Here is a 57671-nt window from a genome sequence, read left to right on the forward strand (position 1 = left end):
CCACACTGGCCATCCTGCTCCACCCAGCCCGTTACCCGGGTGTTGTCGAAAACCTCGACGTCACTCTGCTGAAGGCCGAGAAACAGCGCCCGCACAATATGACGGTTCTCCACAATGGTACCCAGGGAGCGGACCTGAAGTTCAGCTGCCTCAAAGTGAATACGGCCGGTGCCGTCACCGTCCCAGACGGTCATGGCCTGATAGGGGCAATGGCGTTGGCCGGCGATCGAGGCCCATACTCCCAGGTCTGCCAACAAGGCCTGGCTGGCAACGGAGATCGCGCTCACCCGGGGTTCAAAATCATTTACCGTAGTCGCCGGTGCAGTATCAGCCATGACGGCGGCTGCGCTGGCACTCTCCACCAGAGCGGTTTTCCAGCCCTGGCGGGAAAGCCCTAACGCCAGTGCGGATCCCGTCATGCCGCCGCCCACCACCAGAATATCGAAGCTTTGGGAATCATTCATGGTGAGCCTTATCCTCCACCGCAGCTCCGGTGGGCCGGATCACCGCGCGGCGCCCCCCCATTCCCATGGCCTTGCGGCCAAACCAGTGTTTCGCCCCGGGTACCAACCCCAGGCCGATCAGGCCGAGATCCCGCGCCGCCGCGATGGCGGGTAATTTGTGGCCAAACAGTTGAATCAGCGTATCCGAGAACCGGACCGTTTGTTGCCAGTCCTGGCGATGGGTTTCCTGGTAATGTCGCAGCCGCCGCAGATCACCCAGACCCATGTTCTGCTCCGTCGCTATCCGGAATTGTTCCACCAGGGCCATCAGGCCTCGCAGTGCCAGATTAAATCCCTGACCCGCCACCGGATGGAGCGTATGTGCCGCATTCCCAACCAATACTACCCCAGGCTGCACTGATTCGTGGACGGTAGTCAGGGTCAGGGGGTAATGGTTGCACTGGCCGATACGGGTAAAGCGTCCCAGCCGCCAGCCGAAGCGCTGCTGCAATTGCTGACATTTGCCAGCATCCTCCAGGGCGAGCACTTCGTCGAGGGCGGCATCATCAAGAGTCCAGACCAATGCCGCAGTATTGCCCGCGGTCTTACCCGAACTGTTACCAAAGCCCTGCGGCAGCAGTGCCATGGGACCCTCGTCGGTAAAACGTTCATAGGCGGTAAACTGATGACGTTCCGACGTGGTGACATTCGCCACCAGGGCATGCTGACCGTAACTTTGCTGATCTACCCGGAAGCCGAGCTTTTCCCGCAATCCGGAGCGACCGCCGTCTGCCACCACCAGGCACTGGGCCGACAATGCGCTCTCCGTTCCGGTCTCGCCATGGCGCAAGTTCACGGTGATGCCATGGGGTTGCGGGCTCATGCTGACGACCTCAGCGGGCGCTTGCCAGCGCACGTCAGTCTGCCGCAACTCCCGCATCAGGCAGAGGCCCATCCAGCGGTTATCCGCCACATAACCCAGGGCATCCTGGCGATGGTCTTTCCCATGCAGATGGGTTGCGCCAAAACGTCCGCGGTCCGAAACATGTATATGACGGATGGGAGTGGCGTGCTCCGACAGCCGCGACCACAGGCCCAATTCTTCAAAGATCTGCCGCGAGCCCCAGGCCAGCGCAGTGGAACGCGCGTCATAGCTGGGCTGGTAACTTTCCGGCAGCGCTTCAGGCGATAGCGGAAAAGCTTCCACCACGGTGACGCGCAGTTGCGGCAACACCCGGGCTAGGGTCAGCGCCAGTGTGGCGCCCGCCAGGCCTCCACCGGCAATGACAATGTCAGTATCGAGGCCGGCGCCGTGTGCAATCGCGGAAGCGGTCACCGTCAGCTCGCCATCAGGGCTTCGATATCATCGACGGCTTTGGGCACCGCCCTGGACAGCACCCGGCAGCCCTCCCGTGTCACCACCACATCGTCTTCAATCCGGATACCGATACCACGCCACTTCTCGTCAACGGTGGTGTTGTCCGGAGCAATGTACAGGCCGGGCTCAACCGTCAGCACCATTCCGGGTTCCAACTGACGCCAGGCGTCGCCAATTTTGTAATCACCCACGTCATGGACATCCATTCCAAGCCAGTGCCCGGTGCGGTGCATGAAAAACGGCTTGTAGGCCTCCTCCTCAATGGCTTGTTCCACAGTACCGGTCAGCAAACCAAGTTCAATGAGGCCCTGCACCAGTACCTTCAGCGCTGCCTCATGGGGCTTGTTCCAGTGGTTGTCCGGATGGACCGCCTCAATGGCGGCGTACTGGGCGGCCAGGACCACTTCGTAGAGTGCCCGCTGTTCCGGGCTGAATTTACCGCTGACCGGGAACGTCCGGGTGATGTCTGAGGCATAGCATTCCAGTTCGCAGCCGGCGTCGATCAGCACCAGATCGCCATCCTTTAACGGAGCGCTGTTTTCAATGTAGTGCAAAATGCAGCCATTGGCTCCACTGCCCACAATGGATGGGTAGGCCGTGGAGCGTGCGCCGTGATCCATGAAGGTATGAATCAGCTCCGCTTCCAGGTTGTATTCAAAACCACCTTTGCGAGCTCGTTTCATGGCCCGGCAATGGGCCTCGGCGCTGATCTCGCCGGCCTTTTCCATGACCTTGATTTCATTGACACTTTTATAGAGGCGGAGATCATGCAGCATATGTTCCAAAGCCACGAACTCGCCCGGGGGCTGGGCTCCGGAACGCACCTTGCTGCGGATCACTTTTACCCAGTCCATGACCTGGGCATCGAACGCGTGGTCTTTGCCCAGCGGGTAATAAAGCCGGCTCCGGCCCTCGATCATGCCGGGCAGGATGTCATCGATATCAGCAATCGGAAAGGCATCGTCGAACCCGTACTGCTCAATGGCACCGTCAGGCCCCACCAGAAAACCGTCCCAACGCTCTTTCTCCGGATTGCGCTCTTTGCAGAACAGCACCGACTCCCCGTGCTCCCGGCCCGGAATCAGCACCAGCACGGCATCCGGTTCGCCAAACCCGGTCAGATACTGGAAATCACTGTCCTGGCGAAAGGGATGCAGCACATCGCGGTTCCGGGTGCGCTCCGGCGCTGCTGGCACAATCGTTATACTGTCCGGCGCCATGTGCTCCATTAACCGACGACGACGTTCGGCAAATTCTTTGATCGGAATCAGTTGGCTCATGTCTGCAGCTCCAGAAAAATATTAAAACTCAGTGCAAGGTTTTTTCGGCAGTTGCTGGTTTTTCCGGCGGATTGAACTCGGTAAATACCGCCAGCGCACCGAGGCGCACATATTCAGTAACTTCAGTCAGCTGATGCTCACCTTCTTCACTGTCTTCTTCGGTTTCAGAAACATGGCTGATGGCAACAAAATCTTCGATCAACTCCCGGATCTCGTCTGGCGCCTGGCCCAGCGAGCCCCCGGCTGCCAATGCCATACCTTCCAGAAACCCTCCGACCCAGGCCGACAGTGCCTGCAGACGGTGGTCCAGCGAGTAATCATCATCTGGCAACAACGGCCTGAAACTCATATCCGCTGCTTTCAACTGTTCGAGCGAACTGTCGTAGGCCTCGGTCATGAATGCAACCAGCTCCGGCGAGTCGTCCGGGGCTGTGACCGGCAACCCCATGTGCTCACATGCAATTTTAAGCCAGGCTCCTTCATCGATACGGTTGCCCGCAGCTAAACGACCGCAGAGGCTACCATGAAGCTCTGAGGGGTGGCTGAATGCTTTGTGTACCGTGTAAACATTGGCCCAGGTTTCGAACCCGGCGGGGTCACCGCCCGTGTTGTCGGTATGAGGCATGTAAAGATGATTTCCTGTACGCAATGGATGGACCCTCTATCGTAACACCCGCTCCCTGCGTTCGCATCGTCAGCGCTGCGCTTCAAGGCTTGACCCGAGACGTAAAGCCGGTTAAATATATGTTATAACATATCATTATCCCGGAGCATTCCCATGACATTCGCCCTGCCACCCCTTGCCCTCGCCTGCCTCAGCGCCGCCGTGTTTACCCCAACTCTCGCGGCTGAAAATCCGGGTGCCCACGTCCATGGCCAGGCATCAATGCAGGTGGTCGTTGACGGAGGGCGGATTGACGTTATTTTCGAAACTCCCGCGGCTAATCTGGTGGGTTTTGAGTACAAAGCAACAACTGGGGCTGAGCGTAAAGCCGTGGAGGAGGCCCGCCAATGGCTGGAGCGCACCCCGCTGATCAACACGGCCGATTCAGTCTGTCGTGTTGAACAGGCATCGGTGAGTAACTCCCATGATGATCATCAGGGCCACGAGGATCATGGCGAGCATGAAGAAGAACATCATGACGACCACGGCGATCACACCGGGGGGCACAACGAGCACCATCAGCAAACGGACGCAAGTCATAGCGAATTCGAGGTGTCTCAGCTATTGGTCTGCGATGCCACTTCCAACCAGAATCTGGTAACGCCTGTGCTGACAAAATACCCCGCCATCACGGCTCTGAGTGTTGACTGGGTTAACAAAGATGGCCAGGGCAACACCCGCCTTGAGGCTGGCGAGTCGAGGATCCGGCTGGGCCGTTAAGTAGTCCTCTAGTCGGTGTAGGGCTCAATATCATCCGCGACAATCGTGTAGGAGGACGAGGCGACGACATTATCGGTTTTCTCAGTCTTCAGCACGCCCTGCACCCAGTACGGATCGTAAAGTACATCAAGCTTGAGCCCTTTCTCATACTTTACGTGGATAATCTGGTTAGGTGGCGGCGGCGGCACATGGATACAGGCGCCGTAATACGGCACCAGGAAGAACTCCACGATGCGCTGGTCACCCACGGTTTTCAGCGGCACTACAAACCCGGGAATCCGGGCAGGTGTGTTGTTCATTTCAGGCACCACTCGTCCGGTCATGATTTCGTCGGGCAAAGTCACCGGGCCGGAGCCTTCATGTTCGATTTCTGGCAAATTTTCCAGCAGTCTGAGATCCTCTTCCGGCATCAGCTCAAGCCAATCCACTTCACGCCACTGGGGCGTCTCTGCAAAAGCGGAGCTGCCAGGGAACATCAACATCGCAACGATCAGGGCGCCCGGAATGCGCATTGTCAGCATAAATCTCTCCAGTTCAGATTATCGAATCATACACGGGACAATTGTTTACTGACATGACCACTCAGACACCTTTTACGACAGCATCCAGAAACCCCACCAAGGTCATGGCCATCAGCAGTGAGGCCCTGAGTTATGCGTGGTCAGAACGCAGCACCCCCATAAAGTTCCCGGACATCCAGCTGACTTCTGGCGCTCACCTTTTCTTGCGTGGCGCCAGCGGTAGCGGCAAAAGCACCCTGCTGTCACTGCTGGCCGGGCTGGCCGTGCCTCGTTCTGGCAGGCTCCGGATTATGGAACACGACCTGCCAGAAATGTCGGGCGGGCAACGGGATCGGTTTCGGGCGGACCACCTCGGTGTAATCTTCCAGCAGTTCAACCTGGTGCCCTATCTCTCCGCCATCGATAATGTGCTGCTGCCTTGCCGACTGTCTGCACGGCGTCGGCAACATGCCTTGCCGAGGCCTTCCGCGGAGGCGGAAGCACTGCTTACGGCGCTGGACGTGCCGCCGAATCTCTGGTATCAAAAAGTCACTGCCATGAGTGTTGGCCAGCAACAAAGGGTGGCGGCGGCCCGGGCCCTGATCGGCTCGCCGGCGCTGATCCTGGCGGATGAGCCGACGTCGGCACTGGACGCCGACAATCGGGATCGCTTCATCGATCTACTCCTGAGCCAGGCCCGGGTCAGGCAAACCTCGGTGGTATTCGTCAGCCATGACCAGGCGCTGGCCCGGCACTTCGGGCATCACCTGACCCTGGGGGTGCTGCAATGAAATTCCGGCTCGCAATTTACCTGGCTCTGGCCAGTCTGTGGCATCGTCGCGGTGTGCTGGGGCTGGTCACCCTCACGTTGACGTTGAGCGTCACGCTTCTGCTCGGGGTGCAGTATCTGCGAACCGAAATCCGGCAATCTTTCAGCAACACCATCTCCGGCACCGACCTCATTGTGGGGGCCCGTAGCGGCCAGCTGAACCTGCTGCTATACACGGTTTTCCATCTGGGGGATGCCACCAACAATATTCGCTGGTCGACCTATCAATCCCTCAAACAGGACGATCGCATCGACTGGCTGGTCCCCCTATCCCTCGGCGACAGTTTCAGGGGTTACCGGGTCGTCGGTACCGATGCAGGTTTTCTGCGGCACTTCCGCCATGGCAATGCCCAGGCACTGAAACTCGAAAGTGGCGGCTGGTTCGATGATGTGTTTGACGTCGTCCTGGGGGCCGAGGTAGCGCGGGTACTGAGCCATGAAGTCGGTGATGACATCGTGATGTCCCATGGCACCGGCAGTGTCAGTTTCATGAATCACAAAGACACGCCTTTTCAGGTCGCCGGCATTCTGTCGCCCACCGGCACACCCGTCGATCGGGCGGTCTACGTCAGCCTGGAGGGCCTGGAAGCCATCCATATCGGCTGGGAATCCGGGGTGGCCATGCCGGGGCGTACGGCGACACCAGAGCAGGCCCGCAGTCGTGACCTGACTCCGGGCAACATCACTGCCGCGCTGGTAGGCATTGAACGCAAGGTGCTGACTTTCCAGATCCAGCGCCAGATCAACGAGAGCCAGACCGAGCCCTTGAGCGCCATACTGCCGGGCGTTGCCCTGAGCGAACTCTGGCGGGTACTTGGCCAGTTCGAAAAAGCCCTGCTCGGGATTACGGGTTTTGTGGTGATCACCAGCCTGATCGGTCTCACGGCCGTGCTGCTTACGCTGCAGGCGCAGCGACGCCAGGAAATAGCCATTTTGCGTGCCACCGGTGCCTCTCCGGGACTCATTGCCAGCCTGTACCTGCTGGAATGTGTGATGCTGGCAATCGTCGCCTGCGTCATCGCAATCGGCCTCGGCGCCGCCGCGATTGCCCTGGCCGGGCCCTGGCTGCTGGCGCAGCAGGGCATTCAGATTGGCCTCCGGGGCCTCAATTCGTCGGAATGGATGATTCTTGCCTGCGTCCCTGTCGCCGGACTGCTGGTGGCGTTGATACCGGCCTGGCGAGCGTGGCGCGGCAGCCACCACCAGGGACTCTCCCGAGGACTCTCCGGCAACCCGTAAAAGCGACCGCAGCGGTGATGGCGTTTGCGGTGATGGTGTCTGGAGTGACAATGCCGTAAATTGACCCTTTCGCAGTCCACACTTATAGTTAGTGGCAATCCATTACAACGTTGTCGGATACACCATGGAACAGCCCGAACTGCAAGCCTTGGCGGACAAGCTGGATCGCCTGATTGAGCGTTGCCGCACACTGGAGCAGGATAACGCAGCCATGCGGGAGTTGCAGGATGACTGGAACCGGGAGCGGGCTCAGCTGATCCAGAAAAATGATCTCGCGAAGAACAAAATTGAAGCCATGATCGGGCGCTTAAGAGCCCTGGAGCACCATTAAATGCCACAGCACCCGACCACCGTCGAAGTCGACATTCTCGACAAGGAATACCTCGTCGCCTGCCCGGACGAGGCCCGTGAGTCGCTTCGCCAGGCCGCACGGCACCTGGACGCCAAAATGCGGGAGATCCGGGCCAGCGGCAAAGTTTTCGGCACCGAGCGCATCGCTGTCATGGCTGCCCTGAACATTACCCACGACATGCTCGAACAGAACACCATGTCGGACGCCGCGACCGGCCTGTTGCGCACCATGGAGTCCAAACTGGATAACGCTTTGGGCGACAGCAAGACCGGGACCTGAAGGAAATTTGCCATTACATTTGCATTCGGCCCCGGTTATCCACGTATAATGAAATCACTTCCTGGGCTGTTCGCTGGTCGGTTACGTCCTCGAGCCGATGCGCATTACCCAGGTGGCTACTTCAGGGCATTGTGAGCATGTCCCCCTCGAGGGGAAAGCCTAATATGTCACAGCGGCCACCAACCTTGAACTTTGGGTTCAAGGGCAACAACCGATAACGGCAGCCCGGGAAGCTTTCTTTCAGTGACTCATCCTCTCCCCTTGTCCCCTGATCATTCCGACACCCCGTCCCGCAATGCCTTGCGCAAGGAACTTCGCAGTCGCCGCCGTGCTTTGTCCAGTGCGCAGCAAAGTCTCGCGTCAGAACGCCTGGCCTTGAGCCTGCTCAATGACCCTGAACTTTTCCGCACCCGCCACGTGGCCATTTACCTTGCCAACGATGGCGAAATTGACCCCCAGTGTTACATCACCCAAGGCCGCAAGCGCGGTATCCAGTTCTACTTGCCGGTTTTGCATCCTGTTCATCAAGGCAGGCTGGTGTTCAGTCCGTTTAATGAAGACACCGTTTTGACCCCTAACCGTTTCGGCATCCCCGAGCCCGGCTTCAAGAGCGCACTCAAGCGGCCGCCCTGGGCGCTGGATGCGGTATTGATGCCATTGGTGGGATTTGATACCGAGGGAGGGCGGCTAGGGATGGGGGGCGGCTTTTATGATCGCACGTTCGCGTTTACCCGCTACGCGCCGCGCATGGCGCCCAAGCTGATCGGACTGGCGCACCATTGTCAGCAGGTGGAAGTGTTACCGGTTGAAATCTGGGATGTCCCACTGCACGCAATTGTCAGCGATCGCGGTAAATATCGGGCATAGCGCCCGGGGTTCGTTCTTGCAGCAACGACAAAAAAGAGGAGGCTGGTGCAAGCTCAACCGTGCGCGCGTCATTTTCAGAGCCCGGTATCGACGTGAAGCCGGTGATAACGAGGCCAATGGCAAAAACCAGAACGACTGCCCGGATAATGTCAGGCTTTCGATCCATGGGGCATTTACTCCTTTGCAAAAGCACCAAAGCCTTGCAAATCATACAGCTAATTGGGTTTAACAAATTAGCTGAAAGACTATCACGCATCCTGAATTTTACAATTTTTAACAGGTTAACATGCGTTAATCTTTTGATTTGCCGCCGTTGCCCGCCCCGAGAAACAGGCGGTAAGCTTCATTATCGGTCATATTCTCGTAACGAAAGCCCACTTTATTCAGCATGGCTTCGAACTCACCCATCTCGTTTTCTTCAACCTGGGCACCCATCAGTACCCGGCTATAGGCAGCGCCGTGGTTGCGATAATGAAACATCGAGATATTCCAACGGGTGCCCAGTGACATCAGGAACTTGAGCAAGGCTCCCGGCCGCTCAGGGAACTGGAACTGATAGACCTTTTCGTTGCCAATATGGGGGGCGTGGCCACCGACCATATGGCGGATATGCTGCTTCGCCATATCACTGTCGGTCAGATCCACCACGCCATAGCCATTTTCCCGCAGATCCTGCACCAACTCTTCACGACCGAGGCCACCGTGCTGGATCTGGATGCCGACAAAAATCCGCGCTTCCTCGTTATCGGAATAACGATAATTGAACTCGGTGATACTGCGCTTGTGCAACGCATTGATGAACGACTTGAAAGCGCCCGGGCGCTCCGGAATGGTCACCGCCAGAATAGCCTCACGCTTCTCGCCGATTTCCGTACGCTCAGAAATGTAACGCAACCGGTCGAAGTTCATGTTGGCGCCGCTGAGGGTTCCAATCAGGTTCTCGCCTTCGATTTGCTCCCGCTCGATATACTTCTTGATGCCGGCAACCGCCAACGCCCCGGCCGGCTCAGCAATGGAACGGGTGTCTTCGAAAATATCCTTGATCGCAGCGCAGATTTCATCGGTCGAAACGGTAATCACCTCGTCCACCAGATCCTTACAGATCTCCCAGGGGTATTCCCCAATCTGTTTTACCGCCACCCCGTCTGCAAAAATCCCCACTTCGTCCAGAATCACCCGCTCGCCAGCAGCCAGTGCCGCCTGCAGGCAATTGGAGTCGTCCGGCTCCACACCGATAACCCTGGTTTCCGGCCGGAGATACTTGATGTAGGCGGCCATACCGGCAATCAGCCCACCACCACCCACGCAGATAAAGACCGCATGAATTGGCCTGGTGAACTGCCACATCAACTCCATGGCAATGGTTCCCTGCCCCGCTATCACATCCGGATCATCGTAGGGCGGGATGTAGGTATAGCCGTGCTTTTTGATCAGCTCCTGAGCGTGCGCTGCCGCTTCGTCAAAGGCATCGCCCTTCAGCACGACTTTTGCCCCGTAGCTTTTCACCGAGCGGACTTTGATTTCCGGTGTGGTCTGGGGCATCACGATCACTGCCTTGATACCCAGCTCTTTTGATGCCAACGCCACACCCTGGGCATGGTTGCCTGCCGAGGCGCAGATGACGCCCTTGGATTTCTGTTCCTCGGACAATTGGACAATTCGGTTGTATGCGCCACGAATCTTGAAAGAAAACACCGGCTGAAGGTCTTCACGCTTGAGGAAAATATTATTCCCGAAACGCTTGGAGAGGCTCTTGGCTTCCGTCAGCGGTGTCTCGATGGCCACGTCATAGACACGGGCATCGAGGATTTTCTTGATATAGCGTTGCGGCATAGTGCTGTAATCCAGTGGTCGGCAATACAAATAAAACAGAAATCGGGCGTGACTCCCGCGAAAACAGTCGCACAGTGTAGAAAGTTTGCAGAGGGCTCGTCTATAACCGGCAACGCTTGAAGGCTATAATTGCCAAATCATTTTGTTTTCCCACCGGAGCGGACCATGAATCAGGACGAACTCAAACAGTCAGTTGCAAAGGCGGCGCTGGACTACATCGTGCCCAAGCTCACCAGCAACAGCATCATCGGTGTCGGCACCGGAAGCACCGCCAACTTCTTCATCGATTTGCTGGCAAGCCACAAAATGGATTTTGAGGGTGCCGTCGCCAGTTCCGACGCGACCGCAGACCGGCTGAAAGCCCATGGCATTCCGGTCTATGATCTCAACAGCGTGGCAGACCTCGAGTTCTATATTGATGGTGCAGATGAGACTAATGAACGTCTTGAGCTGATCAAGGGGGGAGGTGCCGCACTGACCCGCGAAAAAATAGTCGCGGCGGTCGCCAAAACGTTTATCTGCATTGCCGACGAGTCCAAGCGCGTCGATATTCTGGGAGCCTTTCCGTTACCCGTTGAAGTGATCCCCATGGCCCGCAGCCATGTCGGACGGGAAATCGTCAAGCTTGGGGGCGACCCGGTTTACCGAGACGGGGTCAAGACCGACAACGGCAATATCATTATCGATATCCATAACATGGATCTGAGCCGGCCCATCGTGATGGAAGAAAAGCTCAACCAGATCGTCGGCATAGTCACCAACGGCCTGTTTGCTCGCCGGCCCGCAGACGTGCTGATGCTGGGATCCGCTAAAGGCGTTGATACCATCCACCGCAAAGGCATTTAACGGCTGGCCTCCCGTTCTGACAGTGTCCCTGGATCGGGGCGCCTCACCGGGAAGGCCAGACAGGAACCAAGCGCTTGCTTGGTTTCGAGAATTCAGCGACACTTTCCCAATGCTCGACCAAAAGGGATTCCAAAGTGTCTGATTACTTCAGCGAAACTCACCAGCAAGTACGCATGAGCGCGCGTAAATTCGTCGCCACCCATGTGCTTCCTTACATTAACGACTGGGAAGAGGCCGGAGAGTTCCCGCGCTCGCTCTACCGCCAGGCGGGCGACGACGGCCTCCTGGCCATAGGCTTTCCGGAAGCACTGGGCGGTGTTGGTGAGAATGACGTATTCCTCAAGGTCGCGGTCTCCGAAGAGTTGATGCGCTCGACTTCCGGTGGTCTGGTGGCCAGCCTGGGATCCCTCGATATCGGCTTACCCCCGGTTGTGAAGTGGGCCAGGCCCGAGATTCGCGAACGTATCGTGCCGCCGGTTCTGCGCGGCGAAAAGATCGCCGCGCTTGCCATCACCGAACCCGGAGGTGGCTCCGATGTCGCCAATCTGAAAACCCGAGCGGTACGTGACGGCGATCATTACCTCGTCAATGGCAGTAAAACCTTTATCACCAGCGGGCTGCGCGCGGATCACTATACCGTAGCAGTGCGCACTGGCGGCCCCGGACATGGCGGCATCAGTTTGCTGCTGATTGATCGAGGCATGCCGGGCTTCACCACGGGCAACAAACTGCGGAAAATGGGTTGGTGGGCGAGTGATACCGCCGAGTTATTTTTCGATCAGTGTCGGGTACCGGCAGACCGCCTGATCGGCCCTGAGAATGCGGGTTTTATCGCCATCATGAGCAACTTTCTGCAAGAGCGCCTGATGCTGGCCATCATGGCGTACATGACAGCGGAAATTGCGCTGGAAGCAGCTCTTGAATATGGCCATAGCCGCGAAGCCTTTGGCCGTCCCATAACCGGTTTTCAGGTCACCCGGCACAAACTGGTGGACATGGCCACCCAGGTCGATGTGGCCCGCGAATACACTTACCGGTGCGCCGCTCTGATGCAGGCTGGCAAAAACCCCATCAAACAGGTGGCGATGGCCAAGAATTTTGCTACTGACGTGTGCGAAAAGGTCACCCGGGAGGCAATCCAGATTCACGGAGGTATGGGCTACATGCGGGAGTCGGTGGTCGAGCGCCTGTACCGGGACGCCAAGATTCTCTCGATAGGCGGCGGTACCACCGAGATCATGAAAGAGCTTATCGGTAAACAGATGAGGCTGTAACCGGCCCGACAAAGGGGTTTGGCAGGTAGTCTACCAATGGTCTAGTTTCGATTGCGATCAGATACCCGTATAATTGCGACCACTTTTTAAACGCAGTTTAAACGGACCGATGACAGAGGATTGCACATGAACTTTGACCATATCCCCGCTGGCAAAAACCCACCGGAAGACATCTATGTTGCCATCGAAATTCCGGCCAACAGCTCGCCGGTAAAATACGAAATTGACAAGGACATGGGCGCTTTGCTGGTTGACCGGTTTATGGCGACTCCGATGTTCTACCCCGCCAACTATGGTTTCATCCCCCATACGCTGGCGGACGATGGCGATGCACTCGACGTCCTGGTGGTAACCCCTTATCCGGTTCAGGCGGGCTCTGTGATTCGCTGCCGCCCGGTTGGGGTACTGAACATGGAAGATGAAGCTGGCGGCGATGCCAAGCTGGTTGCCGTTCCCCATGACAAGCTGACCAAAGCCTACACTGACGTCAAAGACATTGAAGATCTGCCGCAATTGCTGCGGGACCAGATCAAGCACTTTTTCGAGAACTACAAAACTCTCGAATCCGGCAAGTGGGTCAAGGTTCAGGGTTGGGACAATGCAGCGGCGGCTCGCAAGGCCATCGAAGAGGCGGTCGCCAACTACCAGGGCTGAACCGCACGACCATAAAAAAACCGGGCTTCATCGCCCGGTTTTTTTATGCCTGGAATCAGCCCCGGGACAACAGCTCTCGCAAATCAATAATCGCCGCGTTGGCGCGGGAGAGATAAGCCGCCATGGTCAGAGAGTGGTTGGCCAATACCCCGAAACCGCTGCCATTGAGGATAACCGGGCTCCACATGCTGCCCTGGGTTCCTTGCAACTCGATGATAATCTGACGCACGCTGGTAAGCGCATTCTTGTCATTCAGAACACTCCGGAAATCCACTTCAATGGCTTTGAAAATATGCAGCAAAGCCCATGAAGCTCCCCGGGCCTCGTAGAACACGTCGTCGCGTTTGGTCCAGGGTGTCTTGACTTCCTCCCCTTCGATCTCCTCTGCCAGCGGATCAGTATTGTCCGTCTGGGTCATGGCATCCTGAACCGAGGGTTTGCCCACACTCTCGCCCAACGTACGGGACAGACTACCCAGGCGGGTCTGCAAGTCGGCCAGCCAGCTATCCAGGTTATCAGCACGGGCGAAGAACTGAGCATCCGGCTGATTGGCGCGGGACAATCGGTCAAGGTAACTTTTCAGCGCGGAGATACCACGGCGGTACTCGCCCTCGGTGGAAGGCAGCGCCCAGCTACCACTATCGAAATTGAACTGCGGCTCGACTATTACAAGGTCGCGATCTTCGGAAGACTGGCTCTGGGAGCGGCTGATGTCCTGGCGCATGGCGCGGGACAGATCCCGTATTTGCACCAGCACGCCGTATTCCCAGGACGGCATGTTATCCATCCAGATGCCCGGAGGAAAAAGGTCGTTGGAAATGTAACCGCCGGGCTTGTCCAGCAGGGTTTCACTGATACGTATCATGGTGCTTACGGTCGCAAACCCGACTACGGGCTCCCGCTGCATATCATTTGCCAGCGTCCGGGTGTTCTCCCTGACGGAAAAGGTGTCCGGCTCATCACTCCAGATAATCCCGAGTACAATAGTGACCAGCAGGTAAACGACAAGTAGCACGATAATGATTTTGCCCAGGGAGCCTCCGGTACGATCTCCCACATCTTCTTTGCGTGCACGAAAGTAACCTTTTATTCGGCTCAGCATAATATCTTTACCCTGTAGTCCTGTGTTGTGAAGGCCCTTGAAACCGGCGCCGGTCATTCATTCCTGGCGCAAAGCCCGATAAGCTGCCTTACCATGACGCAATGCACCACAATCTGCAACGAACCCAGGCCGCTGCCGTCCCTCCAGACAACCGCTGGCGCGGTCTGCCAAGGTAGCTGCAACGTCCACTGAGTTGCATCCGTGCCGTGCCTCGCTTTGGTTAAGAGACTGGCTAAAAACCCGACCGCAATGCAAGACGGTCCGAATTGACAAACATTTACACAGCGTCACCTACGCGGACAACATTAAACACTATAGACTCTGTAAAACGACTAGTGTTGATAATTAAAAAGAAAGCAGGCCGGAGCCCGATGAACGACGATACCCAGAAGGATAAACTCAGGCAGCATTTTGCCCGCCGCGTGACTACACAGGCGAGAGTTGTACTGGATACCTGGCAGAAACTTCGCGAAACACCCGACAAGGCAGCTGCTTTTCACGCCGATCTCATTTCGGCCGCAGACAAACTCGTTCGCTTCGCCCAGCGCTTTGGCCTGGACAAGCACGCCAACGCCGGTCAGAAGCTCTCGTCGATGCTGGCACAGTGGCCGACAGGCAGCCCTCTGGATTCAGAGTCGATGGCGGTACTGCAACAGGCCATTGACGAACTCAGCCGGAGCACCCTGCGCCGAACCGACCAGTATATTGACGAAGCGCCCCGTACCTTCCGCAGAACACCGGTCTATGTGGCATTGGATAACATGGAAATGGCCGGAAGGCTGATCAAGCAACTCGAATTCTTCGGCTTCCGGGCCTCCGCCTTTCCCAACCCGGAAGCGCTGATGGACGCCTGTGCGCTGCACAAACCCGAATCCATCCTGATGGATGTCGGTTTCGGTGGCCAGCCCAACCAGGGCATTGCAACCGTCGAGCGGCTGCAGGCGCGTCACGACACTCCTATCCCGATCGTCTTCATGAGTGATGAAGACGGTACCATTGAAACCCGCTTGCGGGCCTCCCGTTGCGGCGGCGAGGAGTTCTTCTATCCCGCTGTAGACCCCGGCCAGCTGATCGAGAAAATCGAAACCTACACCCACGGCAACACCGTTGAGCCTTACCGTGTGCTGGTGCTGGACGATTCCCGGGCCCAAGCCAAGTTTATGGAGACGGTACTCAAGAAAGCGGGTATGACGGCCCACATCATCACCGACACCATGCAGATCATCCACGCACTGGAGTCCTTTACGCCTGAGATCATCATCCTGGATATGTACATGCCTGGCTGCACCGGTATGGAAATCGCCCGGGTGATCCGGCAACAGGACCGACTCCACAGCGTGCCCATCATCTACCTGTCCGCCGAGGACGATGTCAGCAAACAGCTTCACGCCATGAGTCTGGGCGGTGATGACTTTCTCACCAAACCGATTGATCCCAAGCACCTGATTGCAACCATCCACAACCGGGGGCGCCGGGCACGATCACTGCTGGCACTGATGATTCGTGACAGTCTGACCGGGCTCTACAACCACACCCATACACTGTATTTGCTGGACCAGGAGATTGCGAAAGCCAAACAGAAGGGCCACGGGCTCTGCTTCGCCATGATGGATATTGACTACTTCAAAAAGGTTAACGATACCTTTGGCCACCCGATTGGTGACCGGGTATTACGCAGCCTCTCCATGTTTCTCAAGCAACGCCTGCGCAAAACCGACCATATCGGTCGCTACGGTGGCGAGGAGTTCGCGATCATTTTGCCAGATACCCGTGAAAGCGACGCCCGCAGTGTGCTCAACGAAATCCGCGAGCGCTTTTCCGAACTTGTGCAGCCCGCGGGCGAACGTGAATTCAATGTCACCTTCAGTTGTGGCATTGCAAGCTGGAACGGCGACAGCTCGCAAGCCCTTTGCGAGCGGGCCGACCGCGCCCTGTACCGGGCCAAGGAACGGGGCCGCAATTGCGTGCTCTCCTCAGACGACTGAAATGACTGCACTTTAGCTGCCTGAAGCACCGGGGTCATGGGACACATTATGAAACCAACGTCTTATGGACTCGGCGCCGCTCCTTCCTGACAATGGCTCTGCGTTACCGAACAATTGTCAAAATTTGTTGATCAGATTTCATTTAGCTCGCACGAAGGCTGGAAAATGTCGCTATTTTCGGCGATCCTGTTAAAAACAACAGATAGGCATGGATGAACGATGGCCACGATTCTGGTCTTGCATGGCCCTAATTTGAATATGCTCGGCGTTCGCGAACCCGAGGTCTACGGTCATGAAACCCTGTCAGACATCAATGAGCGGCTGCACCGGCAAGCAGCTGATCAGGGCCATCATCTCATGCACCTGCAGTCCAATGCCGAATATGAACTGATTGAACGCATTCATGAGGCGCGGGCCGAAGGTGTTGATTACATCCTGATTAACCCGGCGGCATTCACCCACACCAGTGTTGCACTGCGGGATGCGCTGCTCGCATCCGACATTGCCTTTATCGAAGTGCATCTTTCCAACGTGCATGCCCGTGAAACGTTCCGACACCACTCCTATTTTTCCGATATTGCCGATGGCGTCATTTGTGGCCTTGGCAGTATCGGGTATGACTTGGCGCTCCAGGCAGCGCTTAAACGCATTCACCGATAAGATATTAACGGGACCGCTTATGGACATTCGCAAGATCAAGAAGCTGATTGAGCTGCTCGAGGAATCCGACGTCGAGGAGCTGGAGATTAAAGAAGGCGACGATTCGGTAAAGATTTCCCGACGCCGCGAACAGCTCGCCAGTGCTCCCATGATGAGCCACTACGCACCGCACCCCCAACAACAGGCTACGTCGTCGCCCGCACCGGAAACACCCGAGCCCGTCCCGACGGCTGAACCGGCTGACCGGGGGCATCTGATCAAGTCGCCCATGGTCGGTACTTTCTATGAAGCCGCCTCTCCATCGTCAAAAGCCTTCGTTACCGTAGGTCAGACTGTCGAAGCTGGTGATGTTGTCTGCATTATCGAGGCAATGAAAATGATGAACCAGATCGAGACCGACAAGAGCGGCACAGTCTCTGAAATTCTGGTGGAAAACGGCCAGCCGGTCGAATTCGATCAGCCCCTGTTCATCATCACCTGAAAGTGTAGCTGACCTATGGCCATGATCGAGAAAGTACTAATCGCAAACCGGGGTGAGATCGCGCTCCGGATACTACGCGCCTGCAAGGAACTCGGCATTCGCACTGTCGCCGTTCACTCCCAGGTTGACCGTGAGCTCATGCACGTTCGTCTGGCGGACGAGACCGTCTGCATCGGGCCAAACAGCGCTACCGAGAGTTACCTCAATGTACCGGCACTGATCAGTGCGGCTGAGGTCACCGACTCGGTGGGCATTCACCCGGGCTACGGCTTTCTTGCGGAAAACGCCGATTTCGCCGAGCAGGTCGAGAAGAGCGGCTTCCGCTTTATCGGACCGCCGGCAGATGTTATCCGTCTGATGGGTAACAAGGTGTCGGCCATCAATTCCATGATCAAGGCGGGCGTGCCCACGGTGCCCGGTTCCGACGGCCCCATCGATGGCGATGACGAGCGCACGCTGACCATTGCCCGTCGCATCGGCTACCCGGTCATCATCAAGGCGGCATCCGGTGGTGGCGGCAGAGGCATGCAGGTTGTGCACTCGGAAGCTGCGCTGCTGAAGTCGATCCAGATTACCCAGACCGAAGCTCGCAATTCCTTCGGTGACGAGACCGTCTACCTCGAAAAATACCTCGAGCGCCCCCGACACGTGGAAGTTCAGGTGCTGGCCGATATGCACGGCAACGTCATTCACCTTGGCGACCGTGACTGCTCGATGCAGCGCCGGCACCAGAAGGTGCTGGAAGAGGCCCCGGCTCCGAACATCGACCCGAAAGCCCGCAAGAAAACCCTGAAAGCCTGTGTTGACGCCTGTAAAACCATCGGCTACGTCGGCGCTGGCACCTTCGAATTCCTGTATCAGGACGGGGAATTCTATTTTATTGAAATGAACACCCGTGTTCAGGTTGAACATCCGGTTTCGGAAATGGTGACGGGAGTGGACATTGTTCGTGAGCAACTGCGCATTGCCAGCGGCCTGCCACTGGAATACACCCAGAACGACATCAAGATCACCGGTCACGCCATCGAGTGCCGCATCAATGCGGAAGACCCCGAAACGTTCGTGCCCAGCCCCGGCAAGGTCAAGCACTTTCACGCCCCCGGCGGCAATGGCGTTCGGGTAGACTCCCACCTGTACAGTGGCTACACGGTACCACCCTACTACGACTCCCTGATTGCCAAGCTCATCACCTGGGGGGATGATCGCGAGATCGCCCGCAAGCGCATGAAAAACGCATTGGACGAACTCGTTGTCGAGGGCATCAAGACCAATCAGCCACTGCATCGCAAAGTATTGCGCGACGGCGGCTTTAAACAGGTAGACTTCACCATTCACTACCTCGAACACCTGATACGGAAAACTCATGCCCTGGATTCAACTCCAGATCCCGGCTGATCCGGATAACGCCGATCAGCTTGAGGATTTGCTCATGGAGGTCGGCGCGGAAGCCGTCTCCATGGAAGACGCCGCAGATCAGCCTTTGTATGAGCCAGACCGCGGCACCACGCCACTCTGGTTTGAAACCCGGGTAACCGGCCTGTTCGATTCCGAGCGCAACATAGAAGAGCTGTGTGCGGAAATCACCGACCGCTGGCACCAACAAACCCAACAGTCCCTACCCGACATCGGTGTCACGCTGGTGGAAGACAAGGACTGGGCGCGGGCCTGGATGGAGGACTTCAAACCCCTGAGGTTTGGCGAGCGCTTATGGATTGTCCCGAGCTGGCACGAAGCACCCGATCCAGACGCCGCCAATCTGTTGCTGGACCCCGGTCTTGCATTTGGTACCGGGACCCATCAGACCACAGCGCTGTGCCTGGAATGGCTGGACGGTCATCCGGTGGCAGGCAAACAGGTGATCGATTACGGCTGCGGCTCCGGTATTCTCGGCCTGGCAGCACTGCTGTTGGGTGCAGATCATGTGATTGGCGTCGACACGGACCCGCAGGCTCTGGAGGCCAGCCGGGAAAATGCCCGTCGCAATGAAGTGCCGGAAGACCGGCTGGACCTCTATCTCCCCGAGCACGAACCTGACACCGTGGCCGATGTGGTACTCGCCAATATTCTGGCTCAACCGCTGATCGGCCTGGCTCCGCACCTGGCCGCTCGGGTCCGCTTTGGCGGCGATATCGTACTGTCCGGGATACTTTCTCACCAGGCCCGTGATGTCATGGCGGCGTATGAGCCCTGGTTCATCATGGACGAGCCGGAAGAACGCCAGGAATGGGTGCGCCTCACAGGCCGCCGACGTGACAGATGACGAACGGGGCTTGAGCGACTAAACTGCCTCACTCATGGCTGTTCCTCTTCGTGACAGGATTTAAGGATGACTCAAGGTATATTGCTGACTCGCTGCCCTCATTGCGACACCCGTTTCAGGGTCACCGATGAGCAGTTGGCCATTGCCACAGGCAAGGTTCGGTGCGGCAACTGCATGGAAGTGTTCAATGCCCTTGAGAACCGTCATGAGGATGTTTCGGAGTCTGTCGCCGGGACGAAATCAGACACCAACGCCTCAAGCGGTCTTTCTTCGGAAGATGACTTCGTCTTTCAGGACAATCCCAACGAGGATGCTGCAGAGGGCGCCTATGCCGGCACCCGCCTGACGTTTTCCGATGATGAGCTCAGTGACAGCTTCCGGTCTTTTGACGAGAAAGCCCCCGGCAGCTTTGACACTGACGATGAAGACAACGAGTCCCAGACTGTTGACGAAAGCTGGGCTGAGGCGATGCTGAACGACGACGACAAGCCAGACAGCAAACCTGTGGATAAACGCCACCCGCCCGAAGAACAGGAACCGCCTTCGCTAGATATTCCTTCAGCACCCGGGCCATCAGCACCCAAGCCCGAATGGCACAAAACGCCGGAACCGGAACGACCAGAGACTGAGTCGTCCCTTGATGTGCCTGTAACCGGTACGTCCGGAGAACAGGATACCGGTTGGCCCGAACTGAATGATGATGAACTGTCGGAAAACCTGAAAGCCGATCCCGATTATACCAGCAACCCCTATTACGAGCTGGGTCATGAACCCATCGCCGTCCGACAGCGGCCTTCCCGGGGCTGGCTAAGCAAGACGGTCTGGTTTCTGGTAATCGTTGGCCTGATTGGCGCCCTGGTATCCCAGGTGGTCTATTTCCAGTTTGACCGCCTGTCCAGCATTCCGGAGTTGCGGCCGTTCTACGAGAAAGGCTGTGAACTCGCCGGTTGCGAGCTCACACCCCTGGTTGCTGTTGACCGGATCCAGAGCCGAAAACTGGTCGTTCGAACTGCACCGGAAGATCGCAACTCACTCATTGTGGACGCTGTCATTCTGAACGATGCGGAGTTCGAGCAACCCTTCCCTGCAATTGGCCTGACTTTCTCGAACCTCAATGGGGACGTGGTAGCCCAAAGCCTGTTTACACCGGAGGAATACCTTGCAGGGGATGCCCGGGAATTATCGGCGATGCCACCAAACACTCCTGTGCGGATTGCTATCACCATCCGTGATCCGGGCCGTGATGCAGTGAACTACAACATTTCATTTCGACCTGACGGGCAGTGAGTAATAACTTACCAGCCCGTAATGAAGTTGCCGGCCAGCGCAAAAGTCAATCAAAAAGATCGAAAAATAATCAACTTTTTCACTGATATACCTCTTTAATCCCTCAGGCCCCAGCGGTATCATTGTCAGCCCTTGTGATCTGGTGGTTAAATATTCACCAGTAATACAGACTTGAAACTATGCTACCGACGGCAATAATCGGGCCTTATACGCTCCCAAACCCGCTGATTGTTGCTCCGATGGCAGGGGTAACAGATCGCCCTTTTCGTCTCTTGTGCCGGCGTCTTGGCGCCGGCCTGGCGGTCTCCGAAATGGTGATCGCAGACAGCAGTCTCTGGCATACCCGAAAGTCCCGTTTACGCCTGGACCACACGGGCGAGCCGGAACCGCGTTCGGTGCAGATAGCCGGCGGTGATCCCGAGATGCTGGCCAATGCCGCCCGTTTTAACGCCGCCCACGGTGCGCAGATTATCGACATCAATATGGGTTGTCCGGCGAAGAAAGTTTGCAACAAGGCCGCGGGCTCGGCCCTGATGAAGGATGAAGCTCTGGTGCGGGAGATCCTGATAGCCGTGGTGGCTGCGGTCGACGTGCCGGTTACGCTGAAAATGCGGACCGGCTGGGACAGCAATCATCGCAATGCGCCGCTGATTGCCCGAATGGCTGAGGATGCCGGTATACAGGCTCTGGCGATTCACGGTCGCACCCGGGCTGATGCCTATCGGGGCCAGGCTGAGTACGACACCATTGCCGAGGTAAAGACGCAGGTAGGTATTCCAGTCTTTGCCAATGGCGATGTCACGTCCCCTCAGGATGCCGCCCGGGTGCTGAACCATACCGGAGCGGACGGTCTGCTGATCGGCCGGGCAGCCCAGGGCAGTCCCTGGATTTTCAGAGAGATCCTGCACTTTCTGAAAACAGGCCAGATATTAACACCTCCGGCGCTGGACGAAGTGGAACAGATATTGGTAGAGCACCTGCTTGCCCTGCATGAGTTTTACGGCGAACGCATGGGTGTCCGAATCGCAAGAAAACACGTGGGCTGGTATCTCCAGTCCCACGACGAAGGCAAACAGTTCAGCAGACGCTTCAACGATATAGAACACGCGCGGGAGCAACAGGACGAAATTCAACGGTATTTCGAAGGCTTACGAAATGGAGAGGTATTCGCAGCATGACCGCTGAGACACTGGCAAATGACAAGATGGCACAACCCGCGAATGATGATATACATCAGTTGCAGACGGTAAACAGCAGCGGCAAGACCGTTACCCTTCGGGATAGCGTGGAAGTGGCGCTGAAAAATTATTTCGCTCAGCTCGACGGCGCACCGGTAACTGAAGTTTACCAGTTGGTCCTCTCCGAAGTGGAAGCGCCCCTGCTTGAGCAGGTCATGAAGTACACCCGCAACAACCAGACCAAAGCCTCCACCATGCTTGGCCTGAATCGTGGGACACTGCGCAAGAAGCTCAAGCAATACGGTTTGCTATAATACTGGCAACCCGACTTATACAGGGCCTCCCGGATACCATCTGCGAGGCCTTTATTCTTAATCACCCAAGGACTTTCTGAACAAGCCCCCTGACGCGGCCACACATGCTCCGGTGACTTTTCCAGAAACTCCCCAGCGAAAAAGTGACTCATGGCAAATCAGGCTAATACCCCCGTCCGTCGCGCATTAATCAGCGTTTCTGATAAAACCGGCATTGTTGACTTCGCACGCCAGCTATCGGGCCTGGGCATTGAGCTGCTCTCTACCGGCGGCACTTTCCGCCTGCTCAAGGAAAACCAGGTTGCAGTGACCGAAGTCAGTGACTACACAGGCTTTCCGGAAATGATGGAGGGTCGTGTCAAAACCCTGCATCCGAAGATCCATGGCGGCATTCTCGGTCGACGTGGCGTAGATGATGCTGTCATGGCACAACACGACATCGCACCCATCGATATGGTGGTCGTCAATCTGTACCCTTTCCAGGCCGCCGTGGCGGACCCGGATTGTGATCTCGCCAACGCCATTGAAAATATCGATATTGGCGGGCCCACCATGGTCAGGGCCGCCGCAAAAAACCACAACGACGTGGCCATTGTGGTGAATGCGTCGCACTACAGCCGAATTTTCAGAGAGCTTTCTGATAACGGCGGCCAGCTCAGCTATCGGACCCGGTTTGACCTCGCCGTTAAAGCCTTTGAGCACACCGCAGCGTACGACGGCGCCATCGCCAACTATCTGGGTGGCCGCACCGGTGACAACGCCAACCCCGACTTCCCCCGCACCTTCAACACCCAATTCATCAAGGTGCAGGACATGCGCTATGGTGAAAACCCGCATCAGCGGGCCGCTTTTTACATCGAGAGTGAACCACGGGAAGCCTGCGTAGCTACGGCCAAACAGATTCAGGGCAAAGAGCTGTCCTTCAACAATGTTGCCGATACCGACGCAGCACTGGAGTGCGTCAAGCCGTTCGCCGATCCGGCCTGTGTTATCGTTAAACACGCTAACCCTTGTGGTGTGGCGATCGGCAGCGACATCCGCCAGGCCTATGACCTCGCCTTTGCCACCGATCCCACGTCAGCATTTGGCGGCATCATCGCCTTCAACCGGGAACTGGACGCAGACACTGCAAAAGCCATTATCGAGCGCCAGTTTGTTGAAGTCATCATTGCCCCCAGCATTGCACCGGAAGCGGCGGAACTGATTTCGACCAAAAAGAACGTCCGGCTGCTGGTATGCGGTGAAATTGGTGGCGAGCGTGCCCAATCGATGGATTACAAACGCGTCACCGGGGGCCTGTTGGTGCAGGACAGAGACCTCGGCATGGTTGCCATGGAAGACGTCAAGGTTGTGACTGACCGGCAACCTACCGAGGCAGAGCTGAACGACCTTCTGTTCGCCTGGGAAGTGGCCAAATACGTCAAATCCAATGCCATTGTTTACGCCCGTGCCGGCCGCACCATTGGCATTGGCGCGGGCCAGATGAGTCGCGTATACAGCGCCCGCATTGCTGGCATAAAGGCGGCCGACGAAGGTCTGGAGGTCAAGGGCTCGGTGATGTCCTCCGATGCCTTCTTCCCGTTCCGGGACGGCATCGACGCCGCCGCGGCAGCGGGTATCACAGCGGTGATTCAGCCCGGTGGTTCAATGCGGGATCAGGAAGTCATCGATGCGGCCAACGAACACGGCATTGCGATGGTCTTCACAGGCATGCGCCACTTCCGGCACTAATACCTCAAGGGAATCTGCATCATGAATATTCTGATCATCGGTAATGGCGGCCGTGAACACGCCCTGGCCTGGAAAGTCGCACAGTCGCCCCAGGCGGATCGGGTATTCGTGGCGCCGGGTAATGCCGGGACCGCGACAGAACCCGGGCTTGAGAACGTGGCCATCGAGGTTATGGACCTCACCGGTCTGGCGGATTTTGCCACAGCCCATCAGGTCGGCCTGACCATTGTCGGCCCCGAGGCGCCCTTGGTTGCAGGTATTGTCGACCTGTTTGAAAGCCGGGGGCTCAGGGTGTTCGGCCCCTCAAAAGGTGCGGCCCAACTGGAAGGCTCCAAGGCTTTCACCAAGAATTTTCTGGCACGCCACAACATTCCAACCGCAGATTATGGCAACTTCACCGAGGTCGACGAGGCGCTGGCGTATGTTCGCAAACAGGGCGCGCCCATCGTGGTCAAGGCTGACGGGCTGGCAGCCGGCAAGGGTGTGATAGTCGCGATGACCCTGACCGAAGCGGAAGATGCCATCCGCGACATGCTCGCAGGCAATGCCTTCGGCGACGCTGGCAGCCGGGTGGTTGTGGAAGAATTCCTGGAAGGCGAGGAAGCCAGCTTTATCGTGATGGTGGATGGCGAGCACGTGTTGCCCATGGCGACTTCCCAGGATCACAAGCGGGTGGGTGACGGCGATACTGGCCCCAATACCGGCGGTATGGGCGCCTACTCCCCGGCCCCGGTGGTGACTGCCGACGTTCACCAGCGCATTATGGATGACGTGATTTACCCGACGGTTCAGGGCATGGCAGCCGAAGGCCATCCCTACAAGGGCTTTCTGTACGCGGGCCTGATGATCGACGGTAACGGCGCACCCAAAGTGATCGAATTCAACTGCCGCTTCGGCGACCCGGAAACCCAGCCGATCATGCTGCGCATGAAGTCGGATCTGGTGGCGCTGTGCAACGCTGCCATCGATGGCAAGCTCGACCAGTGCGCCTCTGACTGGGACGACCGCGCCTCGGTCGGCATCGTACTGGCCGCCGGCGGTTATCCGGACAGCTACAACAAGGGTGACGTGATCTCCGGTTTGCCAGCGCAGGAAACTGCCGGCGAAAAAGTCTTCCACGCCGGTACCCGCCTTGAAGGTGATCAGGTGGTGACCAATGGCGGGCGGGTCCTGTGCGCCACCGCCTTGGGTAACACCGTCACCGAAGCCCAACAGCGTGCCTACCAACTGGCAAAGACAATCCGCTGGAGCGGAAGCTTCTATCGCACCGATATTGCCTATCGCGCCATCGCGCGGGAGTAAATCATCACATTCCCAAGCGGACTTGAGTGCCATGAACCCTATCCGACCCACCCATGCAATCCTGATGCTGATGCTGCTCTCAATCCTGGCCCTGACAGCCTGCTCGCAGGCTGAAATCTATGACGCAGCGATCGGTTACGAACGGCGCTTGGCCGGGCTTGAATCAAGACATCTCGAAGTCGATGACTTCACCATTGCCTATCTGAGCAATGGTGAAGTCATCGCCAACGCCCCGACTATTGTCATGATTCACGGTTTCGGGGCAAACAAGGATCACTGGCTCCGAATGGCCGCTCACCTCACCGCTGACTACAATGTCTATGCGATTGATCTGCCCGGCCACGGTGACAGCTCCAAACCCCTCGATATCGGCTACAGCATCTCTGATCAGGTCGGTTACCTGGACCGGATACTCCGGGAGCTGGTGCTCGACAACATCCACCTCGCTGGTAACTCCATGGGCGGCGCGATAGCAGCCCTGTATGCCGCTACTTACCCGGGCAACGTCCGGTCAGCGACGCTGTTTGATCCGGCCGGCGTGTTGGAATTCGACAGCGAACTGATGGCGCGGATACTGCAGGGCGAAAACCCGCTGATTGTCGAGAAACCGGGGGATTTCGAGAAACTGCTCGATTTCGCTCTCGAGAAGAAGCCATACGTGCCCTGGCCGATCTATAGCGTGATGGAGCAAAGAGCCATTGCCAACCAACCGGTAAACGAGCGCATTTTTGCCGACATCCGGGATTCTGGTTACCAGCCGGATTTCCGCGAGGCTCTCAAGCATATTACCGCGCCGGTGCTGATCGTATGGGGCCGCGAGGACCGGGTGATCAACTATCGCAATGCTAAGGCCTTCCAACGGGAGATACCTCAGTCAAAGGTCGTCATCATGGACGATGTCGGCCATGCACCCATGGTAGAGGTACCTGGGCAATCGGCAGAACTGATGCGCGAGCTGATCGAAGGCTCGGCAACCAATGCGCCTTGAAGCGGAAAGCCTGTACAATATTCATCGATATTAATGGCCTGCTAACTTACTCCGTAATACGGTAGTTCCCTATGATGACGCAGATGACGTCGCTGCACGAAGAGCGGCTTGATCATGTTTTTTCGGTACTGAAATCCACCGGCGCCAAACGGGTGCTGGATCTGGGCTGCGGCTCCGGCTCGCTGCTGTACCGGCTGGTGCGGGACCCCCAGTTTTACGAGATCGTAGGTCTTGAAGAGTCCGGTGTGTCTCTGTCTCAGGCCAGAACCATGATGTCTGAGCATCTTGTGGGTGAGCAGCCAAGGCTGCGCCTGGTGCGCGGCTCCTATGCGGAAAAGAATGACAGGCTTGCCGGGTTTGATGCAGCGGCCATGGTCGAGACCATCGAACACGTCTACCCGAACGCCCTCTCCAGCGTCGAACTTGCCGTCTTCGGGCAATATCGGCCCAAGGTGCTTTACATGACCACACCAAACCGCGAATACAACCCGCTGTTTGATCTGGCACCGGGGGAATTTCGGGAACAAGACCACAAATTTGAATGGGACCGGGAAAAGTTCCGTCGCTGGGCCAGAGGTGTGGCCCAACGTAACGATTACGAAGTCGCCTTCGGCGGCATCGGCGCTTTTCATCCGGACCACGGCGAACCCACCCAAACGGCCCTGTTTACCCGCAAAGACTGAGAAACAGGTTTGCCTGATGGGCCGTCGCGCAGCCCAGGGCGACGGGGTAACAGTATCCGTCAGGCCTGTTTTCGGCGCCAGGCACTGACTTCCGCTATCGTGTGCTGGAACTTGCGGCGGGTTTCACGGATGACGAAAGGCAGGTCCACCGGCTCCTGCACAAGCTCGAAATGCGGTGCCAACACCTCTTTCATGCCGTCGAGGATAGTCACCGCAACGCCGTTACGCTCAAAACCGCCGATCCAGTTCGCTTTCGGGGTGTATTCTTCCAGCAGCGTGTAGGGTGAACTGATTACCAGTGTGCCCTCGTCCGTGAGAATCCGGGACAATGACTCGAGGAAAGCCCTGGGGTCCTGCAGACGGTCAATCAGATTGCCGGCAAACACCAGGTCATACCCGGTATACTCGGGCTCGAGATTACAGGCATCCGCCACTGCAAACTGAACCTTCCTGGCAGCATTGGTGAGATTCATATCCGCCAGCCTGGCTGTCACCCGGGTTCCGATGTCGCCCTGATCCCTCAGAAAATAGTCCATTTCGCCATCGGTTTTCATGCGGTTAGCCGATTCTATAAAGCTATTCGACAGATCAAGGCCGGTAACCTGTTCGAACACCCGGGCAAGTTCAAAGGTGCTTCGACCCACCGCGCAACCCAGATCCAGGGCGGAACGCTTTTCCCGTCCGGCCATTAATTCCTGGCAGATGCCCGCACAGCGGGCCGGATAGTTACCGATACCGAAATAACTTTCGCCGTAGTGAAAAGCCATGTACTGGCCAAGAAGTTCGTCAGTTTCGTAAAGATTCATAGTCAGGAATCCTGAAGTGCGCAGGTACGGAAGCCCGTATAGACGTCATTTCGCTGCGGTAAGTAAGCCTGCCGGTAGGTACCCCGGATCAGCATGGAAGAAGTGGCGCAGCTACCACCTTTGGTGACCTTGTGATCGCCGAACTGCAGGGTCGACATATAGGGGTACATATCAACCGAAAAACCGTCATACGGCAGAAACTGATCTGTGGTCCACTCCCAGACCGTGCCGATCATCTGCCGGCAACCGAACGGACCGTCACCTTCGGACAGGGCAGAAACCGGAAGCTGCGCCATCAGGCGGGCATCCATGTCCACCCGGGCAGGATCTTGCGTGTCACCCCACGGAAAACGATGAAAGGGCCGCCCCGGCTGATTGCCAAGCGCCGCGGCCTCCCACTCTGCTTCCGTCGGTAAACGCCGCCCGGCCCAACTGCAGTATGCTTCTGCTTCCCAGTAGCTGACGTGGATAACCGGGTACTCCGGTTGCAATGAACACCACTGGTTGAAGCGCTTTTCCTGCCATTGGCCCTGGTGCCAGCGCCAGTACAGCGGATGTTTCGGTACCCGCGAAATCGGCTCGGGGCTGTCATGAACCAACGCCACATCAGTCTCTGTGCCCAGCCACTTGCGACCACCAAAAGACCATAAATCGGAACGCCGGTAGCCGCCGTCTTCCACAAAGTTCAGAAATTCGGCGTTGGACACCAGGGTTCGGGAAATCCTGAAACCGCTTAGCAATTTCTCAAACCGGGGCTTTTCATTATCAAAGCCAAAGTCGGTGGTCGCAAAGTCCGGCGACCCGGTAGGCATTCCCATGAGATAGGTGCCCGCCGGGACCACCGCGTCGCCGGCACTGACCGGTTCGGGCTGCCGCTGCCACGGATTCTCAGTAACACCCGGCGGAGCGGGATAACCGACCGTTTGGCGACACCAGATCATCGATTCGATATGCATGTGCTGATGCATGATGGCATAGCGGTAAAGGTAGGCGTCCTGATCGGTCAGGGGGCGGCTCTCAAGCCGTGCTGCAATTCGGTCATACACCTGCTGGAAGTAGTCACGGGTTTGCGCCCGGCCCGGAAACAACCCGGGTTGCCAACGATCCCGGTGTTCAATATGAAAGGAGTCCCAGAGGTCGTCCATGCTCGGGTCGATGCTTGGCAAGCCATCCAGTGCAGACAATACAAACACTTCGTAAAAAAAGGCAGCGTGGCCCAGCTCCCAAAGGGGCGGATTAACACCCTGATGGTAAGGCACCACCAGCCTGTCATCTGAAAGGCTGTCGATCAGTGCCAGGGTGCGCTCGCGGGTAACGGCAAGAGCGTTCAGCAGTGTATCGCGTTCATTGGCGTCCAATTTATTCCCTCTGTCTTTGCGTCGAACCTGACGAATATATCGGTCGACGCTTTCGTTTACGCTCCGATTATCACAGGGGATCAGAACCTAGGTCCACACCCAGAGAATGACCGGTATAGAGACCACAACGACCAGAACGGACAGGGGCAGCCCCAGGCGCCAGTAATCACCGAAACGATAACCACCCGGTTCCATTACCAGAGCATTGGACTGATGGCCGATGGGCGTCAGGAAAGCACAGGAAGCCCCGATGGCCACGGCCATCAGAACCGGATCAACGGACAGGTCCAGCTGGTTTGAGAGACTGATGGCAATTGGAGCGACAATGATCGCCGCCGCCGCATTGTTGACGACGTTCGATAACACCATGGTGCTGACCATAATCAACGCCAGCATACCGGCAATCGGTAAGTCACTGCCCACCACCAGCATCTGGTCAGCAATCAGTTTTGCGCCTCCGGTGGTTTTCAGCGCCTGCCCCACCGGAATCATCGCTGCCAGCAGCACGATGATCGACCAATCAATGGCGCGGTAGGCCTCGGCGGTGGTCAGTAAACCCACAATCACCATGGCAACCGCCGCGCCTACCAGCGCCACCGGCGCGGAGAGCCCGCCCGACACAATGATGACCAGCGCAACCGCGAACAGGCCAGTCGCCATAATGGTGCGACGAGGGCTGCCAATTCGCAGGCCACGCTCAGCTAGCGGCAGGCAGCCGAGGGTGGACAACGCTTCCGCCAGCGATTCCTCCGGCCCTTGCACCAACAGAATATCCCCGGCCCTGAACCGGATATTACCCACCCGCTCCTGCAAGCGTTGCCCCTGACGAGCCACCGCAATGACGTTCATGCTGTGGTGCTCCCTCAAGTTCAACCGGTTGGAGGTTCGCCCGATTAACTGGGAGTCGGTAGTGATCACCACCTCCTGTAGGACCACGTCGCCTTCTCCAAGGCTTTTATCTTCCCTGTCCTCATCGTCTGCCAGCTCAAGGCCGGCGGTATCCAGTAATTGCTGCAAGCTGTCCGTGTCCGCTTGTACCAACAGGATGTCGCCGGCCTTGAGCACTTCGAAGGTGGAGGGTGCCAGCTCGCGACTGTCATCACGAATCAGACCCACCACGGCAATATCGGCATCCTTCTCGACTTTTTTCAGCAAATTGTGAAGGGTTCGGCTGGCGGCTTCTGCCCCCTCTGGAATACGCACTTCGGTAATGTAATCGCCCACACTGAACAGGTCCTTGCCGTCATCGGAGTCCTTGCGATGCGGTGTGAAACGCCAGCCCACAACAGCAATAAAAAGAACACCCACCAAGGTGATAGCCACGCCGACGGGCAGGAAATCAAACATGCCAAACGGCGCTTCGCCTGCGCCGCCCCGATAAGATGCAATGATAATATTGGGCGGGGTACCGATCAGCGTCATGGTGCCGCCAAGGAGGGAGCCGAAGGCCAGTGGCATCAGCAACAAGGATGGTGAATGGCCTCCCTGCCGGGACATCCAGATAGCGACTGGCATCAGCAGAGCCAGGGCGCCAACGTTGTTCATGAACCCCGAACACAACGCCACAATCAACGTCAGGGTGGTAACCTGAATCACCGGATTGTTGCCCACCCTGCCGAGAAACCGGGCAATGGTGTCCACCACCCCGGCATTCACCAGGCCCTGGCTGATGACCAGCACCGCCGCAACGGTGATGACTGCCGGGTGACCAAACCCCGAAAACACAGTGTCCGCTGGCACAAGCCCGGCGACCGCAACCACCAACAGCGCCAGCATCGCCACCACATCGAAGCGCAGCCGGTTCCAGATAAACATCCCCAGAGTAGCCAGCAATACGCCGAAGACAATTCCCTGTTCCGCGTTCAATCCTGCCTCCAAATCCCTGATGAATGGTGTAGGCTAAAGCCCTGTTTCAAAGCCAGAACGAGTGCCGGATCATGACCAAAGCCAAACCTGTCGCAAACTCCGCCATCGAGAACCACGTCTATAAAGTATTCCCCAATGACATGAATGCCCAGAATACCGTCTTTGGTGGCATGATCATGGCAAAATGCGATCGCTTGGCGCTGGTGGTTGCCGAGCGCCATTCCGGCCATGTCTGCGTCACGGCAGCCGTGGACTCAATCCACTTCCGGGCGCCGGCCAAAGGCAACGACACCTTGCTGTTCAGCTTGTCTCTGAACCGCAGCTGGGGCTCCTCGATGGAAATTGGCGCCCGGGTAATGGCCGAAAACAGCTATACCGGCAAGGTCCGCCACATTCTGTCAGCCTTTTTTACCTTTGTCGCCCTGGACCCCGCCAGCAAACCAGTGGAGGTTCTGGCCGTATTACCTGAGACCGACGAGCAGATACGACGCTTCAGTAATGCTGAAATACGCCGCAAAGGCCGTCTTGCCATGCGCAATCAACTTCAGGACAAATAATGCGAGGACTCTCGTTACCGCCGGATGCCGAATCAAGCCAACTCAGTTGGAAAACCCTGAAAGCGCTCTGGCCCTATCTTCTGGAATACCGCTTCCGCATCGTCATTGCCATGTTGTGCCTGATCGGCGCCAAACTCGCGACGGTCGGGGTACCTTTTATCCTCAAGTACATCGTCGATGGGCTGGACGCCAAGGCCGCACCGGATCTTGCCGTTGCACTGCCACTCGGCCTGCTGCTCGCCTACGGCGCCGCGCGCCTGGCCACCACACTGTTTGGTGAGCTGCGGGACACGGTGTTCGGCCGGGTCACCGAGCGTGCCATGCGACGTATCGGCCTCAAGGTATTTCAGCACCTGCATGCCCTGGAGCTGAACTTTCACCTGAACCGGCGCACCGGTGGATTGTCCCGGGATATCGAGCGCGGCGTGACCGGTGTCGGTTTCCTGCTTCGCATCATGGTGTTCAACATCGTGCCCACGCTGCTAGAGCTGGCGATGGTGACGGGCATCCTGCTGATCAACTACAACATCGGGTTTGCGCTCATTACGGTCGCTGCTGTGGCGGCCTATATTGTATTTTCCGTGCTGATCACCAACTGGCGACTCTCCTTCGTGCGGGAAGCAAACGCGGCTGACTCCACCAGTAATACCCGCACTGTCGATAGTCTGATGAACTACGAGACCGTCAAATACTTTGGTAACGAAGCGTTCGAGGCCAGTCGATACGACGAAGATCTCGCCCACTGGGAACAGGCCCGGCGCAAAAACCGGTTGTCGCTGTTCCTGCTCAATGGGGGTCAGGCGCTGATTATCGCGGTGGCAGTTACTGCCATGACCATTCTAGCGGCCAGCCAGGTGATTAAGGGCAACATCACCCTGGGGGATTTTGTGCTGATTAACGCCTTCACCATGCAGTTGTTCATTCCCCTGGGCTTTCTGGGTTTTGTCTATCGCGAACTGAAAACCGCCATGACCAATATTGAACGCATGTTTGAACTTCTGGACAAGACCCCGGCCATCACCGACGCTCCCGATGCCAAGCCTCTGCAGGTTACCGATGGCGCTATCGAGTTTGACCACGTCAGTTTTGGCTACAGCGACCGGTTACCCATCCTGCAGGATCTCAGCTTCCGGGTGCGGCCCCACCAGAAAGTCGCAGTAGTCGGCAGCAGCGGCGCAGGCAAATCCACTCTGGTGAAACTGCTGTTCCGTTTTTATGACATCACCGGCGGCAGCATACGGATTGACGGTCAGGACATTCGCTCTGTGACCCAGGAATCACTGCGCAAAGCCATCGGTATTGTGCCCCAGGACACCGTGCTGTTTAACACCACGCTGTTTGAAAACGTGCGTTACGGCCGCATCGACGCCACCGAGGCCGAAGTACTCGAAGCCATTCGGATGGCCCATCTGGATGACTTCATTCGCGAGTTACCCGACGGACTCGAGACGGTAGTCGGAGAACGGGGGCTCAAACTCAGTGGTGGCGAGAAACAGCGGGTGGCCATTGCCCGTACCATCCTCAAAAGACCGCCGATTCTGGCATTTGACGAAGCGACCTCCTCTCTCGATAGCCACTCTGAGCAAATCATTCTCGATGCCATTCGGGAAATTTCCCAGGGCCAGACCAGCCTGGTGATTGCTCACCGGCTTTCCACCGTTGTGGATGCCGATGTCATTATGGTGATGAGCCATGGCCGTATTGTGGAGCAAGGCAATCATGAGGCGCTGCTCAGGCAGGAGGGAACCTATGCGAACCTGTGGCGCATCCAGCAAAGGGAAGCTGCTGAAAACTGACAGGGAAATGGCGCTACGGCAAGCCACGCTGAAAGAGGCGTTTCGCGCCTGCCTGGTGTTAGTGAAGGGCCAATCCCTGAGGCGACTTTTTTCGCTCCGGCGAGTTCATGGGCGCCAACGCCCTGGCTTTGCCCGATGGGGCCCTGATTGTTAACGATGCACTGGTCAAACTGGCAGCGCACGGGAGCAGCCGCGCTGGCGAGTTCCTGTTGTCACATCCGGTTTTCTGAAGAACGAATCAAACTGTTTCGGGATGCCAGCTCCGAGCTATAGATAAAGCCCGTAAACGGGCTTTAGTCTTTCTGCCCCGGGCCTGAGTTCCCTGACCTGATACCTGGATATTGTGTCGATGGTATTTACACGTTTTACCCGGCAGAAGCCTCTCCGCCCACTTAAGCGACTGATAACCTGCCAGCCAGCTCCCAGTGGCACGCAATTTGACTGATTACCAACCAGCCTCCAGCACCGCACTCAAATCATTGCGTAGTGCAAGGGTCGCATTAGCGTAAAGCAGTCAAATTTCCAGCAGTAATCTCAAAGGGGATTCATCATGCAGGAGAAGCGACCGCTAGTCTGGTTGTCGGCGGCACCTCACAATTTAACCCATCACCCGGTGCTGGAGTCACAATGGCGGGTCTATTCTCTCGATCTCGGCAAACCGCCATCAACGAGCATCAAACCTCCATCAGCGAAGGTCGGTATTCTGGATCTTCGGGAAGCTGGGGAGGACCAGCAGCTCTACATCGACGAATGGCTTGGCGCTCTGGAACTTCCCAATTGGGTAGCCACACTGTCGGGCGTTCCGACCGCTGCCAACAACAACTTTCTGTCCGAGATTGTCTCCAAATACTGCTCTGACTATCACACGGACCCCGTTGACCCCCAGCGATTAAGCACCGTAATCGGCCACCTCTGGGGCATGACCGAGCTTCAGGAAACTTGCCAGAAAAGCACTCAACGTGGTTATCAGTCGGTGGCTTTTGAGGGTAATTCCAGAGCCATCAAATACGCCAGGTTACTGATGCGCAAATTCGCTGGCACCTCGGAACCCGTGCTGATCCAGGGGGAAGGCGGCACCGGCAAGGAAGCCGCAGCCAGATTTATCCACCAGAACTCGGCCCGGCGCCAACACCCGATGGTGACAGTCAACTGCGCCGCCCTGCCCGTGTCTCTTACCCAAAGCGAGCTGTTCAGTTATGAGAAAGGCGCTTTCACCCATGCCCTCAAGGCCCATGTTGGCCGGCTGGAGATGGCAAACGGTGGCACCTTGTTGTTCGCAGGCATTGATGAACTCAAGCAGGAACAGCAGTCAGCCATTCTGCGTTTTTTACAGGAAGGCCAGATCGAGCGCGTGGGCGGGACCACACCAAAAACCGTTGATGCCCGCATTATTGCTACCAGTACCCGGTCTTTGGAAGCCATGGTGGATGCCCACGAATTCAGAAGCGATGTCTTTTACCGGATAAGCGGCCTGCAGGTGACGCTGCCGCCCCTGCGTGAACGCCCGGAAGATTTGCCAGAGCTCTGCAAGAAGATTCTCTCCGATTTTCCGCCCTCTGACTCTCGACGAACCTTCAACAAAAAAACCTTGCTGGACATGGCCACTTATAGTTGGCCAGGCAACCTTCGGGAACTGCAGAACCGGTTACGACAGGCGGTTTTGCTTACCGACGGCAGACAGGTAAAGCCAGAGGATCTGGGGCTTCCCGGCAGTGTTGAGCTCGCTAACGGGAATAACGGACTCACCCTTGAGCAATCACGGGCCCGGGCAGAGCAACATGCACTTTCATGCAGCCTTGCACTGACCAACCACAACGTCTCGGCCGCGGCGCGCATGCTGAAAATATCACGGGTTTCATTCTACCGTCTGATGGAAAAGCATGATCCGACATCATTGTCGAAATAAACGGACAATATCGACCAAAATACGTAATAAAAAGGAGTATCAATATGACACGTTGGCGTTTCATTCCGATTCTGGTGACCACCTGCGTCCTCGCCGATCTTGCCTCAGCGCAATCTGACTATGATGATTACGGCAAATCGGAGCAGGACTCACAAACAGACAAGGCCACTGACATCGCCTCCATCACCTCTGACCGGGGCATCGTTACCCGACCGGGCCGTTTCACAATCGAGCCTTCGTTCTCCCATGCCCACAGCAACGCCACGGCGGTCGCGGTGGAAGGTTACACGATCATACCTGCCCTGCTCATCAGGCTGATCAATATTTCGGAAATCCAGCGTGATATTTTCGTCGGCGCGATGTCACTCAAGTACGGCTTCACCAGCAAGCTCGAAGCGGCAGTGCGGGTACCCTATCTCAGCATCAATGAGGACCTGAGAGAGCGGGAGATTTTCCAGGGCACACCGGTGGATATTCTGCGCGAGTCTTCCAGTGAGGGTCTTGGGGATGTTGAACTCTCGGCTCGTTACTAGATAACCGATGGCCTGGGTGGCTGGCCCTTCAGCCTGGGCTATGACCACTCGATCATCCGGAAAACAACATTCGAGAGAGAGATCGATCTTTTTGCAGCCAACTTTGACCGTATCCAGATCGGGTCACTGTCGTTGGCTTGTCCCAACGTCTGACACCTTCCACAACTCTGAGCCTGACGGTGGGCGTTGGGGTTACGGAAAATGCACCCAACAGTGAAATTACTCTCAGACTCCCTATCAGCCTCTAGGTAATCAGACCGAGTGGGTATCAGCGACCAAGCAACTGGATCAGTTGATTACTGAACCGCGCCGGGAACTGGTTCCCGGCGGCACCCAGATTATTCAACTCAATATTCAGTTGGTGTATATTCTGTATCACGGTGCTATCAAGACTGTTTTGAACCACCGTCATCCAGCCGTTGGGGCCGGATCCCCCACCAGGACCTCGTCCTCACTGATCCCCTTGATCAGGACAAAATGCCGGAAACCATCAATGTTCAGCAACACAATCATGGGTAAGCGCACTTTCTCTTTAAGCCCGGCTAACGGCATGCGAAAGCCATCGGCCTGGTACCCTCTGGACTCAAGATAGTGCTTCATATCGAGCATGGAGAAACCATCCTGGCGCACTTTCTCCTCGTCTGCCAACGCAAACATGTCGATGAAGACATCGTGCTCTGTTACCTGGTCCTCGTAGTGAAAGGACAACAACGAAACTACGGCTGCGGAGCCGCAACTGAAGTCGTATTGCTGGCGCATGACACTGTCAAATCGTCGGTCCTCAAAACTTTTTACATTTATCCGGACATCACCGCCAATACCCGGCACCATTACCGAGCCCGCGAAGGCAGTGGACCATAGCATCCCGGCACTCGCGCAGTTCGCAATAAGTACCTTTCTGACCATGGTCCCTGTCCTGAATGACCACCTGGTTACCGGTATTCTGGATAACCGTGGCAACCCCGCTCATATTGCAGAACGCGTTGTCGGAAATGCCGTTATCACCCGTGACAACATTCCCCGACAGCAGGTTATCGGACACATTCGCATTTTATCGGTTATCGTTAATCTGCCATCGCCTGCATTCCGGGCAAACGCGCCAACGCCGGTGAAGTTCGCTGAATTGTCAGCGATTTCGTTGCTGTGGTTTACATCAGTGTCGGAACCATCAGCACTGACGTTGCCATACGTGGTGGAAGTGCCAGTTACAGAACTATTAAGCTCCGCATTGTTCTGATACACGCCACGTCTATAAAAAGCCCCACCGTTTTACCGGCAGGGCTTTTCCTTGAACATGCCCGGGTCGAAACCCGGGCCAGACAACCGAACCGTTCGATTAACCGAACTGGTTCATGGTGTTGTCCTTGCCGCCCGCTTTCAGGGCAGCTTCACCGGCAAAGAACTCTTTGTGGTCGTCACCGATGTTCGAGCCTGCCATGTCCTGGTGCTTGACGGTGGCAATGCCCTGACGCAGCTCTTCGCGCTGAACACCTTTGACGTAGGCCAGCATACCTTCCTTGCCGAAGTAGCCCTTCGCCAGGTTATCGGTAGACAGGGCTGCCGTATGGTAAGTCGGCAGGGTGATCAGGTGGTGGAAAATACCGGCTTCGCGAGCGGAATCGCGCTGGAAGTTGGCGGTCCACTCGTCAGCCAGCTGACCCAGCTCGGTGTTGTCATACTCGACACTCATCAGCTTGTCGCGGTTGTACGCAGACAGGTCTTTGCCTTCTTCTTTCCAGGCGTCGAAAACCTGCTGACGGAAGTTCAGTGTCCAGTTGAAGGACGGGCTGTTGTTGTAAACCAGCTTGGCGTCCGGCACCACCTGACGGATGCGGTTCACCATAGCCGCAATCTGGCCAACGTGGGGCTTCTCGGTCTCGATCCACAGCAGGTCAGCACCGTTTTGCAGGCTGGTAATACAGTCCAGTACCACACGGTCTTCGCCGGAACCTTGCTTGAACTGGTACAGGCCGCTGGCAAGACGCTTGGGCTTGACCAGCTTGCCGCCCTGCTTGATCACCACGTCACCGTTGTGGATATCTTCTGCAGAAGCGATTTCGTCGCCATCCAGGAAGCTGTTGTACTGGTCGCCGATATCGCCCGGCTCTTTGGTCACGGCGATTTTCTGGGTCAGGCCGGCGCCCAGGGAGTCAGTACGGGCCACGATAACGCCGTCATCCACACCCAGCTCCAGGAACGCGTAACGTACAGCGTTGATCTTGGAGACGAAGTCTTCGTGGGGTACGGTTACTTTTCCGTCCTGGTGGCCACACTGCTTCTCGTCGGAAACCTGGTTTTCGATCTGGATACAGCAGGCGCCCGCTTCGATCATCTTCTTGGCCAGCAGGTAGGTCGCTTCGGCGTTACCAAAGCCGGCATCGATGTCAGCAATGATCGGCACGATGTGAGTCTCGTGGTTGTCGATCTTGCTTTCGAGTTCCTTGATCCTGGCTGAATCGCCAGCCTCGTTGGCTGCTTCCAGATCACGGAACAGGTGGTTCAGTTCCCAGCTATCCGCCTGACGCAGGAAGGTGTAAAGCTCTTCGATCAGGCTGGCAACGGTCGTCTTCTCGTGCATGGACTGGTCAGGCAGCGGGCCAAACTCGGAACGCAAAGCGGCAACCATCCAGCCGGACAGGTACAGGTAACGACGCTTGGTGCTACCGAAATGCTTCTTGATGGCGATCATCTTCTGCTGGCCAATGAAACCGTGCCAGCAACCCAGAGACTGGGTGTACTGAGCGGTATCGGCGTCGTAGTTGGCCATGTCTTCGCGCATGATTTTGGCGGTGAACCTGGCAATATCCAGACCGGTTTTGAAACGGTTCTGGGCGCGCATGCGAGCAACGTGCTCGGGGTTGATGTTAGCCCAGCTGGGGCCATTCGTTTCGATCAGGCTCTTGGCGGCAAGAACGTCGTTTGAATAGGGCATGTTCAGTCCTGTTGCGTAATGTTGGATGACATTGGCGAATCAGCGAAGCCGCTCAAAAAACGAGCAAACCGCTGATGTTGGGAGTTACTTTAGTGGCTCTCGATTTATAATTGAAATTTATATTATCTATATTCGGCATTTTTTGTATGAATGGTTAGGTGGCCCGACGAATTGTGCCAATACCCGGCGCGAAGGCGAGTTCCGCCAACCCGGGTCAAATCCTCAGCCCGACCAGCACAGACTTACCAGCCGGTCTCCGGGTAACAGGTCGAGCCAGGTTTGCCGTGGTGGATTCAGTTGCAGGTGACGACCGGAGGCGTCGGGCTGATGGCGATACACCCCAAGTGCGATTTCACCCTCCGCAGCGAGCGCTTTTTCCAGTAACTGGAAGCTGACGCTGGCAGGCAGGGAGTAGTTGTCCGGCGACCTGAACTGGATCTCGGCACCGCCCGCCGTGAACAGCTCATCCAGAACCACCCTCAACTCACGTCGCAGGGCGACCTGTGCCAGCACATGACTGATAATCATCGGCCCGATCATCATCTCGCTTTGGGAGCCAGTCAACAGGTCACGATTGTCGGGGTCGCTCAACTCCATTATGAGCTGGGGCCGGCGGCTGCCTTCGCTGAGAATATCCTCCAGTTGCAGGTAACCGACCATCGCCCGGGCATCCGCTTCCTCGCCGGAAGCCAGCCGGTCACTGCTCAACAACACAATCGAGTCGTAGTTGAGCGGGCCGACACGGCGCAGTTCGCCCTCCACCATGTAATCGGCTTCCACATGACGACAGACCACCCGCTGCTGGTCACCCAGATAGCGGTCAATCTCCTGCTGCCGCTCTTTGGCCGGCACCACGGACACCACTTCTACCTCGAACTGCTTTTGGTGATAGCTGGCGAACTCGCCAATCAGGCTGGGCACACGGCGATTCCAGCCCAGTACCAACACCCGATGAACCTGCTCACCCTGAGCTGGCGGCCGGCTTACGGGTTCGCCCCGGCTGATTTCAGACAACCCGGGAGCTTTCCCATCCGGTTCGGTTTCCGAGTACTCCCGGGCCAGTATGATCACCCTGTCCGAGCTTTCAATCACCGAGGCCGAGGGCGCCGGCAATCTGATATCCCAGCCGGTGTCCCTGGCTTTCAGTAACCCCAGAACAATAACCTTCGGTCGTTGTGCCGCCACCTCCGCCAGCGTCATTCCGGCCAGGGTTTCACCGCCGCGCACATAAATTTCGTTGCCATAGCCTGCTGTGAGCAACTCGTTATAGATTTCCGAGAGCCCGGGATGAAGGATGTTCTGCACCATCAGGCGGCTGATGGTGGCATCACCGGCGACCACCTCCACAGCGCCCGGGTAGGCCCGCTCAATAACGGGAAGCTTGCGGATATCCTGAATTTCAGCAACGACATAGGGCAACGCTGTCTTTCGATGACGGGCCTGAGCGGCGATGGACAGCAGTGCCTTGACGGTCTCGACGTCGGAAGTCACCAGACTGCCGGCCTGGTGGGCCGCGCTGGGGACAATGACGGCAGCGGCTTCCAGACAAGCCACTCTCTGCAGGGCATCGGGCTGGATGGCCAATCCGGAACGCAGAATGATCTGGCGCGCCTTGTTACCAATGCCGGGTTCAATGCGCAGCTCGTGGGCTTGACCGGCAGAGGCGTCCTGGGACAACACCACCAGACTCAGCCTCCTGGTTTCATGCTTTTCGAGAAACCGCCGCATACGGCCGGAAGCCCCCAGCAATTCGCTCAGCAAAGGCAGGGTCTGGCTGGTCCAGCCCAGCACCACGATATGGTTGCGCAACGTGACCGGGGTCAGCCCACGCTCGAGATCGGCCATCTTCGCGATCAACCAGCGCGTCAGGATCGCCACCAGCGTACCCATGAAAACCACATAACCGCTGATCGTGAGAAGCGTGGACACCAGCCGTTGCCATTCGCCAACATCATCCCCGAGATAACCCGGGTCCGTCAGCCTCAAAAAGGCCCACCAGACAGCCTCACCCATGTTGCCAAACGGTTCTCCCAATGGCATCACCAGCAAACCACCGATCAGTGAAATCAGGAATATGAATACCCCGACCACCAGCAACTGAAAACCGGCGCCTTTGACAAGCTGTCGTTCCAGAAGAAATTTCACACGATCTACAAATCGAAACGGCAACATAGATGTTCTGTTCCTTGTTATCCTGGCACGCAGAATGAGTGTGAGATTGCTGAACCGATTAAACGGAGGCAACTGAATGTATGGCTTCGTCCAGCGAGCCATAGAAGCGGCTCACGCCCTCCACCGGCTCTACCCCGGCCCGGGCCAGGGTTCTGAGGGGTTGAAACTGGAGATCCGCAATCACGATCTGGGTGCCATCACGCTTGCAGGTCTCGACCAGCTTGTTCAATGCGGCCAGGCCACCGGCATCCAGCACCGTAACCCCGTCCATATACAGGATCAGGCCCCTGGCACTGGCAGTCTGTGACGCCAGCTCACCGAAAATGCGGTCAGCCGCAGCGAAAAACAGCGGCCCGTTGATCTTGAACACCTGCCAACCTGACGGCAGACCAACCCCGGCCAGCCGTTTGCTGCCGGTAATGTCGGTCACCTTCGTCATCTGGGCCATTTCCCGCATAAACAAGACCGCAGCGAGCAGGATACCGGTGGTGATGGCGATCACCATGTCCAGTAACACCGTCAGCGAGAAGCAGGTGAGGAACACCAACACATCACTGCGCGGGGCTGTTTTCAGCAAATGCACCGCCTTCGGAGCTTCGCTCATGTGCCAGGCCACCATCACCAGCAGAGCCGCCATGGCCGACATGGGTAGATAGGCCAGAATGGACGCCAGAGACACCAGCCCGGTCAGCACCACCAACGCGTGCACCATGCCTGCCACCGGCGACTCGGCCCCCGCCCGATAATTTGCCGCAGAGCGTGCCAGTGCTGCCGTTGCAGTGATGCCCCCGAAAAAGGGCGCCAGGATATTCCCGATGCCCTGCCCCAGAAGCTCACTGTTGGCGCTGTGACGCTTACCGGTCATGCCGTCGAGTACCACTGCGCACAACAGGGATTCGATGGCACCAAGCATGGCAATCGCGAAAGCCGCAGGCAGCAGCTCGGTCACCATGTTCCAACTCAGCCCCAGGGGCGCGCCGGAAGCATCGGGTCGATCCCAGGGCCAGGCCAGTCCCGGCAAAAAAGGCGGGATGCCACTGCCAACGGAGCCATCCGGCAGCAGATAACTGAAACGGGAGCCTATGGTTTCGACAGCGGCACCGTTCATGTTAAGCACAAGCGCCAGCAAGCTTCCGAGGACCACTGCTGGCAAGTGCGGCGGAATTGGCGTTTTCAGTCGCGGCCATAGTAACATCACTGCCAGCGTGGCGGCGGCAACCAGTGTGGTCATCCCGTCCAGCTCCGGCAACGTCTGCGCCAGAGCCGCAAGCTTGTCCCAGTATTGCTCCGGCATTTGCGCCACCGGCAGGCCAAAAAAATCCTTTATCTGCAGGGTGGCAATAACCACAGCAATGCCCCCGGTAAAACCCAGAGTGACCGACTCCGGAATATACTCAATGAAGCGACCAAGCCGCATGATGGCCATGACGATCAGCAGGCCCCCGGACATGAGAGTGGCCAGCAACAGCCCGCCGAGGCCGTATTTTTGAGCAACCGGGTAAAGGATGACCACGAAGGCCGCCGTGGGACCGGATATGCTGAACCGGCTCCCGCCCGTCAGGGCGATCACAAAACCACCGATAATTGCCGTATAAAGGCCGTATTGCGGAGCAACTCCGCTCGCTATGGCCAGAGCCATCGCCAGGGGAATCGCGATAATCCCGACCGTGATGCCCGCGAGCACATCCCTGACAAACCGGCGACCAGTGTAGCTCTCGTCAACACAAGCCTCACGAAAAGCGTGGGCGATCCGGAGGGAAAATAAATAAGCTCGATGAGCCATAGCACTCTGACCTGACGACTAAGTGTCCAAATAGTAAGGCAAACATTACCATTAAGCGATCCACTGACCGCGCTCTTTGGTCTATGCTGAAGATACCAGTACGAGGAGGAAGCGTTTCCATGACGGATAAGCACAAAGTCATCGCCTTTTACGATGAACGGGCTCTTACCCATGAGCCAGACGTTGACGTCCCTTTCCTGCCTGGACGCATGGACAAGCGGGTGCGCAAACTGCTTTCAGGTCTGGGTGCGCCCTGGAAATATCCAGAGCACCCGGGAAGACTCACGGCCATAAAGGATCTACTGGACAGTCACCCGATCGAGGGTCTGGTTTTTGAAGCCGGTGCGGCAGCAACTCGCGAACAGCTCGCCCGTGTCCATACCAATTCCTATCTGGAAGACATTTATAAACTGAGAGGCAAAAATGCCTGGCTGGATGTAGACACTACCGCGGTATCGCCCGGCAGTGTTGAGGCGGCTGAGGTGGCCGCTGGCACAGCGATCGCGGCCGTCGAGGCCGTGGTCAGCGGGCGGACAGAAAGTGCCTTTGCCCTGGTCAGACCCCCAGGACATCACGCTGAACCCGTGCGTGCCCGCGGGTTTTGCCTGATCAACAACGTTGCGGTTGCAGCCGCCCATGCCCAGGCCGAACTGGGCTGCGAGCGGGTGATGATCGTTGACTGGGATGCGCACCACGGCAACGGTACCCAGGACATTTTCTGGGCTGATCCCGACGTGCTGTTTTTCGACATCCACCGAGGGTCACCATTTTACCCGGGTTCCGGCAAGATGGACGAGGTCGGCGCCGGGCTTGGTGAAGGCACCACGGTGAACGTGCCAATACCGGGCGGCTCTGGTGATCAGGCCTATATCAAGGCTTTCGAAGATATTCTGACGCCAGCGGCGGAATGGTTCCAACCGGATCTTATTCTGGTATCGGCAGGCTTTGACCCCCATTGGAATGACCTGGCCATGAACGTGTCCTACGAAGGTTTTGCGATCCTGACAAGCATTCTCCAACGCTTGGCCAAACAACACTGTCAGGGCCGCCTGGCTTTTGTTCTGGAGGGTGGTTACAACCTGGAATCTCTGGCCCATGGGGTCAGGTCGGTACTCGAAGTGCTGGCAGGGGCGGAGCCGCCCGAACCTTGCAGCTATGGCCTCCGTGAGGTTGAAGAGGCAGCGGAGTTTCACCGCGATGCCTTTATTACCCCGGACGATTAATCACAATCCGTTCTGAATGAGCTGTCCGTGCCCGGCCAGCGTATGGAACAACATGATCCACCCCCTGAAATTTCTGTCACTGGCTGGGCTGGGAATGCTCACGGGCTGCGCCATGACTGCCGACAATCTGCCTTCAGAGCAGTCTCAGGTTATGCTCGCTACCCTGTATGACAGCCATGTGGTGGATGCGGCCACCACCAAAGCCATGTCGCTGACCGAACTTGTGAACAGCCTCGAGAACGCCGACGTCGTGTTCTTCGGCGAATACCATGGCCATCAGGGTGCCCACCTGCTGCAATCGCAACTGCAAGTGGCGCTCCACCGCCAACAGCCCAGGCAAGTATTGTCCATGGAACAGTTTTCGGTGGACCACCAGGCAACGTTGAACCGTTACCTGTCCGGGGAGCTCGGCGAGACGGAGCTGATTGAAGACGCCGATGCCTGGCCGAATTATCGGGCCTCCTACCGTCCCCTGGTGGAATACGCCAAATCCCGGGCGTTGCCAGTAGTGGCCGCGAACGCACCGGCTGAAATCGCGCGGTGTGTCGGGCGCACCGGGGCCAGCTATCTCGACAATCTGGACCCCGTCTCCCGGTCACTGTTACCGGATCAGCCTTTTCAGGAAGTATCCGCGTACCGGGCGAAATTTCTCCAGGCCATGGCCCACGGCGCTGACCACAGTGACCGGATGGAAAACCAGTACCAGGCCCAGCTGCTGCGGGACAACACCATGGCCGTCAGTATTCTGGATGCTCTGAACCGTCACCCCGGTCATCAGGTCCTGCACATCAACGGCACCTTTCACAGCGAACAATCGCTGGGCACCGTCGCAGCTTTACGGGCAAGGGCGCCAGACCTTGAGGTGCGAGTCATCAGCCCGGTGTTGAGAGACGATGCCACCACACCACTGTCCGAACGCGAGCTGACACTGGGGGATATAGTTTACCTGGTACTGCCGTTACCCGCCGAATATCGCGACACCGGCCGTCAGCTCGAAAGTCTCAGCAAACAGTTCAATAATGCGCGAGCGCAGTCCTGCGGTTCCGAAAGTTGACGATCAGACCGTGCGCTGCCTCTCATAAATCACCAGCGCGATCCCGCCGAGGATTGCAACCGCAGCAATCACCAGACGCCAGCTTAACGGCTCGCTCAACAGCACCACACCGCCCACCGCTGCCAGTACCGGAACGCTCAACTGAATAGTGGCGGCGGACGTGGCCTTGAGCAGGGGTAACGCCATATACCAGACCGCGTACCCCATGCCGGACGCAATGGCACCGGATGCGATAGCGTACCCGGCGCCCGGCACATCCACACTGACGTTGGCCGCCATCAGCACACTCAACACCAGAGCAAAGGGCACTGCCCGGACAAAATTTCCCGCCGTCACCCGGGTTGGGTCACCGGCACCCTTGCCCCGTAGGGAATAGATCCCCCAGGCCATACCCGCGCTGAGCATCAAGCCTGAATTGAGCAACGGCGGTGCTGTCAGGCCGGGCAGCAGCAACCCGACCAGGCCAGCGAACGCCAGCACAAACCCCAGCCACTGCAGCAGTCGCATTCGCTCACCCCTGATCAGTCCGTAACTGATCATCGTGGCCTGGACCGCTCCGAACAACAGCAGCGCGCCCATGGCGGCGGACAGTCCGAGATAGGCGTAGGAAAATGCCGCGGCGTAGGTGAACAGCGCCAGCGCCGACCACCAGCTCCCCCGCCCCAGAGCCTTACCGTTACGCAGCTGCACCAGTAACCACAGCGTCAAGGCCCCGGATACCAGGCGGATGCTGGTAAAGCTGGCAGCGTCAATATCCGTTTCCCGGAGCGCCACCCGACACAACAGTGAGTTGCCTGCAAAGGCGATCATCGCTACAGATGTCAGCGCGATGGTTCGGATCGGGGACACTGGCCGCACTCCTGTTGTTATTGTTGAGCTTTCATTGTTCAGCGGTGCTCTGACACACCAGTGTAGCCGCCAATCCAGTTCCCGGCGCTCTTCGACGGTTTCAATAAGGCTTTCTTTAGTCGCACATTGATCAGCTGGCCCGCTGCTTCAGCCTGCGCTGAATAACCTCCAGGCCCGGCTGGTAATCGCCGTTTACCGCCGCCAGGGCTTTCGCCAGCGTAACTTGCGCTATCACTTCGTGCTGTTGAGGCAGTGAATTTACCGACAGCGGCAGGAAATCCAGCAAGCGGTCGTCACCAAAGGTCGCCATTCGGAGGTTTTTGGGGAGGCCTTCCGGGCGTTCAAGCAGCACATCGAGAACGCCCTGAAGCAGGGTATAGGAGGCCGTGATCAGGGCATCCGGCAACCCGCCGGATTGCAGCAGCGCCGACATCAGGCGGGCACCGGTTTCCCGATCATAACGCTCACCGGAAAGTTCAGTGGCCTGGCCGGGCCTGCCGGTCATGGCTGACCGAAAGCCTTCACGGCGGTCCTGGGTCAAGGCGAGGGAGGATACTGCGTCCATCCATACCACCTGTGCCAGACCGTCGGTCAGTACAGAGCGGGTGAGAGCCTCCGCATCCCGGCGGTTATCGCTCACCACGCAAGCGATATGAGACGGGTTCTGGGATCGGTCGACAGCAATCACCGGCAGACCCTCGGCCATCAGTGTGCGATAGAACCCGCTGTCTGGCGGCAAGCAACTGGCCACAATAAGCACATCACATCGTCTGGCTTTCAGCGCCCGGGCAAGAGATTGTTCGGTATCGGGGTCATCGTCGGAGCCTGCTATCAATAGCTGATACCCCTGCAACCGCGACCCCCGCTCGAGCAGTTTCGCCAACCGCGCATAACTGGCATTTTCGAGATCCGGCAGAATAAACCCGATGGTCCGGCTGGCTCCGCCCCGTAAAGCAGCGGCATGGGCATCAATGTGGAAGTCGTGTGCCCGGGCCACCGCATGTACATGTGCAATGGTGTCAGGCTTGATTCGACGCGCCCTCGCCTGCCCGTTCAGCACATAGCTGGCGGTGGTGCGGGACACTCCGGCAAGGCGGGCGAGTTCAGCTAACGTCATCAACCTGACTCCTTCAGCAAACGGCGAATTATGCCAAATCCGGTGCTTGATTTCTGATCAATTCTGTTCCATGATCCAATTTAAGCATTGCTGACACGATTCAGCAAGTAGTAAAACCGGTACAAAAACAACTCTGCTTCACCACCGGAGATAGCTGACATGCTGACACTGACCCGTGACGATATCCGCCTGAATTGCCAGGCTGCTGACTGGCAACAGGCGATTGCCCTTGCCAGCCGGGAGCTTGAAGCCGCCGGGCGCACAACTCCGGACTACCACAATGGCATGCTGGATCGCGAGGCGCAGTCTTCCACTGTGCTGGGCAACGGCATTGCCATCCCCCATGGCACACCGGAGAGTCGCGATGCCGTTCGCAGCACCGGCGTCTGCGTGTTGCAGTTTCCCGCAGGTGTGCAGTGGCACGATGGTGCCGATGTCCGGGTTCTGGTCGCCATTGCCGCCCAGTCTGACGAGCACCTCGACATCCTCCGGCAACTTACCCGGATCCTGAACCAGCCCGGCCTGACCGAAACCCTTGCCACAGCCCGAGACGAAGACACCCTGCTCTCGGCGTTATCACGGGCACCCGTCGCCGGACGCTGTGATGCCCACACCCTGTGCCTCGGGCTGGCGGCGAACGACCCGGCCGAGCTGGCGCTGAGTGCCGCCGGGCGCCTGCGCGCGCTTGGTTGTGTTGAGACAACGTTTGTGACGGCTATTGCGAGCCAGCAGCCGGTCGCCATCGGCCAGGGCTTCTGGCTCGCCCACCATGGACAAAAGCTGAAGCAACCGGCCCTGGCCCTGGCCACACCGGCCCAGGAAACGCCCCTGCTAAGGGGCGTCTTCTGCCTGGCAGGGCACGACGACGGGTGCCGGGATCTGCTGGAACGTATCGATAACCTGCTGGCGGGCAGCAGCAGTCTGGCGGGCTTGTCGACCGACGCCGTGCTGGCGCAACTGGCAGGGGAAAACGCCAATGTTCCCGCGGCCCGGGTTCGTATCCTGAACGCCCATGGTCTTCATGCCCGCCCGGCGAAACAGCTGACTCAGGTAGCCCGTCAGCAGTCTGCAACCCTGAAGATCCGGCTGGCGGACAGTACCGAACAGGCGGTGTCTGCCACCAGCCTCACCCGTATTCTCGGGCTTGGCGCTCGCCGGGGCCAAACGCTGGTCATCTCGGCGACTGGTGACGGTGCGCAAGCGTCTGTTCACGCGCTTTGTAAAGCCATTGAAAGCGGTCTGGGTGAGGCCGTTACGCCCCTGCGCGAAAGCGACAATGAAACCCGTGAGCCAAAACCTTCGCCGGAGCCCCTGGTCCCGGACCAGGCAGTCAAAGCGGTTGCAGCCTCCCCCGGGCTCGCCCTGGCACCGGTATTTGTGCTCCGGATACCAGAGCTGACCTACGCCAAGACCTCCGACGTCCCTGACCGGGAAAACGAGCGCCTGGCCACTGCCATTGAAGCCTCCGACCGCCAGTTGCAAACGCTGATTCGAAAAGCGGAGGGCGGTGAGGCCGGTCCGATTCTTTCGGTACACGCCGAAATGCTCCGGGACGAGGATCTGCAACGCGCTGCCCATGAGGCTATGGACGAGGGCGCATCCGCCGAGGCTGGCTGGTGGCTGGCCATTGATACCGCTGCCCGCGCCCAGGAAGCACTGGCGGACCGGTTGCTGGCCGAACGTGCCGCCGACCTGCGGGATGTAGGTCGGCGGGTATTGGCCAACCTCTGTGGTATCGAGATGCCAACACCGCCGGACACCCCCTATATTCTGGTGTCGGAAGATCTCGGACCCTCCGATGTCGCACAACTGGATACCCAGCGTGTCCGTGGCCTGGTCACTGCAAGGGGCGGCGCCACTTCCCACAGCGCAATTCTGGCACGGGCACTTGGATTGCCTGCGGTGGTCGGCGCAGGCGACAGGGTATTACAGCTGCAAGATGGTATCGATCTGGTGGTCGACGGGGAGCGTGGCTGTATTGTGCCGGAACCGGGTGCCGAGCGACGCCAACGGGTGGACAGCCGCCTGACCAGACTGGCGGCACTCCAGGCCGCCGCCCACGAAAACCGCCACCAACCGGCAACCACGCGGGACGGTCACACCATTGAAGTATGCGCCAACCTCGGCAATACCGCCCACACCCCGGACGCAGTCGAGCGCGGTGCCGACGGTATCGGCCTGTTGCGGACCGAATTCATTTTCATGGCCCATTCCCAGGCGCCAGACCTGGCGACCCAGGTAAAAGAATACCGTGTCGCGTTTGATGCCCTTAACGGCCTGCCTCTGGTCGCACGCACGCTCGATGTCGGCGGCGACAAGCCCCTTGATTACTGGCCGTTGCCAGCAGAAGACAACCCCTTCCTGGGTCTGCGCGGCATCCGCCTGTCACTGACCCGACCGGAGATTCTGGAAACCCAGATCCGAGCGCTTTTAACCGCGGCGGGCGATCGTCCTCTGCGCATCATGTTTCCCATGGTCAAGGATCTGGCCGAATTGAGGGCAGCAAAAGCCATCGTGGACCGGGTGCGGGCCGAAGTCCGGGCCAGCGACGTGCAGATCGGCGTGATGATTGAAATTCCCTCCAGCGCCCTGCTGGCAAGTACCCTGGCGCCGGAAGTGGATTTCTTCTCCATCGGCACCAACGACCTGACCCAATACACCCTGGCGATTGATCGCGGCCACGGCCAGCTCTCGGCAGAATCCGACGGGCTTCATCCGGCGGTTCTGAGACTGATCAAAATGACGGTAGAGGCCGCCCACGCCCATCAACGCTGGGTTGGCGTGTGTGGCGAACTGGGCTCCGACCCCCAGGCCATTCCGGTGTTGCTGGGTCTGGACGTGGACGAATTGTCCGTGACCAGCCGTCGGGTGCCGCTGGTCAAAGCGTGTATCCGGGCGCTTACCCGGGAGGACGCCCGGCGTCAGGCCGGGATCGCTCTCAGCAAGGCTACCGCCGCGGAAGTGCGTGACGCGCTGGAGGCACTCTGATGGCCCGGATACTGACCATCACCCTGAACCCGGCTCTCGACCTGACGGTGGAGTCTCCGGTCCTGACTCTTGGCACCGTCAACCGGGTGCGGGCCACCCAACTTGAGCCCGCCGGCAAGGGCATCAACGTGGCCCGGGTATTGGCCCGGCTCGGACACACCGTCTGCGTGTCAGGCCTGCTCGGCGACCTGAACCCGGAACCGTTCGAGCGTCTGTTTGCAGCGGAGAAACTGGCGGATCACTTCGTACGCGTGCCTGGCGATAACCGTATCAACACCAAAATCGCAGAACCGGATGGACGAGTTACGGAGCTCAATGGACCCGGGTTCACCGTGACCTCAGACGTCCTTCACCGATTGAAAAGTCAGCTGGAGGGCCTGCTTGGCGGCCAGGATGCCCTGGTGATCGCCGGGAGCATGCCATCAGGAATGCCCGCCGCTGGCCTCTGTGACCTGATCAACTTCCTCAAAGCCGCGGGCAAGCCGGTCTGGCTCGATACCAGCGGCACCGCCTTTAGCGCGGGTATAAAGGCCATGCCCTTCGGCGTGAAACCCAACCGGGATGAACTGGCCGAGTGGGCGGGTGAACCTTTGGCCAACCTCGCCAGCCTTGGCAATGCCGCCAGGCAGTTACAACAGTCCGGCATAAACAACGTGGCGGTCTCCATGGGGGCCAACGGCGTGCTCTGGCTTGAATCCGGTGCCGGCTGGCTGGCTTCCAGTCCAAAGGTAGACGTGATCAGCACCGTATGTGCCGGCGACACTCTGCTGGCAGGCTTACTTCACGGCCAGCTGTCCGGGCAATCCCCGCAAGATACCCTGCGGCAGGCAACGGCGCTGGCGGCGGAATCCGTTCGCCACATCGGCGTGGGTGATCCCGACGCTGCCGATTTCCACCAACTCCAACAACAAACCCGGATCACCCCCTGGCCGGGGGCTGACGTCAACGGGGAGATGCCACTATGAACCTCATCATCATCACTGCCTGCCCCCAGGGCATTGCCACGACGTTCCTGGCCGCACGGGCGCTTGAGCGCGCCGCCCACGCTCGTCACTGGACGGTCACCACAGAAATGCACTGTCAGGGCACGGACGTTGAACCGCTGTCCGATGAGACCATCGCGGCGGCCGATCTGGTCATTGCTGCCATCAGCACCCCGGTGGACCTGTCGCGCTTCGCTGGCAAACGTCTTTATCGCATCACCGCGGCGGGTGCTTTGCCGGATCCTTCAGCCACGCTGGATGCCGCCGAACGCGAGGCCACGCTATACCAGCCAGGCGCGGACACCCCATTGCAGGCAACCACTGAGACCCCGGAAACCCCAGCCATCGACACACCCAGGCACTTGGTGGCTGTTACCGCCTGCCCGACCGGCGTCGCCCATACCTTTATGGCGGCCGAAGCACTGAGCAACGCCGCCAGTGCTACCGGTCATGCTCTGCGGGTGGAAACCCAGGGTTCCGTGGGTGCCCAGGATGCGCTGACCGACGCCGAAATTGCCGACGCCGAAGTGGTTATCCTGGCCTGCGATATTGAGGTTGACCCCACCCGGTTCGCCGGTAAACGCATCTGGCGCACCTCCACCGGGGCCGCCCTGAAAAGACCCGACCAAACCATCACCGACGCCCTTGCGCACGGAAAAGTCGAGTCGGGGGCGGGCGCCGCCAAGGCCTCCTCGTCGTCACAGGCTCAAGGGGAGAACCGCGGCCCCTACAAACACCTACTGACCGGCGTGTCTTTCATGTTGCCGATGGTGGTGGCCGGGGGCTTGTTGATTGCACTGTCGTTCGTCTTTGGCATCGATGCCTTTGAACAGGAAGGCACCCTGGCGGCGGCGCTGATGCAGATTGGCGGTGGCACCGCCTTCCAACTGATGATTCCGCTCCTGGCGGGTTACATTGCCTATTCAATCGCGGATCGGCCAGGCCTGGCGCCGGGTATGATTGGCGGTTATCTGGCGGCCACCCTGGGCGCAGGCTTTCTCGGCGGCATTGTCGCTGGCTTTCTGGCCGGTTACGTTGCCCGTTTTATCAGTCAGAAGCTGCCGTTACCCGCCAGCATCGAGTCGCTCAAGCCCATTCTGATCATTCCGTTGCTGGCGAGCCTGGTTACCGGGCTCGCCATGATCTATGTCATCGGTGAACCCATGGCCACTATCATGGCAACCCTCACCAACTTTCTGGAGAGTCTGGGCACAGCCAATGCCGTGCTGCTGGGTACCGTGCTCGGCGCGATGATGTGCTTTGACCTGGGCGGGCCTGTGAACAAGGCCGCCTATACGTTCGGGGTTGGATTGCTGTCCGAGAGCAGCGGTGGCTCGGCCCCCATGGCCGCGATCATGGCAGCCGGCATGGTGCCTGCCATTGGCATGGGGGTCGCGAGCTTTATTGCCAAAGCCAAGTTTGCCGAAGGCGAACGCCAGGCGGGCCGGGCCTCGTTTGTGCTGGGTCTGTGTTTTATATCCGAGGGTGCTATTCCGTTTATGGCCAAAGACCCCCTACGGGTCATTCCCATCTGCATGGTCGGCGGCGCTATTACCGGCGCGCTGTCGATGTATTTCAGCGTCGCCCTGCTGGCCCCCCACGGCGGGCTGTTCGTGCTGCTGATTCCCAATGCGGTCAGCGCCGTGCTGCCCTATTTGCTGGCCATTACTATCGGGTCACTGGTCATTGGGGGCGGCTACGCCGTATTGAAAACCGGCCGGACCGAGGTGGCACCGGCGACCTGATTTATGGGGGCCACAAGCGGTCGGGTTCCGGCGAGGCGCCCCGTGGGCGCCACCGTCCGGCCGCCGGTCCTACTGGGTTTGAACCTCTTCCCCGGTAATGCTGAAACCACCTTTCAGCCAGCGGACAATCTCCTGGGCGCCGGGATGATTGAACCGTTCATAGCGGGCAAGCAGTTGCTGCTGGCGGTCCTCTGCCAAACGGTCAAGCCCGCCATCCTGAAATGTCATCAGGTCGGCGATAACTGTCTCTGCAAGTTCCGCCCCGAGTACCGCCCGCGCCGCTTGACGGAAGGCCTCTCCGTACTGGTAATCGGTACCCAGGCGATAGCTCTGCGCCAACGTGAGAGCGGGAATACAACTCAGCGTGGACTGCAGGGCCGGGTTAATACCGTGGCCGGAAATCCAGTTGGCGTTTTCCGCGGGCCGACCGGTAAAGCCACGCAAATGCAGGAACTGTGACATCCGGGGGCCGTCATTAACCGGGTAGTTGTCCCACAACAGCGGTTTGCGACGAAGTTGCCGTGACACGCGCGCCAGATGCCCCGAAGACAGCTCCCGGGCGCAGACTTCTTCGCCAGTCCAGAACACGTCCACCGCCGGGTCAAGCAGCTCACCAAGGCGTTCAAGGTAACCCTCGGGGCGTTGCCCGAAAACACGGTCCAGTACCTGATCGTCCGAGTAGTAGGTTGGGCAGGTCATCAGCCGGCTGGCACTGGTTCTGGCCTGGACCCAATGAATAATCTCCGCCTGCCGATCGGCCAGTTCGGGGAGGTCTCCGCGCATGTCATCAAACAGCAGCGCCAGGTCATCGACGCCCAGTTCATCAAACGCCTCGAGCTTCTCTGACAGCGCGTCACGGACGCCCTGATCAAAGCTCCGATAGGCTTCAAAGGGGCTCAGGCCAATACCAAAACGCATACCCCGCGCGCGGCAGAACTGGCCGAAGCTGACCAGAGCATGGCGCATCTCTGGCGGATGCGGCTCGGTCCAGCGGCGCCGGAGAAACGGATCAGCCTTGGGCGCGTAGAGGTAAAAACCATAGCCATGGGGCGCCAGCGTTTCGCAGATGCGCTCGCGCTCTGGCCAGCCCCAGGGCTGGCCAAAAAAACCTTCAATAATGCCCAACTCAACGCTGTTGTGGTTCTCTTTAGTCACAGTATCGCTGTTCATAGTATCGCTCTTGCTCCGCCACCCCGACTGAAATTAACCGTCACCGGACCCACCCGGTCATCCAGCCACGATACGCCAAACTATCAGAAAGCAGCCATTTGCACAGTAGCGCACAGGCCTGAACCGGAGAGCGGGCCATCGGCGGGTTACCACATCGTAAGACAGCTTTCATCGAATGGTAGGCAACCCCCATGGGCCTGAGCGCCGAACCCGACTAGACTGGTTCCTCACCCACAGCGACCAACCCCATGACTGATGCCAACTCCCGCTTAAAGTCCCTCGACGCCCTGCGTGGTCTCGCAGCGCTGATCGTGGTGCTTTTTCACTACGTGCCCTACTACGACAAGCTCTATGGCCACGGGTTTACGCCCTGGTCGGTACTGGAGTATGGCCGCTACGGTGTTCACCTGTTTTTCATGCTCAGCGGCTTTGTGATCTTCATGACACTGGAGCGCACCCAGTCTGCGGGCTGGTTCGGGCTAGCGAGAGCATTCCGGTTGCTGCCGGCGCTGTGGGCCGGCATCGCGGTAACCTTTGTGTCGGTGCATCTGATGGGCCCCGCGGATCGGGCGGTGTCGTTCTCCGAAGCCCTCGTCAACATCACACTGCTGCATGAGTATTTTGATGTCCCCCACGTGGATGGGGCCTACTGGAGTCTGGTAATCGAAGCCACTTTTTATATCTGGATGGTGCTGCTTTTTTATGGTCTCGGCAACGGGCGGGCGTTGCAGAGCATTTTCTGGGCCTGGCTGGTGGCCAGCTATCTGGCGGTTATTTACTGGACATCAATACCGGATGCCCTTGATTTCATCGTCAAGGATCTGCTCTTCACCCGCTATGCCCCGCTGTTTATCAGCGGCATGCTTATTTATCGCTGGCACCGTCACGGCCGTCCCTTGTGGCAGGATCGGCTCATGCTATTGTTCGCCATCGGTCACTGCCTGGTCGCGTATAACGCGCCTTTCAGCTACTTCGTACTGGGCTGCTACGGCGTATTCATACTGGCGGTTACCGGAAATCTTAACTGGCTGGCCACCCGTCCGTTGCTGTGGCTGGGCAGCCTGTCCTATGCCCTGTACCTGATACATCAGAACGTTGGGTACGGAGTGATTCGCTGGAGTTATGATGCTGACCTGCCGGGCTGGGCCGGCGTTTGCCTCGCCCTTGCCATCGCACTGATACTGGCCGCCAGTATTCATTATGTCATTGAAAAACCTGCCTTGCGCTGGTTTCGGAACCACCGGCAAAAATCCGAGTCGGTCAGCGCTCCCGAGCCTCTGCAGTCGCTTCCATAAACATCCCGCCAGCGCTTTTTCACACATTCAATGGTCAATTCCCTGACGCCATCTAGCATTACACCGAGCTCCAGGGGGCAGAGCGTGAGCACCGGATCCCGCGCACTACAAGAGCGCAGGAAATCAGTTGGTGTGCTTTTTCAGGGCGCGAATCACTACGCTGCGAGGGCTCCCGGGCCCGACTCACCGCAGTGGCGCATTCATTGCATTACCAAAGAGCACGATCAGAGGTGTTGTTGAGTTACCACTAACCAAGCCTCAGCTGTGGCGCGGTTGTCTGCTCACTCGTTCAAAGAGCTCCGTTTATGCAGATCAAAAGACCTTCAGCCGGTATGTACGATGAAATTTTTGATGAGAACCACCTGGTCCGGCCCCATTGCGAAGTGCTCAGGCAGTGGCTTCTTCAGGCCGACGAGCATCTGATTGCAGAAAAGCGCCGGGAAGCCGATGTGTTGTTCCATCGTCTCGGGATTACCTTCAACGTTTATGGAGAAGACCAGGGCACCGACCGCCTGATCCCGTTCGACCTTATCCCCCGGATTATCTCGGCGCCCGAATGGCAGCGCTTGCAGGCCGGCCTGCGCCAGCGCGTGCAGGCGCTCAACCGGTTTCTTTACGACATCTATCACGATTACGACATCATCAAGGCCGGCATCATTCCCGCCGAGCAGGTGTTCGCCAATAACCAGTATCAGCCCGGCATGCAGAGCCTGAAACTGCCCCGCAACATCTATGTGCATATTGCCGGCATTGACCTGATTCGCCATAGCGACGGGGATTACTACGTGCTGGAGGACAACCTGCGCTGCCCCAGTGGTGTTTCCTACATGCTGGAAAACCGCAAGATGATGATGCGGTTGTTTCCGGAACTGTTTGCGGACTGCCCGGTGGCACCAATTGACCACTACCCGGCCCTGCTCGGCGAAACCCTGCGGGCGTCCTCCCTGAACCCTGACCCCACCGTGGTGTTGCTCTCCCCGGGCCGCTTCAACAGTGCCTATTTCGAGCATGCCTTCCTGGCCCAACAGATGGGGATCGAGCTGGTCGAAGGCCCGGATCTCTATGTCCGGAACAACCAGGTCTTCATGAAAACCACGTCCGGACCACGCCAGGTCGATGTTATTTACCGTCGCATCGACGACGACTTCCTCGATCCATTGATTGGCAACCCGGATTCCATGATCGGGGTGCCCGGTCTTTACGCCGCCTACCGGACCGGCAACGTGGTGATTGCCAACGCCATGGGCACCGGCGTCGGGGATGATAAATCGATTTACCCCTATGTTCCGGAAATGATCCGGTTCTATCTGGGCGAAGAGCCCATCCTGAAGAACGTGCCGACCTGGCAATGTCGTCGCAAGGAAGACATGAAATACGTGCTGGAGAATCTTCACAAACTGGTGGTCAAGGAGACCCAGGGTGCCGGCGGTTACGGCATGCTCATCGGACCCGCTTCCACCAAAAAAGAGCGGGAGTGGTTCAAGAATGCCATCACGGCCCGGCCCGACAATTACATTGCCCAGCCCACGCTGTGCCTGTCGTCCTGTCCCACATTTGTGGAACAGGGTATTGCACCCCGGCATCTGGACCTGCGGCCTTTTGTGCTGTCCGGCAAAAAAATCCAGATGGTGCCCGGCGGCCTGACCCGCGTCGCCCTTAAGGAAGGGTCTCTGGTTGTCAACTCCTCCCAGGGTGGTGGCACCAAAGATACCTGGGTGCTGGAGGGTGAGCCATGCTGAGTCGCGCCGCTTCAAGCCTGTTCTGGATGGCCCGCTATCTTGAACGGGCCGAAAACCAGGCCCGTCTGCTGGACGTCAGCCTCACCATGGCCCTGATTGATGTGCCTGAGGACCGGGAAGAACAGCTCTCGGTGCCACTCCTGGTCAATGGTTCCCTGGACATTTTCATGGAGCTCTACGGTGAGATCACGCCCCTGAATCTGATCACCTTCCTGCTGATTGACGACCGTTTCCAGGGTAGTGTCTACAACCTGTTCCGTAATGCCCGGGACAATGCGTTGCACGTGCGCGGCAACCTGTCGTCAGACGTCTGGGAGGGCATCAACCTGTCGTGGCTCGAATTCAAGGAGCTTCGGCTCAAAGGTGTAACGGAGTCCTCCGCCAGCCAGGTTTTTGACTGGACCCGGGAGCGCTCACACGTCTTTCGGGGCGCCGCTTACGGCACCATGCTGCGCAACGACACCTTTCACTTCCTGCGTCTGGGCACCTTCATAGAAAGGGCCGATACTACCGCCCGTGTGCTGGATATCCGGCAACAGCTGGCGCTCCAGCCAGGGGACGAGCGCGCCTCCCGCCCGTTCTTCGAATGGACAGCCCTGCTCCATTCCCTGGCCGCCTTTGAGGCTTACCAGACCACCTACGGCCACAATATCGAACCAATGAATGTCGC

At 58.0% G+C, this 57671-nt stretch carries 53 protein-coding genes and 1 other RNA gene (2 of these 54 only partly in view); 36 read left to right on the top strand and 18 right to left on the bottom strand.

Features of this window, described 5'->3' with window-relative positions; genetic code table 11:
* The 4 genes in view from F6Y09_RS02540 to F6Y09_RS02555 are tightly spaced (at most 28 nt apart) and all read right to left on the bottom strand, a layout consistent with a single transcriptional unit that may run on beyond the window.
* Positions 1-464, bottom strand: partial view of a UbiH/UbiF/VisC/COQ6 family ubiquinone biosynthesis hydroxylase gene (locus F6Y09_RS02540; protein ID WP_152205340.1) — the beginning only. The gene continues 760 nt to the left of window position 1, outside the view; 464 of the gene's 1224 nt are visible here — the first part of the coding sequence; its start codon is at positions 462-464; its stop codon lies off the left edge, out of view.
* On the bottom strand, positions 457-1779 hold the full coding sequence (gene ubiH / locus F6Y09_RS02545; protein ID WP_246180268.1) for a 2-octaprenyl-6-methoxyphenyl hydroxylase: 1323 nt from the start codon (positions 1777-1779) through the stop codon (positions 457-459). The genes F6Y09_RS02540 and ubiH overlap by 8 nt, the downstream gene beginning before the upstream one ends.
* Positions 1780-1781: 2 nt before the next feature.
* Positions 1782-3101, bottom strand: a complete 1320-nt coding sequence (pepP, locus tag F6Y09_RS02550; RefSeq protein WP_152205341.1) for a Xaa-Pro aminopeptidase — start codon at positions 3099-3101, stop codon at positions 1782-1784.
* Between the two features lie 28 nt (positions 3102-3129).
* Positions 3130-3726 carry a UPF0149 family protein gene (locus F6Y09_RS02555; RefSeq protein ID WP_152205342.1) on the bottom strand — a complete coding sequence of 199 codons (597 nt, stop codon included), beginning with the start codon at positions 3724-3726 and terminating at the stop codon, positions 3130-3132.
* Positions 3727-3879: 153 nt separating this feature from the next.
* Here F6Y09_RS02555 and F6Y09_RS02560 point away from each other — a divergent pair, with 153 nt between their 5' ends.
* Positions 3880-4485: a ZrgA family zinc uptake protein gene (locus tag F6Y09_RS02560; protein WP_152205343.1), complete on the top strand. Its 606-nt coding sequence runs from the start codon at positions 3880-3882 to the stop codon at positions 4483-4485.
* 8 nt (positions 4486-4493) lie between these two features.
* On the opposite strand, the gene F6Y09_RS02565 is transcribed toward F6Y09_RS02560, so the two are convergent.
* Entirely contained in the window at positions 4494-5018 is a 525-nt protein-coding gene (locus F6Y09_RS02565; RefSeq protein WP_425481806.1) for a DUF3299 domain-containing protein, read from the bottom strand.
* A 41-nt stretch (positions 5019-5059) separates the two neighbouring features.
* On the opposite strand from F6Y09_RS02565, the gene F6Y09_RS02570 reads away from it, so the two are divergent.
* The 6 genes from F6Y09_RS02570 (at position 5060) to F6Y09_RS02595 (ending at position 8551) form a co-directional block, all read left to right on the top strand.
* The gene (locus tag F6Y09_RS02570) at positions 5060-5776 is read left to right on the top strand and encodes an ATP-binding cassette domain-containing protein (RefSeq protein ID WP_152205344.1); all 717 of its coding nucleotides are present in this window, start codon (positions 5060-5062) and stop codon (positions 5774-5776) included.
* A complete protein-coding gene (locus F6Y09_RS02575) occupies positions 5773-7053 on the top strand; it encodes an ABC transporter permease (protein WP_152205345.1) in 1281 nt (426 codons plus the stop codon). Before F6Y09_RS02570 ends, F6Y09_RS02575 begins: the two co-directional genes overlap by 4 nt.
* 124 nt (positions 7054-7177) lie before the next feature.
* A complete protein-coding gene (locus tag F6Y09_RS02580; RefSeq protein ID WP_152205346.1) occupies positions 7178-7384 on the top strand; it encodes a TIGR02449 family protein in 207 nt (68 codons plus the stop codon).
* Entirely contained in the window at positions 7385-7684 is a 300-nt protein-coding gene (locus tag F6Y09_RS02585) for a cell division protein ZapA (protein ID WP_152205347.1), read from the top strand.
* 55 nt (positions 7685-7739) lie between these two features.
* Positions 7740-7920: non-coding RNA, 6S RNA (ssrS, locus tag F6Y09_RS02590), on the top strand.
* Between the two features lie 7 nt (positions 7921-7927).
* Positions 7928-8551 (top strand): 5-formyltetrahydrofolate cyclo-ligase, encoded by a 624-nt coding sequence (locus F6Y09_RS02595; protein ID WP_152205348.1) that lies wholly within the window; start codon positions 7928-7930, stop codon positions 8549-8551.
* On the opposite strand, the gene F6Y09_RS02600 is transcribed toward F6Y09_RS02595, so the two are convergent.
* Both F6Y09_RS02600 and ilvA read right to left on the bottom strand, forming a co-directional pair.
* Positions 8523-8717: a hypothetical protein gene (locus F6Y09_RS02600; RefSeq protein WP_152205349.1), complete on the bottom strand. Its 195-nt coding sequence runs from the start codon at positions 8715-8717 to the stop codon at positions 8523-8525. The two genes, F6Y09_RS02595 and F6Y09_RS02600, sit on opposite strands and share 29 nt — an antisense overlap.
* Before the next feature lie 125 nt (positions 8718-8842).
* A complete protein-coding gene (gene ilvA / locus F6Y09_RS02605; protein ID WP_152205350.1) occupies positions 8843-10384 on the bottom strand; it encodes a threonine ammonia-lyase, biosynthetic in 1542 nt (513 codons plus the stop codon).
* A 165-nt stretch (positions 10385-10549) separates the two neighbouring features.
* Between ilvA and rpiA the strand changes: the two genes are divergently transcribed.
* The 3 genes from rpiA to ppa all read left to right on the top strand — a co-directional run bounded on the left by rpiA (position 10550) and on the right by ppa (position 13158).
* Positions 10550-11230, top strand: a complete 681-nt coding sequence (gene rpiA, locus F6Y09_RS02610) for a ribose-5-phosphate isomerase RpiA (RefSeq protein ID WP_152205351.1) — start codon at positions 10550-10552, stop codon at positions 11228-11230.
* A 134-nt stretch (positions 11231-11364) separates the two neighbouring features.
* The gene (locus tag F6Y09_RS02615) at positions 11365-12504 is read left to right on the top strand and encodes an acyl-CoA dehydrogenase family protein (protein ID WP_152205352.1); all 1140 of its coding nucleotides are present in this window, start codon (positions 11365-11367) and stop codon (positions 12502-12504) included.
* A 126-nt stretch (positions 12505-12630) separates the two neighbouring features.
* Positions 12631-13158, top strand: a complete 528-nt coding sequence (gene ppa, locus F6Y09_RS02620) for an inorganic diphosphatase (protein WP_152205353.1) — start codon at positions 12631-12633, stop codon at positions 13156-13158.
* A 55-nt stretch (positions 13159-13213) separates the two neighbouring features.
* Here the strand turns inward: ppa and F6Y09_RS02625 are convergent, their stop codons facing one another.
* Positions 13214-14260: a DUF2333 family protein gene (locus F6Y09_RS02625; protein WP_152205354.1), complete on the bottom strand. Its 1047-nt coding sequence runs from the start codon at positions 14258-14260 to the stop codon at positions 13214-13216.
* Between the two features lie 371 nt (positions 14261-14631).
* On the opposite strand from F6Y09_RS02625, the gene F6Y09_RS02630 reads away from it, so the two are divergent.
* The 12 genes from F6Y09_RS02630 to F6Y09_RS02685 all read left to right on the top strand — a co-directional run bounded on the left by F6Y09_RS02630 (position 14632) and on the right by F6Y09_RS02685 (position 27129).
* Positions 14632-16245, top strand: coding sequence for a diguanylate cyclase (locus F6Y09_RS02630; RefSeq protein ID WP_152205355.1), 1614 nt, complete (start codon positions 14632-14634; stop codon positions 16243-16245).
* Between the two features lie 219 nt (positions 16246-16464).
* Complete coding sequence (aroQ, locus tag F6Y09_RS02635; protein WP_152205356.1) at positions 16465-16905, top strand: type II 3-dehydroquinate dehydratase; 441 nt, start codon at positions 16465-16467, stop codon at positions 16903-16905.
* 19 nt (positions 16906-16924) lie between these two features.
* Positions 16925-17386 carry an acetyl-CoA carboxylase biotin carboxyl carrier protein gene (gene accB, locus F6Y09_RS02640; RefSeq protein ID WP_152205357.1) on the top strand — a complete coding sequence of 154 codons (462 nt, stop codon included), beginning with the start codon at positions 16925-16927 and terminating at the stop codon, positions 17384-17386.
* Positions 17387-17401: 15 nt separating this feature from the next.
* Positions 17402-18781, top strand: a complete 1380-nt coding sequence (gene accC / locus F6Y09_RS02645) for an acetyl-CoA carboxylase biotin carboxylase subunit (RefSeq protein ID WP_152205358.1) — start codon at positions 17402-17404, stop codon at positions 18779-18781.
* Entirely contained in the window at positions 18750-19646 is an 897-nt protein-coding gene (prmA, locus tag F6Y09_RS02650) for a 50S ribosomal protein L11 methyltransferase (RefSeq protein WP_152205359.1), read from the top strand. Before accC ends, prmA begins: the two co-directional genes overlap by 32 nt.
* A gap of 66 nt (positions 19647-19712) precedes the next feature.
* Complete coding sequence (locus F6Y09_RS02655) at positions 19713-20933, top strand: DUF3426 domain-containing protein (RefSeq protein ID WP_152205360.1); 1221 nt, start codon at positions 19713-19715, stop codon at positions 20931-20933.
* 179 nt (positions 20934-21112) lie between these two features.
* A complete protein-coding gene (gene dusB / locus F6Y09_RS02660; RefSeq protein WP_152205361.1) occupies positions 21113-22111 on the top strand; it encodes a tRNA dihydrouridine synthase DusB in 999 nt (332 codons plus the stop codon).
* A gap of 26 nt (positions 22112-22137) precedes the next feature.
* Positions 22138-22425 (top strand): DNA-binding transcriptional regulator Fis, encoded by a 288-nt coding sequence (gene fis, locus F6Y09_RS02665; RefSeq protein WP_425481807.1) that lies wholly within the window; start codon positions 22138-22140, stop codon positions 22423-22425.
* Positions 22426-22575: 150 nt separating this feature from the next.
* Entirely contained in the window at positions 22576-24156 is a 1581-nt protein-coding gene (gene purH, locus F6Y09_RS02670; protein WP_152205363.1) for a bifunctional phosphoribosylaminoimidazolecarboxamide formyltransferase/IMP cyclohydrolase, read from the top strand.
* A 21-nt stretch (positions 24157-24177) separates the two neighbouring features.
* Positions 24178-25458, top strand: coding sequence for a phosphoribosylamine--glycine ligase (gene purD / locus F6Y09_RS02675; RefSeq protein ID WP_152205364.1), 1281 nt, complete (start codon positions 24178-24180; stop codon positions 25456-25458).
* A gap of 31 nt (positions 25459-25489) precedes the next feature.
* Positions 25490-26446 (top strand): alpha/beta fold hydrolase, encoded by a 957-nt coding sequence (locus F6Y09_RS02680; RefSeq protein WP_152205365.1) that lies wholly within the window; start codon positions 25490-25492, stop codon positions 26444-26446.
* 71 nt (positions 26447-26517) lie between these two features.
* Positions 26518-27129, top strand: coding sequence for a methyltransferase domain-containing protein (locus F6Y09_RS02685; RefSeq protein WP_218944085.1), 612 nt, complete (start codon positions 26518-26520; stop codon positions 27127-27129).
* A gap of 59 nt (positions 27130-27188) precedes the next feature.
* Here the strand turns inward: F6Y09_RS02685 and F6Y09_RS02690 are convergent, their stop codons facing one another.
* From F6Y09_RS02690 to F6Y09_RS02700, 3 genes are all read right to left on the bottom strand, one after another.
* Complete coding sequence (locus F6Y09_RS02690; protein WP_152205366.1) at positions 27189-27935, bottom strand: putative 4-mercaptohistidine N1-methyltransferase; 747 nt, start codon at positions 27933-27935, stop codon at positions 27189-27191.
* A 2-nt stretch (positions 27936-27937) separates the two neighbouring features.
* Entirely contained in the window at positions 27938-29293 is a 1356-nt protein-coding gene (gene senA / locus F6Y09_RS02695) for a selenoneine synthase SenA (RefSeq protein WP_152205367.1), read from the bottom strand.
* Between the two features lie 87 nt (positions 29294-29380).
* Entirely contained in the window at positions 29381-31159 is a 1779-nt protein-coding gene (locus F6Y09_RS02700; RefSeq protein WP_152205368.1) for an SLC13 family permease, read from the bottom strand.
* A 71-nt stretch (positions 31160-31230) separates the two neighbouring features.
* On the opposite strand from F6Y09_RS02700, the gene F6Y09_RS02705 reads away from it, so the two are divergent.
* From F6Y09_RS02705 to F6Y09_RS20440, 5 genes are all read left to right on the top strand, one after another.
* Positions 31231-31716 (top strand): acyl-CoA thioesterase, encoded by a 486-nt coding sequence (locus F6Y09_RS02705; protein ID WP_152205369.1) that lies wholly within the window; start codon positions 31231-31233, stop codon positions 31714-31716.
* Positions 31716-33512, top strand: coding sequence for an ABCB family ABC transporter ATP-binding protein/permease (locus tag F6Y09_RS02710; RefSeq protein ID WP_152205370.1), 1797 nt, complete (start codon positions 31716-31718; stop codon positions 33510-33512). The genes F6Y09_RS02705 and F6Y09_RS02710 overlap by 1 nt, the downstream gene beginning before the upstream one ends.
* A gap of 107 nt (positions 33513-33619) precedes the next feature.
* The gene (locus tag F6Y09_RS20660; protein WP_281347692.1) at positions 33620-33742 is read left to right on the top strand and encodes a hypothetical protein; all 123 of its coding nucleotides are present in this window, start codon (positions 33620-33622) and stop codon (positions 33740-33742) included.
* 320 nt (positions 33743-34062) lie between these two features.
* Complete coding sequence (locus tag F6Y09_RS02715) at positions 34063-35418, top strand: sigma-54-dependent transcriptional regulator (RefSeq protein ID WP_152205371.1); 1356 nt, start codon at positions 34063-34065, stop codon at positions 35416-35418.
* A 44-nt stretch (positions 35419-35462) separates the two neighbouring features.
* Positions 35463-35951 carry a hypothetical protein gene (locus F6Y09_RS20440; RefSeq protein WP_246180270.1) on the top strand — a complete coding sequence of 163 codons (489 nt, stop codon included), beginning with the start codon at positions 35463-35465 and terminating at the stop codon, positions 35949-35951.
* A gap of 408 nt (positions 35952-36359) precedes the next feature.
* Here F6Y09_RS20440 and F6Y09_RS02725 read toward each other — a convergent pair whose 3' ends face one another.
* Positions 36360-36857 carry a C39 family peptidase gene (locus F6Y09_RS02725; RefSeq protein ID WP_246180271.1) on the bottom strand — a complete coding sequence of 166 codons (498 nt, stop codon included), beginning with the start codon at positions 36855-36857 and terminating at the stop codon, positions 36360-36362.
* Between F6Y09_RS02725 and F6Y09_RS20065 the strand changes: the two genes are divergently transcribed.
* Positions 36856-37188: a hypothetical protein gene (locus F6Y09_RS20065; RefSeq protein WP_179959321.1), complete on the top strand. Its 333-nt coding sequence runs from the start codon at positions 36856-36858 to the stop codon at positions 37186-37188. The genes F6Y09_RS02725 and F6Y09_RS20065 overlap by 2 nt on opposite strands.
* 99 nt (positions 37189-37287) lie before the next feature.
* On the opposite strand, the gene F6Y09_RS02730 is transcribed toward F6Y09_RS20065, so the two are convergent.
* The 3 genes from F6Y09_RS02730 to dauA all read right to left on the bottom strand — a co-directional run bounded on the left by F6Y09_RS02730 (position 37288) and on the right by dauA (position 42838).
* Positions 37288-38883, bottom strand: a complete 1596-nt coding sequence (locus F6Y09_RS02730; RefSeq protein ID WP_152205372.1) for an isocitrate lyase — start codon at positions 38881-38883, stop codon at positions 37288-37290.
* 222 nt (positions 38884-39105) lie between these two features.
* Positions 39106-41055, bottom strand: a complete 1950-nt coding sequence (locus F6Y09_RS02735) for a CASTOR/POLLUX-related putative ion channel (RefSeq protein ID WP_152205373.1) — start codon at positions 41053-41055, stop codon at positions 39106-39108.
* Between the two features lie 58 nt (positions 41056-41113).
* Positions 41114-42838 (bottom strand): C4-dicarboxylic acid transporter DauA, encoded by a 1725-nt coding sequence (dauA, locus tag F6Y09_RS02740; RefSeq protein WP_152205374.1) that lies wholly within the window; start codon positions 42836-42838, stop codon positions 41114-41116.
* A 119-nt stretch (positions 42839-42957) separates the two neighbouring features.
* Here dauA and F6Y09_RS02745 point away from each other — a divergent pair, with 119 nt between their 5' ends.
* Both F6Y09_RS02745 and F6Y09_RS02750 read left to right on the top strand, forming a co-directional pair.
* Positions 42958-44061 (top strand): histone deacetylase family protein, encoded by a 1104-nt coding sequence (locus F6Y09_RS02745; RefSeq protein WP_152205375.1) that lies wholly within the window; start codon positions 42958-42960, stop codon positions 44059-44061.
* A gap of 52 nt (positions 44062-44113) precedes the next feature.
* The gene (locus F6Y09_RS02750) at positions 44114-45115 is read left to right on the top strand and encodes a ChaN family lipoprotein (RefSeq protein WP_246180272.1); all 1002 of its coding nucleotides are present in this window, start codon (positions 44114-44116) and stop codon (positions 45113-45115) included.
* 3 nt (positions 45116-45118) lie between these two features.
* Here the strand turns inward: F6Y09_RS02750 and F6Y09_RS02755 are convergent, their stop codons facing one another.
* Positions 45119-45964 (bottom strand): DMT family transporter, encoded by an 846-nt coding sequence (locus tag F6Y09_RS02755; protein ID WP_179959322.1) that lies wholly within the window; start codon positions 45962-45964, stop codon positions 45119-45121.
* A gap of 130 nt (positions 45965-46094) precedes the next feature.
* Positions 46095-47081, bottom strand: coding sequence for a catabolite repressor/activator (gene cra / locus F6Y09_RS02760; RefSeq protein WP_152205376.1), 987 nt, complete (start codon positions 47079-47081; stop codon positions 46095-46097).
* Positions 47082-47240: 159 nt separating this feature from the next.
* Between cra and ptsP the strand changes: the two genes are divergently transcribed.
* The 3 genes from ptsP to F6Y09_RS02775 are packed head-to-tail and all read left to right on the top strand — an operon-like array spanning position 47241 to position 52797.
* Positions 47241-50069, top strand: coding sequence for a phosphoenolpyruvate--protein phosphotransferase (ptsP, locus tag F6Y09_RS02765; RefSeq protein ID WP_152205377.1), 2829 nt, complete (start codon positions 47241-47243; stop codon positions 50067-50069).
* Positions 50069-51034, top strand: coding sequence for a 1-phosphofructokinase (pfkB, locus tag F6Y09_RS02770; RefSeq protein WP_152205378.1), 966 nt, complete (start codon positions 50069-50071; stop codon positions 51032-51034). The genes ptsP and pfkB overlap by 1 nt, the downstream gene beginning before the upstream one ends.
* A complete protein-coding gene (locus F6Y09_RS02775; protein WP_152205379.1) occupies positions 51031-52797 on the top strand; it encodes a PTS fructose-like transporter subunit IIB in 1767 nt (588 codons plus the stop codon). Before pfkB ends, F6Y09_RS02775 begins: the two co-directional genes overlap by 4 nt.
* A gap of 69 nt (positions 52798-52866) precedes the next feature.
* Here F6Y09_RS02775 and F6Y09_RS02780 read toward each other — a convergent pair whose 3' ends face one another.
* Positions 52867-53967 (bottom strand): beta-N-acetylglucosaminidase domain-containing protein, encoded by a 1101-nt coding sequence (locus F6Y09_RS02780; RefSeq protein WP_152205380.1) that lies wholly within the window; start codon positions 53965-53967, stop codon positions 52867-52869.
* A 248-nt stretch (positions 53968-54215) separates the two neighbouring features.
* On the opposite strand from F6Y09_RS02780, the gene F6Y09_RS02785 reads away from it, so the two are divergent.
* From F6Y09_RS02785 to F6Y09_RS02795, 3 genes are all read left to right on the top strand, one after another.
* A complete protein-coding gene (locus F6Y09_RS02785; RefSeq protein WP_152205381.1) occupies positions 54216-55262 on the top strand; it encodes an acyltransferase family protein in 1047 nt (348 codons plus the stop codon).
* Positions 55263-55594: 332 nt separating this feature from the next.
* On the top strand, positions 55595-57001 hold the full coding sequence (locus tag F6Y09_RS02790) for a circularly permuted type 2 ATP-grasp protein (RefSeq protein WP_246180339.1): 1407 nt from the start codon (positions 55595-55597) through the stop codon (positions 56999-57001).
* Positions 56995-57671 carry the 5' portion of an alpha-E domain-containing protein gene (locus tag F6Y09_RS02795; RefSeq protein ID WP_152205383.1) on the top strand. The gene runs 262 nt beyond the window's last position, so 677 of the gene's 939 nt are visible here — the first part of the coding sequence; its start codon is at positions 56995-56997; its stop codon lies beyond the right edge, outside the window. Before F6Y09_RS02790 ends, F6Y09_RS02795 begins: the two co-directional genes overlap by 7 nt.

Origin of the sequence: Marinobacter changyiensis (assembly GCF_009193265.1) — a bacterium.
Lineage (GTDB): Bacteria > Pseudomonadota > Gammaproteobacteria > Pseudomonadales > Oleiphilaceae > Marinobacter > Marinobacter changyiensis.

Excerpts from the sequence above, each read along its gene's own strand:
- pepP (WP_152205341.1), bottom strand. The coding sequence starts at position 3,101 with ATGAGCCAACTGATTCCGATCAAAGAATTTGCCGAACGTCGTCGTCGG.
- F6Y09_RS02555 (WP_152205342.1), bottom strand. The coding sequence starts at position 3,726 with ATGCCTCATACCGACAACACGGGCGGTGACCCCGCCGGGTTCGAAACC.
- F6Y09_RS02560 (WP_152205343.1), top strand. The coding sequence starts at position 3,880 with ATGACATTCGCCCTGCCACCCCTTGCCCTCGCCTGCCTCAGCGCCGCC.
- F6Y09_RS02570 (WP_152205344.1), top strand. The coding sequence starts at position 5,060 with ATGACCACTCAGACACCTTTTACGACAGCATCCAGAAACCCCACCAAG.
- F6Y09_RS02575 (WP_152205345.1), top strand. The coding sequence starts at position 5,773 with ATGAAATTCCGGCTCGCAATTTACCTGGCTCTGGCCAGTCTGTGGCAT.
- F6Y09_RS02580 (WP_152205346.1), top strand. The coding sequence starts at position 7,178 with ATGGAACAGCCCGAACTGCAAGCCTTGGCGGACAAGCTGGATCGCCTG.
- F6Y09_RS02585 (WP_152205347.1), top strand. The coding sequence starts at position 7,385 with ATGCCACAGCACCCGACCACCGTCGAAGTCGACATTCTCGACAAGGAA.
- F6Y09_RS02600 (WP_152205349.1), bottom strand. The coding sequence starts at position 8,717 with ATGGATCGAAAGCCTGACATTATCCGGGCAGTCGTTCTGGTTTTTGCC.
- ilvA (WP_152205350.1), bottom strand. The coding sequence starts at position 10,384 with ATGCCGCAACGCTATATCAAGAAAATCCTCGATGCCCGTGTCTATGAC.
- rpiA (WP_152205351.1), top strand. The coding sequence starts at position 10,550 with ATGAATCAGGACGAACTCAAACAGTCAGTTGCAAAGGCGGCGCTGGAC.
- ppa (WP_152205353.1), top strand. The coding sequence starts at position 12,631 with ATGAACTTTGACCATATCCCCGCTGGCAAAAACCCACCGGAAGACATC.
- F6Y09_RS02625 (WP_152205354.1), bottom strand. The coding sequence starts at position 14,260 with ATGCTGAGCCGAATAAAAGGTTACTTTCGTGCACGCAAAGAAGATGTG.
- F6Y09_RS02630 (WP_152205355.1), top strand. The coding sequence starts at position 14,632 with ATGAACGACGATACCCAGAAGGATAAACTCAGGCAGCATTTTGCCCGC.
- aroQ (WP_152205356.1), top strand. The coding sequence starts at position 16,465 with ATGGCCACGATTCTGGTCTTGCATGGCCCTAATTTGAATATGCTCGGC.
- accB (WP_152205357.1), top strand. The coding sequence starts at position 16,925 with ATGGACATTCGCAAGATCAAGAAGCTGATTGAGCTGCTCGAGGAATCC.
- accC (WP_152205358.1), top strand. The coding sequence starts at position 17,402 with ATGGCCATGATCGAGAAAGTACTAATCGCAAACCGGGGTGAGATCGCG.
- prmA (WP_152205359.1), top strand. The coding sequence starts at position 18,750 with ATGCCCTGGATTCAACTCCAGATCCCGGCTGATCCGGATAACGCCGAT.
- F6Y09_RS02655 (WP_152205360.1), top strand. The coding sequence starts at position 19,713 with ATGACTCAAGGTATATTGCTGACTCGCTGCCCTCATTGCGACACCCGT.
- dusB (WP_152205361.1), top strand. The coding sequence starts at position 21,113 with ATGCTACCGACGGCAATAATCGGGCCTTATACGCTCCCAAACCCGCTG.
- fis (WP_425481807.1), top strand. The coding sequence starts at position 22,138 with ATGGCACAACCCGCGAATGATGATATACATCAGTTGCAGACGGTAAAC.
- purH (WP_152205363.1), top strand. The coding sequence starts at position 22,576 with ATGGCAAATCAGGCTAATACCCCCGTCCGTCGCGCATTAATCAGCGTT.
- purD (WP_152205364.1), top strand. The coding sequence starts at position 24,178 with ATGAATATTCTGATCATCGGTAATGGCGGCCGTGAACACGCCCTGGCC.
- F6Y09_RS02680 (WP_152205365.1), top strand. The coding sequence starts at position 25,490 with ATGAACCCTATCCGACCCACCCATGCAATCCTGATGCTGATGCTGCTC.
- F6Y09_RS02685 (WP_218944085.1), top strand. The coding sequence starts at position 26,518 with ATGATGACGCAGATGACGTCGCTGCACGAAGAGCGGCTTGATCATGTT.
- F6Y09_RS02690 (WP_152205366.1), bottom strand. The coding sequence starts at position 27,935 with ATGAATCTTTACGAAACTGACGAACTTCTTGGCCAGTACATGGCTTTT.
- F6Y09_RS02705 (WP_152205369.1), top strand. The coding sequence starts at position 31,231 with ATGACCAAAGCCAAACCTGTCGCAAACTCCGCCATCGAGAACCACGTC.
- F6Y09_RS02710 (WP_152205370.1), top strand. The coding sequence starts at position 31,716 with ATGCGAGGACTCTCGTTACCGCCGGATGCCGAATCAAGCCAACTCAGT.
- F6Y09_RS20660 (WP_281347692.1), top strand. The coding sequence starts at position 33,620 with ATGGGCGCCAACGCCCTGGCTTTGCCCGATGGGGCCCTGATTGTTAAC.
- F6Y09_RS02715 (WP_152205371.1), top strand. The coding sequence starts at position 34,063 with ATGCAGGAGAAGCGACCGCTAGTCTGGTTGTCGGCGGCACCTCACAAT.
- F6Y09_RS20440 (WP_246180270.1), top strand. The coding sequence starts at position 35,463 with ATGACACGTTGGCGTTTCATTCCGATTCTGGTGACCACCTGCGTCCTC.
- F6Y09_RS20065 (WP_179959321.1), top strand. The coding sequence starts at position 36,856 with ATGGTCCCTGTCCTGAATGACCACCTGGTTACCGGTATTCTGGATAAC.
- F6Y09_RS02725 (WP_246180271.1), bottom strand. The coding sequence starts at position 36,857 with ATGGTCAGAAAGGTACTTATTGCGAACTGCGCGAGTGCCGGGATGCTA.
- F6Y09_RS02730 (WP_152205372.1), bottom strand. The coding sequence starts at position 38,883 with ATGCCCTATTCAAACGACGTTCTTGCCGCCAAGAGCCTGATCGAAACG.
- F6Y09_RS02735 (WP_152205373.1), bottom strand. The coding sequence starts at position 41,055 with ATGTTGCCGTTTCGATTTGTAGATCGTGTGAAATTTCTTCTGGAACGA.
- dauA (WP_152205374.1), bottom strand. The coding sequence starts at position 42,838 with ATGGCTCATCGAGCTTATTTATTTTCCCTCCGGATCGCCCACGCTTTT.
- F6Y09_RS02745 (WP_152205375.1), top strand. The coding sequence starts at position 42,958 with ATGACGGATAAGCACAAAGTCATCGCCTTTTACGATGAACGGGCTCTT.
- F6Y09_RS02750 (WP_246180272.1), top strand. The coding sequence starts at position 44,114 with ATGATCCACCCCCTGAAATTTCTGTCACTGGCTGGGCTGGGAATGCTC.
- cra (WP_152205376.1), bottom strand. The coding sequence starts at position 47,081 with ATGACGTTAGCTGAACTCGCCCGCCTTGCCGGAGTGTCCCGCACCACC.
- ptsP (WP_152205377.1), top strand. The coding sequence starts at position 47,241 with ATGCTGACACTGACCCGTGACGATATCCGCCTGAATTGCCAGGCTGCT.
- pfkB (WP_152205378.1), top strand. The coding sequence starts at position 50,069 with ATGGCCCGGATACTGACCATCACCCTGAACCCGGCTCTCGACCTGACG.
- F6Y09_RS02775 (WP_152205379.1), top strand. The coding sequence starts at position 51,031 with ATGAACCTCATCATCATCACTGCCTGCCCCCAGGGCATTGCCACGACG.
- F6Y09_RS02780 (WP_152205380.1), bottom strand. The coding sequence starts at position 53,967 with ATGAACAGCGATACTGTGACTAAAGAGAACCACAACAGCGTTGAGTTG.
- F6Y09_RS02785 (WP_152205381.1), top strand. The coding sequence starts at position 54,216 with ATGACTGATGCCAACTCCCGCTTAAAGTCCCTCGACGCCCTGCGTGGT.
- F6Y09_RS02790 (WP_246180339.1), top strand. The coding sequence starts at position 55,595 with ATGTACGATGAAATTTTTGATGAGAACCACCTGGTCCGGCCCCATTGC.